General features: G+C 71.1%; 50 protein-coding genes and 5 pseudogenes. 29 read left to right on the top strand and 26 right to left on the bottom strand.

All coding sequences use genetic code 11. The annotated features are described in order from the left end of the window. Positions 1-105: 105 nt before the first annotated feature. Positions 106-726 (bottom strand): hypothetical protein, encoded by a 621-nt coding sequence (locus FF36_RS22155; RefSeq protein ID WP_095212067.1) that lies wholly within the window; start codon positions 724-726, stop codon positions 106-108. Positions 727-1,372: 646 nt separating this feature from the next. Between FF36_RS22155 and FF36_RS22150 the strand changes: the two genes are divergently transcribed. Genes FF36_RS22150 through FF36_RS22135 form a run of 4 tightly spaced genes read left to right on the top strand, consistent with a single transcriptional unit; the run spans position 1,373 to position 5,110 of the window. After that, on the top strand, positions 1,373-2,125 hold the full coding sequence (locus FF36_RS22150) for a cytidylate kinase family protein (RefSeq protein WP_044887057.1): 753 nt from the start codon (positions 1,373-1,375) through the stop codon (positions 2,123-2,125). 52 nt (positions 2,126-2,177) lie between these two features. Further along, positions 2,178-3,491 (top strand): B12-binding domain-containing radical SAM protein, encoded by a 1,314-nt coding sequence (locus tag FF36_RS22145; RefSeq protein WP_128423362.1) that lies wholly within the window; start codon positions 2,178-2,180, stop codon positions 3,489-3,491. Positions 3,492-3,528: 37 nt separating this feature from the next. Continuing rightward, a complete protein-coding gene (locus FF36_RS22140) occupies positions 3,529-4,719 on the top strand; it encodes a DNA glycosylase AlkZ-like family protein (RefSeq protein WP_044887055.1) in 1,191 nt (396 codons plus the stop codon). A 40-nt stretch (positions 4,720-4,759) separates the two neighbouring features. Next, positions 4,760-5,110, top strand: a complete 351-nt coding sequence (locus tag FF36_RS22135) for a MazG nucleotide pyrophosphohydrolase domain-containing protein (protein WP_052681302.1) — start codon at positions 4,760-4,762, stop codon at positions 5,108-5,110. 35 nt (positions 5,111-5,145) lie between these two features. Here the strand turns inward: FF36_RS22135 and FF36_RS22130 are convergent, their stop codons facing one another. After that, complete coding sequence (locus FF36_RS22130) at positions 5,146-5,463, bottom strand: 4a-hydroxytetrahydrobiopterin dehydratase (RefSeq protein ID WP_044887054.1); 318 nt, start codon at positions 5,461-5,463, stop codon at positions 5,146-5,148. A gap of 2 nt (positions 5,464-5,465) precedes the next feature. Next, positions 5,466-6,812, bottom strand: a complete 1,347-nt coding sequence (locus FF36_RS22125; protein ID WP_242422735.1) for a helix-turn-helix domain-containing protein — start codon at positions 6,810-6,812, stop codon at positions 5,466-5,468. A 389-nt stretch (positions 6,813-7,201) separates the two neighbouring features. On the opposite strand from FF36_RS22125, the gene FF36_RS22120 reads away from it, so the two are divergent. The 7 genes from FF36_RS22120 to FF36_RS22090 all read left to right on the top strand — a co-directional run bounded on the left by FF36_RS22120 (position 7,202) and on the right by FF36_RS22090 (position 13,950). Next, on the top strand, positions 7,202-7,885 hold the full coding sequence (locus FF36_RS22120) for an AAA family ATPase (protein WP_044887053.1): 684 nt from the start codon (positions 7,202-7,204) through the stop codon (positions 7,883-7,885). Next, complete coding sequence (locus FF36_RS40090) at positions 7,882-8,016, top strand: hypothetical protein (protein WP_255355731.1); 135 nt, start codon at positions 7,882-7,884, stop codon at positions 8,014-8,016. The genes FF36_RS22120 and FF36_RS40090 overlap by 4 nt, the downstream gene beginning before the upstream one ends. A gap of 203 nt (positions 8,017-8,219) precedes the next feature. After that, a complete protein-coding gene (locus FF36_RS31680; RefSeq protein ID WP_052681299.1) occupies positions 8,220-9,563 on the top strand; it encodes a Rossmann-fold NAD(P)-binding domain-containing protein in 1,344 nt (447 codons plus the stop codon). Continuing rightward, positions 9,560-10,093, top strand: a complete 534-nt coding sequence (locus tag FF36_RS22110; RefSeq protein ID WP_052681297.1) for a hypothetical protein — start codon at positions 9,560-9,562, stop codon at positions 10,091-10,093. Before FF36_RS31680 ends, FF36_RS22110 begins: the two co-directional genes overlap by 4 nt. After that, the gene (locus FF36_RS22105; RefSeq protein WP_044887052.1) at positions 10,090-10,914 is read left to right on the top strand and encodes a methyltransferase; all 825 of its coding nucleotides are present in this window, start codon (positions 10,090-10,092) and stop codon (positions 10,912-10,914) included. Before FF36_RS22110 ends, FF36_RS22105 begins: the two co-directional genes overlap by 4 nt. Before the next feature lie 922 nt (positions 10,915-11,836). Beyond that, complete coding sequence (locus tag FF36_RS22095; RefSeq protein ID WP_044887050.1) at positions 11,837-12,820, top strand: GNAT family N-acetyltransferase; 984 nt, start codon at positions 11,837-11,839, stop codon at positions 12,818-12,820. 308 nt (positions 12,821-13,128) lie between these two features. Continuing rightward, positions 13,129-13,950, top strand: a complete 822-nt coding sequence (locus FF36_RS22090; protein ID WP_044887049.1) for an SCO6745 family protein — start codon at positions 13,129-13,131, stop codon at positions 13,948-13,950. Between the two features lie 68 nt (positions 13,951-14,018). On the opposite strand, the gene FF36_RS22085 is transcribed toward FF36_RS22090, so the two are convergent. Then, entirely contained in the window at positions 14,019-15,572 is a 1,554-nt protein-coding gene (locus FF36_RS22085) for an NsdA family TPR-like regulatory protein (protein WP_206778471.1), read from the bottom strand. A gap of 611 nt (positions 15,573-16,183) precedes the next feature. On the opposite strand from FF36_RS22085, the pseudogene FF36_RS41530 reads away from it, so the two are divergent. Then, a pseudogene (locus tag FF36_RS41530) lies at positions 16,184-16,406 on the top strand (dCMP deaminase); the annotation flags it as partial. A gap of 84 nt (positions 16,407-16,490) precedes the next feature. Here the strand turns inward: FF36_RS41530 and FF36_RS22075 are convergent. Next, positions 16,491-17,153 carry an ATP-binding protein gene (locus FF36_RS22075; protein ID WP_082122128.1) on the bottom strand — a complete coding sequence of 221 codons (663 nt, stop codon included), beginning with the start codon at positions 17,151-17,153 and terminating at the stop codon, positions 16,491-16,493. Further along, positions 17,150-17,566, bottom strand: a complete 417-nt coding sequence (locus FF36_RS22070) for a recombinase family protein (protein WP_044887046.1) — start codon at positions 17,564-17,566, stop codon at positions 17,150-17,152. The genes FF36_RS22075 and FF36_RS22070 overlap by 4 nt, the downstream gene beginning before the upstream one ends. A 1,600-nt stretch (positions 17,567-19,166) precedes the next feature. On the opposite strand from FF36_RS22070, the gene FF36_RS22060 reads away from it, so the two are divergent. From FF36_RS22060 to FF36_RS36100, 3 genes are all read left to right on the top strand, one after another. Beyond that, the gene (locus tag FF36_RS22060; protein WP_044887045.1) at positions 19,167-19,694 is read left to right on the top strand and encodes an NUDIX domain-containing protein; all 528 of its coding nucleotides are present in this window, start codon (positions 19,167-19,169) and stop codon (positions 19,692-19,694) included. A gap of 258 nt (positions 19,695-19,952) precedes the next feature. Next, positions 19,953-20,759: a DNA-directed RNA polymerase subunit alpha C-terminal domain-containing protein gene (locus FF36_RS22055; RefSeq protein WP_128423359.1), complete on the top strand. Its 807-nt coding sequence runs from the start codon at positions 19,953-19,955 to the stop codon at positions 20,757-20,759. Between the two features lie 969 nt (positions 20,760-21,728). After that, entirely contained in the window at positions 21,729-23,399 is a 1,671-nt protein-coding gene (locus tag FF36_RS36100) for a P-loop NTPase family protein (protein ID WP_199865462.1), read from the top strand. Between the two features lie 1,025 nt (positions 23,400-24,424). Here FF36_RS36100 and FF36_RS22040 read toward each other — a convergent pair. From FF36_RS22040 to FF36_RS22030, 3 genes are all read right to left on the bottom strand, one after another. Next, positions 24,425-26,845 carry a hypothetical protein gene (locus tag FF36_RS22040; RefSeq protein WP_157871733.1) on the bottom strand — a complete coding sequence of 807 codons (2,421 nt, stop codon included), beginning with the start codon at positions 26,843-26,845 and terminating at the stop codon, positions 24,425-24,427. A gap of 467 nt (positions 26,846-27,312) precedes the next feature. Then, positions 27,313-27,588, bottom strand: coding sequence for a hypothetical protein (locus tag FF36_RS22035; RefSeq protein WP_044887040.1), 276 nt, complete (start codon positions 27,586-27,588; stop codon positions 27,313-27,315). Between the two features lie 14 nt (positions 27,589-27,602). After that, positions 27,603-27,872 carry a hypothetical protein gene (locus FF36_RS22030; RefSeq protein ID WP_044887039.1) on the bottom strand — a complete coding sequence of 90 codons (270 nt, stop codon included), beginning with the start codon at positions 27,870-27,872 and terminating at the stop codon, positions 27,603-27,605. A 39-nt stretch (positions 27,873-27,911) separates the two neighbouring features. Between FF36_RS22030 and FF36_RS41040 the strand changes: the two are divergent. Then, positions 27,912-28,620: pseudogene (locus tag FF36_RS41040) on the top strand (helix-turn-helix domain-containing protein); the annotation flags it as partial. 11 nt (positions 28,621-28,631) lie between these two features. Continuing rightward, a partial coding sequence (locus tag FF36_RS36435; protein WP_206778470.1) for a hypothetical protein occupies positions 28,632-28,853 on the top strand: 222 nt, incomplete at its 5' end. 256 nt (positions 28,854-29,109) lie between these two features. Here the strand turns inward: FF36_RS36435 and FF36_RS22020 are convergent. The 3 genes from FF36_RS22020 to FF36_RS22010 all read right to left on the bottom strand — a co-directional run bounded on the left by FF36_RS22020 (position 29,110) and on the right by FF36_RS22010 (position 33,195). Beyond that, positions 29,110-29,613 carry a hypothetical protein gene (locus FF36_RS22020; RefSeq protein ID WP_044887038.1) on the bottom strand — a complete coding sequence of 168 codons (504 nt, stop codon included), beginning with the start codon at positions 29,611-29,613 and terminating at the stop codon, positions 29,110-29,112. Between the two features lie 1,403 nt (positions 29,614-31,016). Then, positions 31,017-32,051 (bottom strand): replication-relaxation family protein, encoded by a 1,035-nt coding sequence (locus FF36_RS22015; protein WP_044887037.1) that lies wholly within the window; start codon positions 32,049-32,051, stop codon positions 31,017-31,019. Positions 32,052-32,229: 178 nt separating this feature from the next. Then, on the bottom strand, positions 32,230-33,195 hold the full coding sequence (locus tag FF36_RS22010) for a hypothetical protein (protein WP_242422728.1): 966 nt from the start codon (positions 33,193-33,195) through the stop codon (positions 32,230-32,232). 493 nt (positions 33,196-33,688) lie between these two features. Between FF36_RS22010 and FF36_RS38710 the strand changes: the two are divergent. Beyond that, a pseudogene (locus FF36_RS38710) lies at positions 33,689-34,212 on the top strand (malic enzyme-like protein); the annotation flags it as partial. Position 34,213: 1 nt separating this feature from the next. Next, positions 34,214-34,939: pseudogene (locus FF36_RS38705) on the top strand (malic enzyme-like protein); the annotation flags it as partial. Between the two features lie 127 nt (positions 34,940-35,066). Here FF36_RS38705 and FF36_RS22000 read toward each other — a convergent pair. Then, positions 35,067-35,510 carry a type II 3-dehydroquinate dehydratase gene (locus FF36_RS22000; protein ID WP_044887035.1) on the bottom strand — a complete coding sequence of 148 codons (444 nt, stop codon included), beginning with the start codon at positions 35,508-35,510 and terminating at the stop codon, positions 35,067-35,069. A 338-nt stretch (positions 35,511-35,848) separates the two neighbouring features. On the opposite strand from FF36_RS22000, the gene FF36_RS21995 reads away from it, so the two are divergent. The 3 genes from FF36_RS21995 (at position 35,849) to FF36_RS21985 (ending at position 38,928) form a co-directional block, all read left to right on the top strand. Further along, positions 35,849-37,015 carry a DegT/DnrJ/EryC1/StrS family aminotransferase gene (locus FF36_RS21995; RefSeq protein ID WP_044887034.1) on the top strand — a complete coding sequence of 389 codons (1,167 nt, stop codon included), beginning with the start codon at positions 35,849-35,851 and terminating at the stop codon, positions 37,013-37,015. Then, entirely contained in the window at positions 37,012-38,121 is a 1,110-nt protein-coding gene (locus FF36_RS21990; protein WP_063870350.1) for a Gfo/Idh/MocA family protein, read from the top strand. Before FF36_RS21995 ends, FF36_RS21990 begins: the two co-directional genes overlap by 4 nt. A gap of 78 nt (positions 38,122-38,199) precedes the next feature. Further along, positions 38,200-38,928 (top strand): HAD-IA family hydrolase, encoded by a 729-nt coding sequence (locus tag FF36_RS21985; protein ID WP_044887033.1) that lies wholly within the window; start codon positions 38,200-38,202, stop codon positions 38,926-38,928. Positions 38,929-38,950: 22 nt separating this feature from the next. Here FF36_RS21985 and FF36_RS21980 read toward each other — a convergent pair whose 3' ends face one another. Genes FF36_RS21980 through FF36_RS21970 form a run of 3 tightly spaced genes read right to left on the bottom strand, consistent with a single transcriptional unit; the run spans position 38,951 to position 42,010 of the window. Further along, complete coding sequence (locus FF36_RS21980; RefSeq protein WP_044887032.1) at positions 38,951-40,084, bottom strand: ROK family protein; 1,134 nt, start codon at positions 40,082-40,084, stop codon at positions 38,951-38,953. A gap of 19 nt (positions 40,085-40,103) precedes the next feature. Next, positions 40,104-40,943: a shikimate dehydrogenase family protein gene (locus tag FF36_RS21975; protein WP_236705525.1), complete on the bottom strand. Its 840-nt coding sequence runs from the start codon at positions 40,941-40,943 to the stop codon at positions 40,104-40,106. Further along, positions 40,940-42,010, bottom strand: a complete 1,071-nt coding sequence (locus tag FF36_RS21970) for a 3-dehydroquinate synthase family protein (RefSeq protein WP_044887031.1) — start codon at positions 42,008-42,010, stop codon at positions 40,940-40,942. The genes FF36_RS21975 and FF36_RS21970 overlap by 4 nt, the downstream gene beginning before the upstream one ends. A gap of 238 nt (positions 42,011-42,248) precedes the next feature. Here FF36_RS21970 and FF36_RS21965 point away from each other — a divergent pair, with 238 nt between their 5' ends. Beyond that, complete coding sequence (locus FF36_RS21965; RefSeq protein ID WP_044887030.1) at positions 42,249-42,701, top strand: MarR family winged helix-turn-helix transcriptional regulator; 453 nt, start codon at positions 42,249-42,251, stop codon at positions 42,699-42,701. 204 nt (positions 42,702-42,905) lie between these two features. After that, complete coding sequence (locus tag FF36_RS21960) at positions 42,906-43,373, top strand: hypothetical protein (RefSeq protein WP_044887029.1); 468 nt, start codon at positions 42,906-42,908, stop codon at positions 43,371-43,373. Positions 43,374-43,830: 457 nt separating this feature from the next. On the opposite strand, the gene FF36_RS21955 is transcribed toward FF36_RS21960, so the two are convergent. Further along, on the bottom strand, positions 43,831-44,400 hold the full coding sequence (locus tag FF36_RS21955) for a VOC family protein (RefSeq protein WP_236705524.1): 570 nt from the start codon (positions 44,398-44,400) through the stop codon (positions 43,831-43,833). Between the two features lie 578 nt (positions 44,401-44,978). Between FF36_RS21955 and FF36_RS38700 the strand changes: the two are divergent. Both FF36_RS38700 and FF36_RS38695 read left to right on the top strand, forming a co-directional pair. Then, positions 44,979-45,370, top strand: a pseudogene (locus FF36_RS38700) (pirin family protein); the annotation flags it as partial. Between the two features lies 1 nt (position 45,371). Next, positions 45,372-45,971: pirin family protein (locus FF36_RS38695; protein WP_277912962.1), on the top strand; the 600-nt coding region annotated here is incomplete at its 5' end. Positions 45,972-46,123: 152 nt separating this feature from the next. Here the strand turns inward: FF36_RS38695 and FF36_RS21940 are convergent. The 4 genes from FF36_RS21940 to FF36_RS21925 all read right to left on the bottom strand — a co-directional run bounded on the left by FF36_RS21940 (position 46,124) and on the right by FF36_RS21925 (position 49,657). Beyond that, the gene (locus FF36_RS21940; protein WP_044887025.1) at positions 46,124-46,561 is read right to left on the bottom strand and encodes a hypothetical protein; all 438 of its coding nucleotides are present in this window, start codon (positions 46,559-46,561) and stop codon (positions 46,124-46,126) included. Positions 46,562-46,792: 231 nt separating this feature from the next. Next, complete coding sequence (locus tag FF36_RS21935; RefSeq protein ID WP_044887024.1) at positions 46,793-47,266, bottom strand: peroxiredoxin; 474 nt, start codon at positions 47,264-47,266, stop codon at positions 46,793-46,795. A 111-nt stretch (positions 47,267-47,377) separates the two neighbouring features. After that, positions 47,378-49,027: an NAD(P)/FAD-dependent oxidoreductase gene (locus tag FF36_RS21930; RefSeq protein ID WP_044887023.1), complete on the bottom strand. Its 1,650-nt coding sequence runs from the start codon at positions 49,025-49,027 to the stop codon at positions 47,378-47,380. Positions 49,028-49,396: 369 nt separating this feature from the next. Continuing rightward, the gene (locus tag FF36_RS21925; protein WP_044887022.1) at positions 49,397-49,657 is read right to left on the bottom strand and encodes a hypothetical protein; all 261 of its coding nucleotides are present in this window, start codon (positions 49,655-49,657) and stop codon (positions 49,397-49,399) included. 372 nt (positions 49,658-50,029) lie between these two features. Between FF36_RS21925 and FF36_RS21920 the strand changes: the two genes are divergently transcribed. Then, positions 50,030-50,707, top strand: coding sequence for an HD domain-containing protein (locus FF36_RS21920; protein WP_052681306.1), 678 nt, complete (start codon positions 50,030-50,032; stop codon positions 50,705-50,707). A gap of 10 nt (positions 50,708-50,717) precedes the next feature. Here FF36_RS21920 and FF36_RS21915 read toward each other — a convergent pair whose 3' ends face one another. Then, a complete protein-coding gene (locus FF36_RS21915; protein ID WP_044887021.1) occupies positions 50,718-51,230 on the bottom strand; it encodes a hypothetical protein in 513 nt (170 codons plus the stop codon). Next, entirely contained in the window at positions 51,227-52,840 is a 1,614-nt protein-coding gene (gene selA, locus FF36_RS21910; RefSeq protein ID WP_044887020.1) for an L-seryl-tRNA(Sec) selenium transferase, read from the bottom strand. The genes FF36_RS21915 and selA overlap by 4 nt, the downstream gene beginning before the upstream one ends. Before the next feature lie 437 nt (positions 52,841-53,277). On the opposite strand from selA, the gene FF36_RS21905 reads away from it, so the two are divergent. After that, complete coding sequence (locus FF36_RS21905; RefSeq protein ID WP_044887019.1) at positions 53,278-53,943, top strand: TMEM165/GDT1 family protein; 666 nt, start codon at positions 53,278-53,280, stop codon at positions 53,941-53,943. 16 nt (positions 53,944-53,959) lie between these two features. Here the strand turns inward: FF36_RS21905 and FF36_RS21900 are convergent, their stop codons facing one another. Next, entirely contained in the window at positions 53,960-54,418 is a 459-nt protein-coding gene (locus FF36_RS21900) for a hypothetical protein (protein ID WP_044887018.1), read from the bottom strand. Positions 54,419-54,725: 307 nt separating this feature from the next. Between FF36_RS21900 and FF36_RS21895 the strand changes: the two genes are divergently transcribed. After that, complete coding sequence (locus FF36_RS21895) at positions 54,726-55,085, top strand: STAS domain-containing protein (protein ID WP_044887017.1); 360 nt, start codon at positions 54,726-54,728, stop codon at positions 55,083-55,085. Positions 55,086-55,091: 6 nt separating this feature from the next. Here the strand turns inward: FF36_RS21895 and mshD are convergent, their stop codons facing one another. Beyond that, positions 55,092-56,093: a mycothiol synthase gene (gene mshD, locus FF36_RS21890; protein ID WP_044887016.1), complete on the bottom strand. Its 1,002-nt coding sequence runs from the start codon at positions 56,091-56,093 to the stop codon at positions 55,092-55,094. A 117-nt stretch (positions 56,094-56,210) separates the two neighbouring features. Further along, positions 56,211-56,963 carry a response regulator transcription factor gene (locus tag FF36_RS21885; protein ID WP_044887015.1) on the bottom strand — a complete coding sequence of 251 codons (753 nt, stop codon included), beginning with the start codon at positions 56,961-56,963 and terminating at the stop codon, positions 56,211-56,213. Between the last annotated feature and the right edge of the window lie 132 nt (positions 56,964-57,095).

Raw genomic sequence — 57,095 nt, 5'->3', positions numbered from 1 at the left:
AACCCTGATCATCCGGACCTGTGGCTGGCGGCAACTCGGCGTTCGCGGACGCAACACCGCCGATGCACACGGCCGCCACGACGGCGAGGACGCCCCCGATCCGGGCTAGCACGAGCCCACCGACCCCACGGCGAAACGGGTGACCCGCCACGCACCGTCCTGGTGGAGCCTCACCTCGGCGGTGATCTGCCGGCGGCCACCGGAAGATCCAGCGACCAGCTGTCCGTCATCCGGCTGACCTGGATCGGCGTGGTACTTCTGCCACCCCGAGTCGTCCCCACAGTCCGCGAGCAGGACCGTCGTGGGCGCGGCAGGAGGGTCAGCCGAGGTCACCGTCGGCTGGTTCACCGACTGGCCCCTGGAGACGACCTTGTTGAAACGGTCGGCATACAGCGTGCCAGTGATCACCTGGAGTGCCGCGCCCGAAGCGTAGCGGGACAGCTCAGGAGACTGCCAGTCCGACGTGTGACTGGCGACCGCGGTCGCCCGCCACATCCCCAGGTACGCGGCCACCGCCTCGCTGCTCGCGACCTCGGCCGCAGACGTCGGCGACGGCGTGACGCTCGCCCGCGCGGTCGACGAGACAGCGCTGCTCGTGCCAGCCGCACCAGGCGTCGAGCCGCCGTCCGAACAGGAGACCAGCACCGCGACGACGACCGCGAGGAGCACCCCGTTGGCCAGCCGGCCAAGCGGCCGGCGATTGCCAGGTCTGTGACGAGGAGCCACCGCGTCCACCTCGCAACGTCCGGCGCCGATGGGTCACGGTCCCGCTGCGGACCGTACCTCCAGCTTGCCCGACCAGACCCGCCCAGACCCGTTCCAACTTTGCAGTTGGAACGGCGACCCAGCACGATTTGACTCGTTACGGCTAGAAGGTGACTGGTTGATAGGAAGACGTCGTGTAGCTCGAAAGAACTATCGGACGCGTGCAGAAGAGCGGCACCTACCGCCGGACGGTCCACGCTCCGGCACGCCGACGGCGCCCGGTGGAGCAGGTTGTGCCCGTCGACCAGCAGCAAGGGCGAGAGGATCGGCATGGATCACCGTTTCGTACGCGTCCCTGGCCGAGGACATCCGGGTGCCCGCGACACGGGCAGCACGGCGTAGCCGATGCGGCCAGCTCCAGATCATCCATGACACCCGCGCAGCGCGGTCGCGTACTGCACCGTCGGCGAGACGGAGTGCCCAAAACCCGAATCTTCGCGCGCTGAGGCTTGCGGTGTCTATGCGTGTCCCGCATGGCCGTTACCGCTTATTGGCATAGTCATGTTCCTCGCTTGGACAGACGCTCGGGACGCCGTGTCGCTGCGTGAAAGGACGGCTCGTTCGTGTCCGAGTGCGCTCGTTCGCATGATTCCTTCCCGTCTTCCCGATGAGCACCGCCGACCGCGCCAAGACGGAAGAGATTCTTCCTGATGGCGCGAATGTGGCATTCGCCGGCCTGACGGCTGCGGGCAAGACCACTCATGCTCGGTTGTTGGCCAGCGAGCTGGGCTATGGGTATGTCTCGGCAACCGAGGTGCTGTTGGATATCCTCGGCACGCCCGTCACGGCGGAGAGGGCCTGGCTGGAGCGGTACAACGAGATTCAGAGGGCCCGAGCAGGTGATGCCGCGGACGAGGAGTTGGACCGGCGGCTGTTGGAGTTGGCTGCCAGCCGGCGGCGCACGGTGTTCGACACGTGGGCGTTGGCCTGGCTCGCACCGGGTCCGCTGGTGCGGATCTGGATCGAGTCCGACCCGCCGTCACGTGCTCGTAAGTGCCTGGTCTCACAGACGCTCACCCGACTGTCCTTGGCGGAGTGCGACGCGCTGGTCCGGGAGAAGGACTCCCACACCCGCGATTCCTTCGCGCGTCGCCATCGGTTCGACCTTTATGTAGCCCGCGATCGTTACGACCTCGTTCTCTGTAACTCGCATCTGATCCCGACTGCGGACCGGAGGTCTGCGGACCGGGGCATCGCCGTGTTCGCTCCCATCGTGCACGCCGCCGTCACCGCGCTGCTGGGCGGCTGGCCGCCCGAGGAACTGGCTCGATTGAAGAGGCTGCACCCGGCCGAAATTTTGCGTATAGGCCGGCTCTCCACGTCCCGAGCCGCGGGTACCAGGTGCCACCCGCCTTTCTGATTCGGCTATCCCCTCGCTCGTCCGAAGGACGAACTCTCCGGAGGTGTCCGCGATGCGTGTCTCCTTGCTCTACCCCGAGGTCTACGACATGGCTCGGTTCCGGGAACGTCGCCGCGAGTTCCCGCCGTTCGGAGCGCTCTACCTGGCCGCGGTGTTGGAAGACGCCGGCCACGAGGTGGCGGTCGTCCAGGTACGACCCGACGATCTCGCCCTCGACCTCACCGGCTTCGAGGCGGTCGGGTTCAGCCTCGCCTCCTCAGCGACCTACGGCTTCATGGCAGCGGCCCGCGCGCACAGCCGGATCGACCCAGAAGCGCTCGTGATGGTTGGTGGCGTGCACGCCAACTTCTACCCAGACGACGCGCTGCGCGACTTCGCCGCGGACATCGTCTGCGTGGGCGAGTCCGAGGAGACAATCCTCGACGTGCTGGCCCGCGCCAGCGCCGGCCTGCCGGTCACCGGGATCGCCGGCACCCGCTGGGCCGAGGACGGCCAGATCCAATCCGGGCTCCCCCGTCTGCTGATACGGGACATCGACCGGCTACCGCTGCCGGCACGACACCTGCTGCCCGTGGAGGACGTCGTGATGACCGACCGACTCGCCGGCCATGACGTGCGGATGGCACACGTGATGTTCAGCCGGGGCTGCCCGTTCCCATGCTCGTTCTGCGCCGCCGGCCAGACCCGCATCCAATATCGCTCCGGAGCGAGCGCGTACACCGAGCTGGCGCACCTCGTGGACCGCTACCACATCGGCGGGTTCGCGATCGTCGACGACAACTTCGTCGTCAACAAGCGGAAGGTCGCCGACATCTGCGACGCGGTCACCGACCTGGACCTGTCCTGGTCGGCGCTATCCCGCGTCGACACCGTCAATGCGGCCCTGCTGAAGACAATGGCCGCCTCCGGCTGCATCGAGATCAAATACGGGGTCGAGTCCGGCAGCGAACCACTCCTGCGGGCCATGCGCAAGAACACCACCCGCGCCGAGATCAAGGCCGCGTTCGCAGCGACCGCCGACGCCGGGATCGGCGCCAAAGCGTTCATCATCCACGGCTTCCCGGGCGAGAACCGGCAGACAACCGACGAAACGATCAGCCTGCTCGGCGAGCTGGGGTCGTCACTGACCCGCGTCTCGCTGTTCCGGTTCGTCCCACTGCCCGGCACCCAGGTCTACGCCGACCCAGACCGCCATGCCATGCGCGGCCTACACACTCAGCCCGACTGGGACGGGGACTGGTCGAAGTTCCACATCCACCACAACGACCGCCACTGGTGGGGCAGCCCCGACCAGTGGGCCGAACTCGAAGACTCCTACCGCAGGCTGCGCGGCTTCGTCGAGGACCACTGGGGCGCCCAGGGGTGACCACCAGCCCACCCCTGCCCGCTGCTACCGTGCCCTGGTGATCAGCCGGCGCCCGCGCACCGTGGGAGCCGTCACCCTCACCGACGTCCAAGCCCGTCGGCTCTGGAACTGGACCCTGTCCCGCCAGGGGCTGCACCCTCGCCGCCGGCTGACCTCTGCCGCGCAGATCAGCCACGCAGCGCTCGGGCTGCACGCGGCCCGCCTGCCGTCCCCGTTCGCGACCGTCCTCGCCCGCGCCGAAGACCCCGAGGTGGCGCTGTCGCTCTTCAGTCGATCCCCTGGGCTCATCACGCTGCGCTGCATGCGCCGCACGTTGCATCTCCTCCCTGTGGATCTCGCCGCCGCCGCGCACCGGGCCACCGTCCACTACCGGCTGCGCGACGCCACCCGCCGCGCGTACAACGCCGGCGTCCCTGACCATGTCCTCACCCAGATCCGTGCGCAGCTGCCAGAACTGCTCGCGGATGGGCCGCTACCGCACCGGCGTATCGAGGACGCCCTCGCTCCCACCAGCCCGGCCGCGGTCCGGGCCGCGGTCAAGATTGCCTGGGAGTCGGGCACGCTCACCTATCTGAATGCCTCCGGCTGCTGGAACGCCGAACGACGCATGTTCGGTCTGACCAGCCAGCTCCACCCCGGTCTCGATCTCGACCCCGACCCGCGGAGCGCTACCCGCATGCTCCTGCGGGCCTACTTCGACCGATACGGGCCAGCAACACTCGGCGACGCGACCTGGTGGTCCGCCCTCTCCCAGACCGCCGTCCTCGACGCACTCGACGACCCCGAGACTGCGCTACTCGAAGTCGCCACCCCTTGGAGCCCGTCCCCGGCCTACATGGCGGCCGACCGCTACGACCAGTTCAACGCGGCCGACCCCGACACCTACACCACCGGGCTGCAAATGCTCGCCCACGAGGACGTCGCGCTCAAGGCCTACGCCGAGACCCGCACCCGCTACCTCGCCGACCTCGCCCCACGGCAGGCCTTCAACCAGATCGGCGAAGCCCTCCCCACCGTCCTCCTCGACGGCGAGGTATGCGGCACCTGGTCGTGGGAACCGGCCAGCCGAACCGTCGTCGCGACCCTCCTGCCCGGCCAGGCCACAACAACTATCCGGCAGGTCACAGCCGCCACCGAAGGGCACACCGAAGCCCTGCGCGCCGGCTGGCGACCTCCCGCCCTTCCTGCCGCCCGGCCCGACCCCCGGCAACTCGCCCTCGCCCTCTGACACCAGCCCGCCCAAACCCGAACAGACGAAAGGGACCTCCGTGCAGCCCCTCGCCGCCGACGCCAGCCTCGCCGACCTCCAGCGCTACGTCGCCGAGATGGAAACCGAACGAGGCTTCACCGGTCGCACAGTTCACGACCAGACCTGGCGCCTCATGGAGGAAGCCGGCGAACTCGCCCGCGCCGTCCGCAAGAACGACGGACAACGCACGCTGACAGGTGAACTGGTCGGCAGCGTCGACGAAGAACTCGTCGATATCCTGATCTTCGCCTGCTCCATCGCCAACCGCCTCGGCATCGATCTCACCGACGCCATCCGCGCGAAAGAAGCCCTCAACGAGACCCGCAGCTGGCCCGGCACGCGACGGGAAGCCCCAGCCTCAGCCTCGTAGACGTCGCACCGTCGCCACGCCTGGTGCGTGGTGGCTCAGCCGGTTGCGGCTGTGTATCTGGCCAGGACCTGGTCGATCTGCTCGGCGAGCAGGAAGTCCAGTTCGGTGATCTTCTGGCCGGCGCTGTAGGTGGTGAGGCTGAAGTGCAGCGTCTCCCAGCGCAGGTCGATGTCCGGGTGGTGCTGGAGTCGCTGGGCGGGAACCATCACGTCATTGATCGCTTGGACGGCGGTGTAGTACTCCACGCGGAACGTCTTGTGGATCTCTTCGCGGTCTGGGTCCTTCTCCCAGCCGCCCAGCTGGCTCAGCCGCCTGGTGACGTCCTCGGCCCGGAGCGGGTCGCGCAGTACCATCCTCAGTCCTCCTCAAGTGTCGCCAGCAGTTCCGCCACCTCATGCCCCGGCTGGGTGCCGTGCCACGGTGTCAGCTGTCGCCACACGGCGTGCAGCTCTCCGCGCAGGCGGGCCGAGCCGGTCTCGACGGCGACCGCGACGGCCTGGCCGACGGCCTCGACTGCCGCTTCGGGCTGGCCCGCCTGGGCACAGGAGACAGCGAGCCGTGCCCGGTACACGCCAGCATCGCGCCGGGCCGCTGGGGGAAGCCCGGCGATGACCTCCTCCCACAGCGTCCGTGCCGCCGCGCCAAGGCCGAGGCGGTTGTAGCAGGTCGCGCGTTGGGCCTCGATGTAGCCGGGGGTCCGCCGGCAGGCGTTGAACCAGGGATAGTCGTCGTCCACCCGAGGTAGCACCGCGGCAGCCTCATCCAGGGCCACGTCAACCGCCGTCCGGTCACCGACGAGCGCGTGGCCGTGAGCTGCCTGCTGGAGGGCCTGTACCCGGACCTTGGCGCATAGCCGCGTCTGGTCCGCCAAGGCCGCCGCGGTCAGATCGAGGGTCCCCCGTCCGTCGCGCCGATCGGTGAAGATCATCGCCTTGTTGACCAGCGCGTGCCGGATGAGCTGGGTGTCGCCGACCCTGTGTGCCAACTCAAGGGTCTGGTTGGCCCAGCCCGTGGCCGCGGCCAGGTCGCCGGCGTCCTGGTATAGCCACGTCAGCAGCCCGCCGTACGCCGCGCCCGTACGCAGCAGATCCTGCCGATCCTCGCTCCTGGCAGTCTCGGTCAGGTGGTTCGTCAGCTTCTGCTGCGCTAGTACCGAAGGGATCACCGGGTAAGGCCCGAGCGCAGCTTCGGCCGCGTAGAACCCGTCGATCTGGGCGTTCAGATGGACGACGACGTTCCGCGCCACCTCGGGACGCGACGCGGGCAGTGCCGTGGTGCCCTTGGCCCATACTCCGGCGGCGCCGCCGGCCAGAAATGTCCGTCGGTCCACAGCCACGATGACCACCTCCCCGACCTCCGCGACGACCCGCCACGCATCGTCCCCATCGTCGGCCATCTCAACGCCGAGGAGAGAGGTTTGCGCGACCGTCGGCAAAGGCTCGCAGAACGGCGCCCGAGCGCGAGGTTCGCCAGGGCGGTCGAACCAGAGCAGGCCAGCGGGAATGCCGAGGACGTCGCTGTAGTGGATCAGTTTGGACAGCTCTTCCGGGGCACGGCCGTTTTCGAGGCGGCTGAGCTGCGGCTGGGTGAGTCCTAGCCAGCCACTGACGAGCTCCTGAGACAGGGTCTGGCGGTGGTGCGGGTGCGTCCGGTAGGCATGGATCACCCGGCCCAGGTGCCAGCTGGCGAGGGCATCACGCATCTGATCGGCTTGCCAGAACTCGGCTGGCAGTTTCGGCGGCGCGGAGCGGGTGTGGGTGGCCGTCCGCTGGCAGGGTCCGCAGACGGGGCCCAGGTTGTCCGCGGCGAGGCGGTGGCCGCACCGCGCGCAGCCGCGTAACGGGCGCGTCATCCCGAGCCGCCTCCCCAGCGATGTGTGCGGGCGGACGATCAGCGGAGTAACGCTAGCACTGCCCGTGACTGTGTCCATGCATCATGCGCATGAAGGTGTACCGGATCGCGGTATAGCCACTACCCGCCGCTGAATTTCACGCTCAGGATGTCGCACTCCATGGAGCCGGTCCGACACGGGCACAGGACCACATCGAATCGCGCCGGCGGAGATTCCCAGCAGAAAGGGGGTGGATGGCGATGCCCCTCGCCGTAGCGGTGCCGATGCTCGGGCCACCCGCGGTAGGGAAGTCGACGCTGGCGAGTCGACTTGGCCAGGCGCCGAACTGCGTGGTGTTCAGGCTGCGTGAGCAGGTGCCGGCGGGGCGGCTTGCTGCGACCGCGGGCGGCGCCGGGCCGCTGGGCTGGATGGATGACGTCACGGTCGCGACCGCGCTTCGCCGCTATCTCGACAGGGTGGTGCGCGCCGCAGGCGCACACGTAGTGATCTTCGACAACTTCCCGGGCAGCGGCCGACAGGTCCGGTTGCTGCTGGGCGAGCTTGCCTCCCTCGCGCCTGGCCGTGTGGTCCTGCCGATCGAGCTGTCGGTCGACGCGGTGACACTGCGCCGCCGTGCCGTGCAGCGGCGGGTCTGTCATCGCTGCGAACGTGACCCCGTGCGGGACCCGCGGCTGCCTGCTAAGGCGAGCGACGAGGACGCGCAGCGCTGTGGCCGGTGCGGCGGTGTGCTTCAACCCAGACGGGGCGACGCGCCCCGGCTGCTGCGTGCCCGGCTCGCCCGCTGGCAGCGCGAGGCCGCAGGCATCCGCGACGAGTTCGCCGCGGCCGGCATCGCGATCAGCCGACTCGATACCACCGGCAGCCTCGCCGATACCGCCGCTGCCGTGTCCGCCCTTGTGACCGCGAGGAGTACCCGTCGATGACCGCGCCCGTTCTCTGCATCCCTCCGAGACAGCTCGTCCGCGCCGAACCGACCGGCGACGCAGTCCATCTGCGTGCGCTCGGCCTGCGTGCGCTCGGCGTCCGGGCCCCGGTACTCGGGGTCCGGCCGTGACCCCGCTCTTGACCACGCCAACCGTGCACCCTCGATCGCCTGCCACCGCACCGCCCGACCAGCGCCGGCACGAAGCAGGAATCTGTGGCCGTGCGCAGTTGACAGTGAGCTGTCGCGACGAGCCGGACAGTCGTGAACGGCACCTCGACGACGCCGTCGGCCGTGTACAAGCCGTGCTGCCCCAGGCACATGTGGATCGTGGGATGCCGGGGGCGCGGGTACTGCGACTGCCGGGTGACGGCGAGGCGGTCCTCACCGCAGGCAGTGAACAGTCCGGCCAGAGGCTGACGCTGACCGCGGCGATCCTCGCCCCGGGTGACCTCGGCGGACGGGGGCAGGGGCGCCTGCTGACGGCGGTGGGTGCTCTACCGTTCACGGCGACTGAGATGGCCGACCTGCATGCCCAGATGCCCCTCACGTCGCGGCTGGCCGGCTGGCAGCCGGCCGGGGTGCTCGTCGATGTGGCGCCGGTGCTGGCGGTGCATCACATGACCGACTTCCTGGTGCTCGTCGACGCGTTGTGTGCGCTGGGCGTCGCCCCGGCGGCGATGACGGTGCTCGACAAGCGGTACGCCTACCGGCACACCCAGCGTGTCGACGCCCACCTGCGCGCCCAGGGCGTCACCGTGGCGGACTGGCGGGCGGCCCCGTTGGCGATCGCGGGCCACTGTGCTCGCGCGGACGCGGCTGGCCGGCGGCCGGTCCTGATCGACGACGGCGGCTACCTGCTTCCAGTTCTGCTCGACGAGTACCCCGATCTGGTGGGCCGGTTTCTCGGCCTGGTCGAGCAGACGACCTCGGGCATCGCCAAGCTCGCCCGGTTCGGCCCGGCGCTTCCGGTGCCGGTGTTCTCCGTCGCCGAGTCGCGGCTGAAGGCCACGATCGAGTCCTACGGCGTCGCCGACGCCGCCGTCCGCAACCTGCTCACGCTGCTCCCGCAGCAGAAGTGGGAAGGCAAACCGGCGGTCGTCCTCGGGTACGGCCGCATCGGCGAGCAGGTCGCCCGGGTGCTGCGCGACCGGCGGATGCGCGTCGCGGTCCACGACAGCGAGATGGTCCGCCTGGTCGCCGCCCACGAGGCCGGTTTCACCACCGGCCGGTCCGTGCGCCGTCTGCTCGCCACCCACCAGCCGGTTCTGGTCGTCGGCGCGACCGGGAGCACGTCGCTGCGCGGCGACCATCTGGACGGCCTACGCGGCGACTGCTTCCTGGCCAGTGTCACCTCCCGCGCCCGGGAACTGGCACTCGATGAGATCGCCGACGACGCCACGGTCCTCCCCGTCACGGCGGGCCTGCGCTACCACCGGCCCGGCGGCGCGACGGTCACCGTCCTCGCGGACGGCTATCCGCTGAACTTCCACCACGCCGAGTCGCTGCCCAACAGCTACGCCGACGTCGTCATGGCCGCCCTCGCTCTCGGCGCCATCGCCCTGTCCCAGTACCGCGACCGCTACCCGGCCGGGCACAACGTCGCCCTGACCGACCGCATCCTGGAGTCCAGCGGTCTACTGGAGCGCTACTACGCCGAGCACGGACCGACGACATGACCGCCCCACAGGACGATCGGATCTTCCCGGTCCACGGGTCCTCACAGCCGGTCGCCGCGTTCGCGGACCACCTGCGTGCGGTCCGCGACGGGCTGGATCTGCCCGTCGGGCTGATCACCGCAGAGCGACCACAGCTGCCTCGCCGCGGTCTGGTGCGGGTGGCGCACCTGGTCACAACGTCAGGCGAACGCGGACAGGTCGGCGACACTGTCGTCTGGGAGGTCATGAGCGCCGACGCTTGTCGCCGCTGGCTCGCCGGCGCGCCCGCCCCTGACCCGGCCGTCATCGAGGCCGCCGTGCCCGCGTTGTTCGCCCTGCGCTGCCTGCACCGCGCCGGAAAGATCGACCACCTCCGCGTGCCCGAGCTGGCCGAGCTCATCGCGGACCGTTACCTGTCCGCCAGGCTCGCCCATCAGCACTGGCCGCTTGTCCGTGAGGCCGCCGCCCGCGCACAGACCTACCTGGCCGCCCACGGCTTTGCCGCCGCTCGACCGACACCCGCCTGCCTGGTGAAGGAGCCGAACCGATGACCGACCCTGGCGCGCACGCCTCGGACAACAGCTGGGTTCGGGGAGCCGTCGACCACGCGCTCGTTCCCGCCTACCAGACCCACACTGCCACCCTGCGGGGCATCATCCGTCAGCGTCTCGTCACTCGCGCCCTGCGCACCTACCTGCCCGACCCGCCCGGCCGGATCCTCGACCTCGGCGGCGGTGACGGTATCCAGGCCATCGCGTTGGCCCGGCTCGGCTACCAGGTCACGATCTGCGACCCGGACCCCGACATGCTGCGCCAGGCCGAGGAGAACCTGCTCACCGAAACCGGCACGACCCGTGACCATGTCACCCTGATCCTCGGCGACGGGCATGACGCCGCCGGGCTCGTCGGTGGCGACTGGGACGCCACGCTCTGCCACGGCGTGCTGATGTACCTGCCCGACCCGGCTCCGCTTCTGAACGTCCTGGCCGCCGTCACCCGCCCCGGCGGGACGATCTCTGTCGTCGGGAAGAACGCCACCGCGCTCGCCCTGCGCGCCGGTCTCCAAGGGCGCTGGCACGACACTCTCACCCTCCTTGACGACGAATCCCGCCGCGCCACCGTGACCGAGATCGGAAACCTCGGCGTCCCCAGCCGCGGCGACGACCCCCGCCACATCCAGGACCTGCTGACCGCCGCCGGCACCGAACCCGTTGCCTGGCACGGCATTCGCGTCTTCACCGACCACCTCGGCGACACCCCGCCCGGCCCCGACCTCGACACCGTGATCGAAGCCGAGTGGACCTCCGGCAGCCGCGACCCTTACCGCCAGATCGCCCGCCTCTACCACCTGATCCACACCCGCCGGCCATGACCCCCACCCAGCCACCCGCCAAGCCCTCGGCAGCTCGACCGCCCGACTTCCGTCGGCCTGTCGGCCAGTGGCGGCAGGCGCGTCGCACCTGCCGGCCGGGCTGCTTCGGCTACCACGCCGCCTGGTCTGTCTGTCGCCGTCTCGGGATCAAGAGCCATCCTGGCTGGCACCAGGACTTTCTGACCGCGAGTCTGTCCAGCCACCCGGACGCCGCGATCCGCCCACTCGACGTCGTCATCGCCGGCGCCGCCGACGACACGATGCTCNCCNCCCTCGCCCGTGTCCCCCTGCCGTATCCGCCACGTGTCCACCTGATCGATCGGTGCGCCACACCCCTGGCCTGCAACACCGCCGCCGCCCTCCGGCTCGGGCTTGACCTCACCACCGAACAGCGCGACCTCGCCGCGCCACCCGCCACGGGACCCATGGATCAGCAGCACGCCGGCCCGCGCGGCTGGCCGCAGTCCCTCGCTACGGTGGACGTTCTCGTCACCGATGGCCTGCTGTCCCTGTTTCCCTCTCGCGCGGCTGTCGACGAACTGCTACGTGGGGTCAACCGCGTCCTGCGTCCTGGTGGCAGGTTCTGCTACACGACCCGGCTCACCGCCCGCCCGGACCAACGCCTCGAATACGACCTCCTCGGCCGCCTCCTCCAGACCACGACAACCCTCGCCTGCCAGCCCGCCACAGCGGCACAGCGCTGGGCCGCGGCCAAGCGAACCTGGTCCAGGCCCACCCGACGCGCGCCGTTCACCACCATCGATGCTCTGGTCGACGCCGTCGCCCACGCCGGCCTCACCATCATCGACGTCGAGCACGACACGGCCCCGCCGTCCGCCGCACTCGCCGCCCACCCCCGCCGCCTGTCCGCCACCGCGAGCACGATCGTGCGGCTGCGCGCCGAAGCCCGTCCCGGTCACTGATGGCCCTCCGAGTCGACCGCGTCGACTACCAGACGGACTCCCACCTGGACACCGAACTCGCCGACCTGTGCTACCAGTCCATTCACGGCCGCACCGACCAGCGGCCCGTCACCGCCGACCTCGTCGCCTCCCGCCTACACACCACCAACAGCCAGCCACCCACGTCCCTGGTCATTGCCCGCGACGAGCACCACCAGCTCATCGGCGCCATTGCCCTGCGATGGCCCTACGTCCCCACCGGCACCGGCCGGCTGTGGGGCCCCGTCGTCCACCCCGACCACCGCGGCCACCGCCTCGGCAACCGGCTCCTCGCGGCCATCTGCCACCCCGACGGCCAAGCCGCCACGCTGCCGGCCATCACCACCGCCGAAATCCCCAGCGCAGCCCCCGACGCTCACGCCCTGTTCACCCACGCCGGCTGGCAGCGAGTTCCCGGACCGACCCTGCTTCGCGGACCCATCCTGCCACCAGGGGCCGCCTCGCCGCCGCCGACCGTCTGGACCGCCCAGGACACCACCCCACACGATCTCGCCCGCCACCTCGGCAGGCTCTACGCCGCCACCTACCCCGACCAGGACCCGCGCACGGCGACGGACACGCTGCGGCGCTGGAGCCAGGACCGCCGCTACCAGCCAGACCGCCTCCTGCTCACCGGCCCCGCACGTCAGCCCGCCGCCGCAGCGTTGCTCTATCCCCTCGCCACCGGCCACAACGGCGAGCCAGCCGAACTCCTGATCGCCGACATCCTCACCGACCACAACCTGGCCGTCGCCGACCAGCTCGCCACATGCAACGACCTCGTCCACGCGGCCCTCCGGCACGGCGCCCTCGGCGGCTCGGCCGTCGTCCGCGCCGTCCTGCCATCCCATCGCCAGCCATGCCTCGCTGCGCTGGAAAACGCGGGCCTGGCACGCGTCGACGAATTCACGCTCTACGCCCCGCCCGCAGGGACCAGCCGGGACGAACCCTCAGCCCGACCATGACCAGCACCGACGTGTGCGCCGTGGCCGGCGTTGGGCCCTTTCACTCCTGATACGAGGCGGGGGTCGACTCGACCGTCCGCGGCGGATACGGGCTTCTCCCGCTGGCCGTGGGCCCCCGGCGCCGGCGGCAGGTAGGCGCCGCGGGCGACCGCCCACCGCTCGTGCGGCGAGACGTCGCGGACGGCCAGGGCCTCCGGGGGGTCCGCCCGGTCGAGCGGGCCACGCCCATCGATGAGTTTCGCGGGGACCAGGCGTCTAAGTGATCGTGAGTGTCCGCACGATGCGCTGGGCAGCAGGAGAATCAGGTCATGAACTCGATGGCACGCCGGATGTTCGAGCTGGTCGAGCCGATCGGTGTCATCCCCTACGCGGCCGACGAACCCAATGAGGCGATGTTCGCCCTGGGGTTCACCAGCTACTGGGATACCTACTTCGCCGGACGGGCGGCGCCTCTGGGTCTCGTCCCGGCGGAGGTGGTGGACGCGCTCTTCTACAACTTCGCTCCCGGCGAGGTCGCCCGCCACATCCCGAAGGTGTGGGACACGACCACGCCCGAAGCGGCGATCGCCGCTCGTCAGATGGGTTGTGTGAAGGCGTTGCGGCGGATCCTCGGTGATCACGTCGACTCGCCCGCCTTCGCACGGGCCGCCGAACTGTTGCTCAGGGCTGCGACCAGCGCACCGTTCGAGGGCCGGCCCATGTACGCCGCGCTGCGCGCGATCCCGATCCCCGATGACGTGGTGGCTCGCCTCTTCCATGCGGCTTCCCTGCTGCGTGAGCACCGTGGCGACGGGCACATCGCCGCCCTGATGATCGAAGGTGTCGGCGGTCTGGAGGCTCACGTCCTCTACGCCCTCGGCGTGGACATGCCTGCGGAGAAGTTCGGACGCATCCACCACCTCCCCCCAGCGCAGCTCGCCGCCGTGATCGACGGGATGCGCGCTCGCAACCTGATCGGAGATGACGGTTGCCTAAGCGAAACGGGCCGCGCCGTCAGGCAGCGGGTCGAGGCGCTCACCGACGACCTCGCCGCGAAGCCGTACGAGAGCCTCGGGCCCGACGAGCTCGACGAACTCGTGACCACCCTCGAACCGCTCGCCACACTGCTACGCGCCGACCAGAACCGGTAGACGGAGCGTAGCTACCAGGACGCGGATGGGGCGCAGCGGCGGGAAGCCGGCCGGGTGGCGCCTAGCGGCTAGGCAACCTGAAGATCGCGGAGGTATGCCCTGAACGCTCGCACATTCTCGCGACCCGATTCGGTGGGCGACACGGCGGTGGCCACGTCACGGCTGACCTGGACGATCGGACTGTTGTACTGGGCGCGCGGCAAGGCGGTCATCGCGGTGTACGCCTGGTCGATCCCGCCGTCGATGTCTCCACTGCGGATCTGGCACAGCGCACGCTGGAGGTCGACCAGAACCGGGCCGCGTCGGTTCTCGACGGGAAACAGACGCGAGGCGGCGGTCTGGGCCCCGTCGGCGCGGGTCCAGTCGCCGAGGTGAGAGTAGGTGTAACTCTCGGCAAGATGCAGGGCACGTTCGGACCACCCGAACCACGAGGCGGTGTCCCCGGAAACCTCGGGCGGCAGGCGCTCGAAGTTGATCTGCACCTCGGTCAGGACGCCTCGTGCTTCCTCGACGCGTCCCGCTCTGACGAGAACACGCGCTTTCCCGTCGAGGTAGTCCTGCACCGCCGCGGGCGGCGCGTGGACGCTGGCAGCGACCGCGTCGGCCTCGGCGACGAGGCCGAGGGCGTCCGCTACGGGTCGCTGTTCGTACAGCGCGCGGACGATCTCACGCCCGCGGGTCCACAGCCGCGCATGGACATCACCCGAAGCGTCGGCTGCCCGCTTCGCGGTGCGCCACCAGCGACGAGACGACGCCAAGTCACCGACGTCCGCCGTGGCATGTGCCGTGAAAGCCGCCAGCAGGGCCCCGATACGGCGCAGTTCGCGCACGACCGTGCTGTCGGTCTCGTCTCGTGCGACTCCGCTGAGGATCGACAGGTCGGCGTCGAGCCGACGCAACAGGTCGGCGGCAGGGTCGCTGCCATAGCTGAGGCTGTAGTCGTGCACGATCGCTCGCCACTCGTCAACGTCTGGTACGCCGTCGTCGGGCGCGAGCGACGTCGTCACCGTGTGGCGGGTGGGCTCCATCGCCGCGAGCGGAGCGACCAGACCGGCTCCCGCGAGAAAGCCGCGCCGGTCAACGGGCACGACAACCACCCCATGGGCACTGCGGACAAGCTCACGATCTCTCACCTCCAGACTACCGTCACGTGGTTCACCAGTGCGCCGAACGCCAGATTCGCTCCGGATTTCAGAGAGGGTGGCGCGCGGTGTCGAGGTCGGCGTGCCCGATCCGGTCATCGTGTCCAGGACAAGGCGATCAGCGGCCGTGTAGTTCTCGTGGTCATCGATGTCGAGGAGACTGCCTACCGGAGCGCCGTAGGCCACCGCCAGCAGCGCGAGAACGCGCGGGGTGGGCCGCAATCCGGACCGGGCCGGCCATTGCTCCAGCTGGCACAGGCGCGGCCCGGTCATCGGAGCACGCCCATCCTCGTCGTATCCGGTGCGTGCAGCGACATCGTTGACCCGGCGCGCGGCCTGATTCAACGTCCAGCCATGGGCATGCCGCCACGCCGCACGAGGCCGAAACCGGTAACGCCTCGCGAACTCAGCCGCGATCTCACCGTGCCCCATCCCCAGAGCCCGCATACGGGAACGAAGATCGTCCTGCTCCTCGCGCAAGCTAATCCGTGCCGTCGCCATCTCCACCCACTCAGTTCCTGGTCCGCAGCGCATCACTATCGGCGCAGACTAGGACTCCTGGTGACGATGTCTATGGGCGTTGTGTATGCCTGCCATCGATCTCTGGCATAGCCACCTCCGCCGTGCAGGACCGACGCTCGGGGTGTTCAGACCTGGGCGTGTCGCCTGCGACGGCTTCCTGGCCGCGCCCCGGTCCAGTAGCCGCAATCGCCAGATTGGCCAACCAATGCGACTTCTGGCTGTCACAGTTGAGCTAGAGCTGTCACACCCCGGCCGCAAAGGGTAGCGACGCGTCGCAGTCCGTGTCTAACCTGGCCGCCGCTGCGATGGCCCATCGTGAGGAGAGTTCTCATGTCAGAGGACGCGGCGGTTCTTGACCGTCTCACCGCGGACCTGTTCGACCTCGGTACCCGGGCGGTGCCGGTGACCGACGTCGCCGGGTCAAACACGACGACGGACTGCACCGACGACGGCTGCTCACGCACCTGTCCGAGCGTGGGTTGCTCGGCGACTTGCGCGAACCGCGATTAGCGAGACCACCGGTGCGTTCGCGGCTGTTCGAGCCGTTACCGGGCGCCGCAGTGCTGGCGCCCCTCGAACCCTGCTCCCTGCGCAAGTCCCGGCCACGCACCTGCACCCAGCTCATCCTGGAAGCGAAGATCCCGCGAGTGGTCATCGCCTGGCGCGAACCCAGCCTTCTTCGTCGCCGACTGCCAAGGCTACGAACTCCTCACCCAGGCCGGCGTCACCGTCGTGGAACTACCCGAACTCGGCGAGCAGGCCCGCGCCATGAACGCCCACCTGTCGGTGTGATCCGATTTCGGCTAACGTCCGCTCGGCTTCGGAACGCTCTGGGCCGGTGTTCGCCGCCGGTCAGTTGCCACACGGGGTGGGAAGTTAGTACCAGGGGTCGAGCGCACGCAGGCGCTCCGCAACCCGCGCAACGACCGCGGGATCCGTACTGAAGGTGATGTCCGGTAGGCCCGGCGCGCGTGCCGGGGCGGCCGTTGGCTCGGGCACGGGTCGTGGGGTGCGCTCGGGCAGCGGTGGCTCATCGCGGCGGCGCTGAACAGGCACAATAGCGCCGGGAAACCGTGCCCACACGACGATCCCGCCGGAGGTCGCCCTATAGGATCCCCACCGGTCGGTGAGCGCCTCGACGAGGCCCAGCCCTCGGCCCGTTTCGCTGTCCTCGTCCGGTCGCTGCACCGTAGGCAGGGGGACGTCGGGTCGGCTCCATACTTCGACCAGGACGTCGCCGCTGGCGGTGGATAGCCGGACCGCGACGAACTCGTCTTCCGGGCGGCTAGCGCGCACGGAATTGGTCACAAGCTCGGACAAGACCAGTGCGGCGACCTCGACGGCCTGCCCGTCGACCGACCATGCTGTCAGCGTCTCGACGGCTTCCGCGCGCACGACGGGGACCGCCGCGTCGCAGGGCAAAAGGCGAGCCACAGCGACGTGGCCGGTCGTGGGCCGGCTGGGTGTCGTGCGGAAGCCGGTGCTGGTCACAGCCGTGGGGACGGCGAACGGAGCCGCCGCTGGCGGGAGGTGGCTCATGTGATCGTCCGCCATGCAGCGGGCTGGCTCTGGGGCGTGACCTGGTGCTGGTCAGCGCGGGGTGCCGTGACGGTATGGAGACGTGCCCCGAGCACCTCGATCTCGACCTCGATGGCGCGGCGCACCGCGGGCAGAGACGAGAGGTGGTCGACGTCGATCACGAGGACATCGCCGCGCGCTCGCAGGACGGTGTCGAGCAGGACGCTGAGGCCGGGTCGGACGAGACGCCCCGGCGGTACGCAGCGATCGACGAAGACCTCGGCGAGGTTCATGCCTTCCTCGCGGGCGTGGTCGGCGAGCTGGTCGTGCAGGCGGTCGATGACGGCTTCGTCGGTGTGGTCGACGCCGATGTAGCCGTACACCGCTCGTGCCGGTTTGCTGGTCGGGAGGATCGGGATCGGCCCGCTGTCCACGGCTACCTCCATGCAGGCTTGGCCGCTGGCTCGCGCCCGAGGCCGAGGAGGTGTGGTCGACTCGGCCCCGGGCGCGTGGCGTAAGCGTCCGCAGGCCAGACAGGATGGGCTATGCCGGTTCCTGTATGACGCTCATGCGTCGCGCGGTTGAGATCGCACCGGCCGTACACGATCTGGACTTACACTGCTGGCACATAGCACCCGGACGGCCACAAGTGGGAGCAGGACGAGTCATGAACGCCGCATCGAGCCGCTACTGCGGCTCGTGCGGAGGTCGGTTGGCGCGCGACAACACCGACTCCCTGTGTGCCCGGTGCATCGGCCACAGCCGCAGAGCGCAGGACACCGCTCCCGACGTGCCGGAGCGGTTCTGGCACACCGACCAGATGCGTGACGCCTTCGCGGCCCAGCACATCGGCCGGGTCTCCGCGGCCTACCGCCTGCACCCCCACCACCCTCGGCCCATCAGCCAGGAACGGCTGGGCCGGTGGCTCACCCTGACGCAGGCCCAGGTCAGCCGGATCGAGAGCGGCCCGCCGATCCGTGATCTCGACCGGCTGGCGCACTGGGCGCGGACCCTGCGGATGCCGCCGCACCTGCTGTGGTTCGACCTCCCTGGCCGGCCCCGGCCGACGCCGGTGACCGTCGCGCCGGCCGCCGGGTCCAGCGGGCAGCTGTCACCGCCGGTCCCGGCGGCCGGAGGAACGCTCGACACGATCCGCTCGGCCACGCTCGCGTTCCGTGCCGCCGACCGCCAACTCGGTGGCGGTCGGCTGTACCCGGTGGTAGTCAGGTTCCTCCAGACCGAGGTGGCTCCGCAGCTGGTCGGCCACCAGTACCCGCCTTCGGTGATCTTCTCGGCGGCTGCGTCGTTGACCGACATGGCGGGGNGGCTGGCCTACGACGACGACCGTGGCGACCTCGCGGCCCAGCACTTCGTCCAAGCGTTCGGCCTCGCCACCGCGGCCGGTGACCAGGCGCTCAGCGCGCAGGCGCTCGTCAGCCAGAGTCAACTAGCCTTGGAAAATGGCCACCCTCGCGACGCCGTCCGGCTCGCCCAGGCGGGCCTCGCGCTGGTGCCGGATGACCCCCGGTACGGGGCCCTGCGAAGCCGCCTGCACGCCATGACCGCACGAGGCAACGCCCTGGCGGGCGCATCTGCCGCGTGCCAGGCCGCGCTGCGCAACGCCGAGCGAGAACTGGCCCGCGCGGTGCCCCCCGGCGACGAGTGGCTCAGCCCGTTCGACGAAGCGGCGCTCGCCGCCGAAGCCGCCATCTGCCTGCGCGATCTGCACGACTGGACCGCGGCCGAACGGGAGGCGCTGCGGGTCCTGGAGCTGCGCACACCTGACCGGACCCGTAGCCGGGCCTTCACCAACCTCACGCTGGCGACCGTGCACCTCGGGCGCGGCGACCTCGACGCAACCTGCGACGCCGGCATACGGGTCCTCGACGCCGCCACGCAGCTGGACTCCGACCGCGTCGTCAACCACGTGCGGGCGCTTGGTCGCCGCCTCGAACCGCACCTCGGCCTACCCGCCGTCGACGAGTTCCTTAGCCACCTCGCCACCACGCTGCCCGCCCGAGCCGTCGAGGCGTCATGAGCACCGCACAGGAATGGGAGGACAGCTACCGCGACCGGGTCGACGCCGAGTTCGCCCACCTCGCCGCCGGCAACGCCCGGCAAGCCCGCAAACGGGTCTCCGCCGACGCCGTCATCCGCGACGAAACCGGACGCCTCCTGCTGGTCGACCCGACCTACAAACCCGACTGGGACCTCCCCGGCGGGATGGCCGAGGCCAACGAACCCCCCCGCGACGCCCTCCGCCGCGAGCTCAAAGAGGAACTCGACCTCGACCTACCCGTCGGCGAGCTGCTGTGTGTGGACTGGGTCTCCCCACACGGACCCTGGGACGACCTCCTGGCCTTCGTCTTCGACGGCGGCACCCTGCGCGCCGACAGGGCTCACGCGCTCCGTCCCGTCGACCCAGAACTCGCCGCCGTCCGCTTCTGCCCACCGATCGAAGCCGCGCGGCTGCTGCGTCCCTACGTATGGCGCCGAACCCGAGCCGCCCTCACCGCCCTCGAACGCGGCAAGGCCACCTACCTCCACGACGGCCACGCCTGACCTGGTCTGAGCCACCCCGCCCAGCGACTGGACGGCGAAAATCGAGCTTCGCAGTGCTCAGGCTTCCGCGGCTAACGCCCAGCAGCTCATCGACGATCGGCGAGCAGCACAGGGGATCGGGCCGGCCTCGAAGTCACCGAGGCGGCACCGGTGGCGAGCATGGTGTCACAATCTGNCTCAGTATCCGTGTTGCCGTGATTCACGTCGGGTGAACGGCGTTGTGAACGGCGTTGGCCGTGGAGGTCTGGAGGCGTCCCCGTGAGCCAGGGAACCGTCGGTGCTGGCCCTCGGCTGGTGTACTTCACCGGTGACAGGAACGGCCCTGCGGGCACGTCCGCCCACGAAGCCCTGATGATCATCGCGCCGCAGTTCCTCGGCCACGGGGCCCGCTCGTCGAGGATCCTGGAGCAGTACCCGGACCGGGCCGGACTCGACGCGATGGTGTACGGCCTGGTGGAGTCCCGGGAGATCCTCGTGGTCGGTCAGAACCGGCTCGCCGACCAGCTGCGGGAGGTCCTGCGAGCCGGCGAGGTCCCGGGGTGGCGGCTACGGGACCTGCCCGCCGAGCAGACACCCGTCCACGCGCTGTACGCACGGCTGTCGGCACGAGCGGCCAACCTGTTGCGGCAGGGTTCGTTCGTGTCCGCGCAGGAGATCGCCGCTGTTCCCGACGAGGTCCTTCTTGAGATCCGGGGGCTGGGCCAGGGCGCGCTCGCCGAGATCCGTTCCGCTCTCGCCGACCCGTCGCTGCACGAGTTCACCGTCGCGCTCACCTCCGCGACCGACGACCCGGCCAGCCACGATCCCGATCCTGCTGGGGACGGCTTCGCGGCCCAGCTGCGGCCCGAGTTGCGGTATCGCTACCGCGACTTCCTCCGCGGGCTGGCCGCCGCTGACCTCCCGCCCGCGTCGTTGGACACGATCCTGGACTCACTCGCGGCCGAACCGGTGCCACTGGATGATCCGGTCGTCGCAGACATCCTGGTAGCAGCCCACGCCCTGGACCTTCTCGCCTACTACCAGAACACCCACGAGGTCCCGCACAGATCCCACCAGGGCTGGTGATCGTGGCGGGTGTTCAGCGCGGGNGGNGCGCGGCAAGATCAGGGATGCCCGCGTTCAACAGGCGGTGCATCGCCGCACCCGGCGCCCGGTTGAGCGCCTGGACCGGGAAGTCGAAGTACTCGGCGTCGTCGAACACCGGCTCGCCGCCGGGACGACGGGCGAACTGGACCCGGCCGTAGTCGACACCGTCGTCCGCGTCGCAGCTCATCCAGGTGATCGTCTCCGTCTCTCCCGGCTGCAACGGCGCCGTGAACAAGGGCCTCGCCTGGATGATCTCCCCATCGTCGAACCAGACCTGCGGCACGGCGAACACCCAGCGGTGGGTTCCGATCGCCTGCGCCCGAGCCGCGGAACGGATCTCGAACTCCAGCGCGGTCGCCCAGCTGAACAGGTAGTCGTAGTCACTCAGAATCAGGGTCCGCTCGCCGTGCAGGCCCACGATCGCGGGATAGTCACCGGCGCCGACCGCGCGCTGCACACGGGCCGTGATGTCCTCCACCAGCAGAGCGGTCTCCCTGTTCATAGCCCAGCACTTCCTTCCAGTTCGCTCTACAGGCCACACGACCCGCGGCCATGGCCGATGTCGGCCCCTTCACCTCTGATACGGCGCGCTGGCCGCACCGACCGTCCGCCTCGGGCGAAGAATCTTCCCGGCCGGCGGCACGCGCTCACGAGAGACGGCGAGGTTCCTCGCCGTCACCTGGATACGGCGACCGTGACAGCCCGACCGTCCGCCACCGACGCGGAACCGTCCGACGATCCACGCCCCTGCGCCACACGGCGACGCATTTCACCGTCCCCCTGATATGGCCGCTCAGTCAGCCCGACCGTCCGCCGCCACCCCGGACCACCCCGGATGACATCACCCGTCATGATCATTCGCCGGCGGCGGGCCGCGCGGCCCGGGTCCGCGCGCGTCACCATCGACGCCGTGCCGGACCAGACGCACCCGCCTGCCGGTCGCCTCGGGTGCCCACCGCTCGTCGTCAGGATCAGTCGCTGTGGATCGAATTGCGATCGTGGGCTGCGGGGAAGCGGGAAGTCCCACCTCGCCCGCGCGCTCGGGGCCGCGCTTGGCATCGAGCCGTACATCTGGACGCCCCGTACGACGACGCGGCCTGGAAGCCACTCGGCAAGGACACGTTTGCCGATCTGCAACCCGACCTCGCCACCGCCCCCTGGTGGATCATCGACGGGAACTACGCCGCCGCCCTGCCCATCAGGTTCCAAGCCCCCGACACGCTCAACTTCCTGGACCTGCCCGCCTCAGCCCGCCTGCGGCGAATCCTGCAATGCCGGCTCCGGCACGGCCGCGGCCAGCACCAGACGATCGGCGTCCACAACCGGATCACCTGGGACTTCATCGCTACATCGTCAGCTACCGCCGGACGAGGTCCCCGCATCTGCGCCCTGATCGCCGAGCATGCCGGGGCTGCCCAGGTCGTCGTCCTGCGCAGCCGCCATGCCACATGCCGCTTTCTCGCCGCCGTGTCGGGTTCCCTCCACGACCAGGGCAGTCACCGACGATCAGGAACGCCGCTAGCCCGTTCCCGACGCATGGGGACGCTTCTGTGTCGACCAAGGTCATCACTCGCGCAGGAATTTCGTTGCGCGCCCGAGGGGACCAGGCGAAGATCTATCTGGACGTACCAGACCGAATGCGGACAACTCGGGGGACCGGTGATACCGACGCGACCTACGCCACATACCCTGGAACGGCTCGCGTTCATTCGCTACCTGTACGAGCTAGGCCTTAGCCAAGCAGCACAGCCCGAGCCGGCTTCCTCTACCTCGGTCTTGTCCTGGCATGACGCAGCCGAACTATTCCTGCGACTCGCCGCCGATCATCTGCAAAGAAACCTGCCCAGCAACGTCAATTTCATGGACTACTGGAATCAGATCAAGCCGGCGATGCCCGCGGGAGCAGACCTCCCAGGTAAGGTCGGAATGGGCAATCTGAACGAGATAAGACGGACTCTCAAGCACTACGGAGTGCTGCCCTCGAAGGACAGCATCGAGCGATCGTCGGTTGCCGTAACAGCGTTTTTCACAGAAGCAACGGAGCTTATTTTCGGCCTCACCTTCGCCTCGATTGACTTGATCGACATTGTCCCCCAGGACGACGTTAAGAGCTATCTTCGCCTAGCGGACGACTGCGCACGACAGGGGGACCTCGCGACCGCGCTGGGGTGGCTGCTCTACGGATTCGACCAGCTGGTGAGACGCTATATCGTCGCCGGAAATTCCCGCATCGGGACCCTCAATTTCGGCGGGAATGTGGGCTCGATGGCTGTCCCAAGCGACACCGGGCACGACGACCTCGAAGGGGCCGTCGAAAGTCTGGTTGAGTGCGTGGGAGAGCTTCAGGAAGCCATGCAAATCGTCTCGCTCGGTATCAGCTACGCGGACTACGCGCGCCTCTACGCCATCGCGCCACACATCGAGAGGGACAGCGATGGATACTACATGATGTCGGGTCAGCCAGGGACCACGCACAGCGAGAGCGATTATGCTTGGGCTCGGACGTTCGTCGTCAGCTCGGCACTGACTGCCGCCAGAGCGGAGGGCCTCGTCACGGTGCTTTCAACGAGGACGAGGCCTCGCTTTCCTCGCAGGCGCATCCCGGTCCAGGGCCCCTAATCGGGTCTCAATGCCGCGCTGGTCGGCGCTACGACATTCGCCTCCGAACCCGGCGGCGATGGCCAGGGGCCAGGGCGAGGCGAGTCTGTGGGTGGCATGTCACAGGCGGCAGATCGGGCGCCTCGGCCGCCTGCGCGGCGCCAGTGCAGCAGGGCTCTGTCGCAATCGGGCACGGAACAGTCGGGCGGCGACCGCGGAACGGGACCGGTTCTCTCGGCTGGCACGGCGGCCTTGCGGACGGTGCGGTCATCATCATCTTCGGGCTTTCAGGCGGGCAGCTGTTCGGCGCCAGCGTGCTGGGCTGTTGCCCCGCGAGGCGCGGGCGCGGCCGAGGCATGCCCAGGCGGCGCACAGTGCGAGCTGCCGTTTGTCGAGCGCGGGGTAGGCGTCCCTCGCTCGTTTGGCTACGGCGGTTTNATTTTNGATCCAGACGGAACCGCCATAACCAGCCTCCGGAAACGCCGCGCGGACCGCCATGGCCAGGCCGAGCGGCCCGCCGCCAAGCCGGTATCGGCCGCTACCTCCGATGCGGCGCGTTGGCCGGCCCGACCGTCCGCAGCCGGCGCCGAAACCTCCCCCGCCCCGGGGCGGCGGGCGCGACATGGTGCCGGCTTCGTTGCCCTCACCCAGATACGGCGGCCGTGACGGCCGAACCGTCCGCCGCCGCCCCAGAGCGCAGTCCGGACCCGCACCCATCGGGATCACAGGCAGCGGAAACGCGACGCGGACCGCCGCGCCGAGGCCGAGCGGCCCGAACCCGTGGCCGAACCGGCGTGTTACTTCCGATGCGGCGCGCTGGCCGCCCCCGGCCGTCCACGGCGGCATAGGAATTCGTCCGACTGGCGGCGTAGGGATTCGCGCCTTCATCCCTGGTACGTCGGCTGTGACGGCCGAACCGTCCGCCGCCGGGTGGCTTCGGTAGCGAGTTCAGAGACCGTCGACAAGCACCGCGCGATCTCGCGTCCGCTGCCGGCTGCCAGCCCTGCGGGGTGTTCGCGAGTGACCCGTCGAAGCAGGACGGTTGATCAGAGATCCTGTTCTTGCACGCTGTCGGTCCCGAGGCCGGCCACTATGATGATCTTAGGTCGTCCGGCGGGACTCCACCGACGGAACCGGTTGACCGCGTCTTGGATCCATCCCTGCTGGGATTCCGACCATTCTGGATCTTCTGTAGCGAACAGTATCTGGTCTGCTCGCAGCATCGCGGCGGCCATGCACTTCTTCGCCACCTCGATACCGAGTTGCCTCTTGGTGAGGCTCGCGGTGGAGCTCTTGCACTCCGCGACAGTGAGAAGGTCGTCGTGGTAGGCGACGAGGTCGAGTTCGGCCTCGGGCTTGCCGGCGGAGGCAACCTCGACCTCCTCCACGTCGTCGAAGATCCCGCCCACCGCGCGTCCTCGCAGGTGAGCGGAGAGCAGGGCGACGGTGTCGCCGTGCTGGGCGAGTAGTTCGCGGCCGGCGGGATGCAGGTCGTAGTACCAGCCCGGCTCGTCGTCCGGGTGGCGCCAGGCGGGCTGGTTGAGGTCGTTGTGCGCGTCGCAGCGCAGGCAGGTCCATAGCTGGCCGAGCCGGTCGACGGTCTGGAACTGCACGCGTCCGCAGGTCGCGCATCCGAGCACAAGTCCGCGCCGCAGCACGCCGGCGCGCAGAGCCACATCGAGGCGGAGGCGGACCTCCGTCGAGGTCAGGGTGGGCACGCAGCGGCATATGCCAACGAAGCCGAGGACACCTTCGCCAGAGGCGATCTTCACACCGTCGCCGTCTGGATAGGCCCCGCGGCTGCCGTCCCCTTCGGGTCGCATGGCTCGCAGCGCGGGCAGGAGAGCCCCGCCGAAGAAGTCGGCGTATTCCTTGCGCCCCCCGAGCATGGCCGCGAGCAGTCCTGCCCGCAGTCCAGCATCGCTGGCCTTCGCGGTCATGTCGTACTGTCTGCACGCTGCGGCGATCCAGGCTTCGAGGCTCAGATCGCGCAGCCTTGGCCTGGTGAGCCGGTTCTCGGGCCGGATCCCGGCTGCGACGAAGTCGAAGCGCCCTGCCTGGTAGGACGTGCCGTGCCGGCTACTGCGCGCAAGGGTAGCCGGGAACCAGGTGGGATCCACCAGCAGTTCGTGGCCCGCGGTTCCTCGCCTGCGAACGGCGCGTCCCTCGGACCAGCGGACGTCCACGTGCCAGTTCAACTTGGTGACGACGCTCAACGGTGATCCGGCGAGCGTCGGCGGCGGAAGTGGCGCGGACATGGTCGTCGTGCCGGTCGCGTCGACGGTCACCGGGACCGGCGTGGAGATCTCCCAATGGTCGTCTACCGCGAGGCTGGTCGAGGCGGGCTGGCGCCAGGACAGCTCGGCTCCGGGGACGATCACCAGCGGCGGTGTGGACATCGGCTCGAAGGGCGGCTCTGGCTCCTCTTGCCCAGAACGGTGCACGTCTTCGGGCCCCCAGAGCGCGAACTGGGGCCTGGCCTCGTCGATGCGTTCGCGGGCCGCCGCGAGGTCGTCATCTGATCGTGAGATCGAGGTGATCACGAGGCTGGTCGAGGAGCGGTCGAGCGTCAGCCTGACGTCGGTGAGCGCCCCTCCGAGGAGATCGGGGAGTTTGGCCTCGTCGATGCCCAGGACCGAGGGAAGCCAGTACGCGGTTCCGAAGGTCCGCTGCCACAGGCACGCGAGCGCGAAGTCGTTCGCCGTGTCACCAAGTACCAGAAGGCCGGTGCCGTTACCGAAACCGCCGCCCGAGATCGCTGCGAGATGGGCCGTCGTCCGCTCACGCGCGGTGATCAGAGTCTGCGGGTCAACGCTCAGGGCGGCGCCGGGGTGCCAGATCAACACCTGGGGCGGTGTGGCGTGGTTGAGATCGAGGAGCCGCCCGGTCAGCCGGTGCCGGGTCGACGGGTCGAGTTCTGGCTCCACCGCGTCGCGCTCGGGCGGTTGCGCCACCCCCAGGTGCAGCGCTGTAGCCGCCCCGGCCAGGCCACCCCAGCGCGCGGGACAGGCCAGCACCGAGCCAGACCACGTATCTGGGATGTCGCCGATGTCCGTGAAGTGCCCGGATCCCTCTTCCCCGATCGAGGTGATCGACTCGTCGCCCCGCGCGCGGTAGACCGAGCAGACAGACGCGATCTCCTCGCGGGCCGTCTCGTCGGCCGGCGAGCGGACCTCTTCGGTGCGTATCTGATCGAGAAACCGTGCTCGCTCGTCGCCTTCGAGCGGAGTTCCGTCCTGGCCGTTGATCGGAATCGATCCCGACCTGAAGTGCTCGATGTCTTCGACGGTTGGGTGGTAGGTCACGACGAAGTCCGGGTCGTATGCCTGGCACCCCCGTAGCAGAGTCGGGTCGACCTGGCCGTTCTCGTGGGGGACGACGACGAAGTCACCGCCGCCCCAGATGCGGCTCGCCCGGTAGAGCGCGCGGCGCGCCCAGTAGCTCCAGTACTCGCCTCCGTCGATCACGATGACCACGCGGGACGGCCGCAGCGTAAGGCTCACCGAGGTGTATGACGGCGGCGCGGGTGAGGTCACCGCGCCAATGAATCACAGGTGGTATGGGCCGGGTGTATCTGGCCTGGCCAGGGGTGGGCAGCTCGCCCCGCCGGGCGATGCGAACGTCCGATACCGCCCACGCCGAGGCCGAGCGTCCCGCAGCGCTCACCGCGGATCCGACGACCGCCGTCGCCATGACCATGTTCTACGCCTCTGCCCGCGGCCTCGCCGACGACTGGCGCCGAACATTGCCGAGGACATCGCCACGCCACCCGTCGACGCATTCCTGGCGAGGCCGCGTGCCGGTGGCCGAGATCGCGGAAAGGTCTAAGCGCGACACGCCGGGCGCGCACGCCCGGCGAGGAGGGGTCAGAGCCCGCCGCCTGTCCGGTCCGAGGCGCAGGAGCAGGAGCAGAGCGCAGGGGGTAGCTCTCGCTTCAGCTCGCGCGCGCACGCCGCCCTTGTCGCTGGCCCGGCGCGAACCGGCCCGTGATGCCAGGCATGGGGTCATCGACCTGCTCGTCTCGGAGCGCCTTCGCCAGCTCGACCGTGACGTGCTCACCGCGATCAATCTCGCACTTACCCAGCGCGAGGAGTCCGTCGTTCAGGCGCTGTCGGGTGCGCTCGCGTTCCAGGCGCACCTTCATCCAGGCGCACCAGCCGACCATGCCTGTAGCCGGGGCCGCGATACCCGCGACCAGTGTGAGATCCATGTGTGCCCTCAGCGTCAGGGGCCTGTGACGCCCTGGCGGCGGATCTCATTCGACCGGTCATTCCGGCACGACCACCTCTCGTCGATCAACGAGTGCAGCGCCTCAACGAGCGCGACACCAGGCTCGTAGTCGGCGTCGGCCTGGCCGTACGCGATCAGGCCGAGGTCCCCCTCACACAATTCGAGCTGGCGAGCACGCTCCCGCAGGTTGAACTTCCGTGCGGCCCAACGGGCACGCGCTTGCCTGGCCGAGCCCTGCCACACCTCGGTTGCACCGATCAGCATGCACGATAGTCTTACCTTCATGTGAATGACTCGTCAAATATGGGTCATGCTCGTCCTCAACGCCCGGTCTGGGCATGGCCAGAACGTCGCTTCATGTGCAACACTCTTCGCATGGCGATCCCCGCTGGACCTGCTGTCGACCCCACGCTGACCGGAGGGGCCTGGCTACGTGCGGCGCGACATGCCCGGGGTCTGTCCGCCCGCCAACTCGCCGAGAGGATCGGCGTCCACCAGACCCAAGTGTCGAACTATGAGAACGAGAAGAACGCGGTCCCCGAGGAGCGGGTGAAGTCGATCGCCGATGCCCTCGGCGTCCACGTGCCCTACCTCCGCCAGCGCCTCGGCCTGTGGGTACCCGACCCGGACAACCAAACCGTGACTGGCGGCATCCGCGACGACGCCCACCGGGTCGCACTCGACCTCGCCGCGGGCCGCACAGTTGATGTTCCCATCAGCTTCGTGACCGACGACCACACCGCAGAGATCTTCAGCCGAGAACTGGCGAACGCGGTCGCGGGCCGGACGTCGCAGTGGGTGGCGGCGCCCGACCTCCCTGCGGGCAAAAGAACCAACCCGGACGGCGTCTATCCGGCGCCCACGACCATCCAGGCCCGGGTGAACTTCCCACAGGTGCGCGCCAACGACTCCGCACCGGTGACCGACAGCGCGAGCGCCACCGTCACCTCAGCGGCCCGCCCCGAACCCGGCATGCCGTCCGGCCCGCGCGTGGTGGCTACCTACAGCCCGCNCCCNCCCGCNGGGGAGGGCCTGCCCGGTACCCGCCTCGTCATGGCTCTCGTCAACGCGGCGGGCAAAGTCGGGGCCGAGCTCGTCGCCCTCCTGGACAGCATGACCATTCAGAACCGGCTCGCAGAGCTTGACCCGAACGCCCCCGCAGTCGAGTTGAACACCCAGGTCCACGGCATCGTCGAAGAGACCGTCAGGGAGCTTCCCTACCTCCTGAAACGCACCGACACGTAACGCCGGCCCCGCCGACCGATGCCGCGCCCGCACCGTGCAGGCCGAGCGCCGTTCCAGCAAGGCTGACCCACGAGGACGACGATGAGTAGGACGAAGGATCGAGCATCTCGTCGAGCCTGCCAGCACGGTGCCAGTGGTGGGCGTCGGTCGGTTGGGTCTTCCCCATGCGGGCCGCTGCGCCGCCGCCTGGCTCCGTCAGGACCCCGCCGGCGCACCGCCCGCCCTCGGCGGAAGCCGGCCCTCGCCCCAGCTGGTTTCAAATTTGACCATCCTCGGCATCGGCGACGTCGGGGAGCCAGGAGCCGGCACGAGCCGCTTCGAGCTGCGCGCGGGTGAGGACAGTCCCGTGTGGGAGCTTGAGGGCGGTCAGCTGGACAAGAGGCTCCGGCGGAGACTGGGACAGGTCGGCACCGGGTGCGGTGATGTCGTCCAGAAGCCGATCGATCAACTCCGCGAGGCAGCCAGGACCGGTGCCCGCGTAGCCCCAGCTCAGTCCGTACTGGGCGTCCTGGGGTGCGGGATAGAGGGTCCCGTCCGCGGTTCGGACCCAGATCGGCTCGTCCAGAATTAGCTCCACCAGCGGGCTGGTCGTGGGAAGCCGCTGGGGACTCGCGAGGAAGATCCGCTCGCCGTCTTCGGTGACGCTCCGCAGCGCGGGCGCGTCGGTCTCCGGATCGATGAACACGACCCCGTCGCGGCCGAAGATCTCGAACGCGGCGGCGCGGGGAGACGGCTTGAGCCGTCCCGCCCATTCAGCCACCAGCGGGCGGCCGGGTCGGCTTCCTCGATGCTTCCGTATGGAAGATCCTCTCCGTTGTCCCAGCTCATCAGTGCACGCAGGCAGTCGGCAGCGAGGGTGTCCTGGCGGCTGAGCACATCGAGCCAGCCGGCCCGTCGCTGGTGAACGTCGAGATCGTCGGTGTCCGCTGGCGGGACCGCCAGCGGACGGGCCGCGACCACGACAGTGTCCTCGTCCGCTGTCGTGGCGAGGATCTTCAGGATCTGTTCTGTGGACTCGGTCTCGCGGTGCTGGCAGGTCTGGGCGAGATTCAGCAACGTCCGCGCCGCGGGGTGGCCGTCCTCATAGCTGGCCGCCAGCCGGAGCAGGGCCGCCGTGTCGAGCGGCAGTTTCACCGGCGTCGTCACTGTCTCCTGGCCCGGCGACCAGCCCAGCATGAGCCGGCCGATCCGCAACGAGCTCGGCCAGTAGGGAAGAGGACACCCAATGACCTTCGCCAAGGTCGGCCACCCGATCTCGCCCCGACCGCCCCCGCCGACATCCGTCACCGCGGGCCCGGTCACCCCGAAGTCCCACTCCACCACGGCAATGCCAGCTGCATCGCGAAGCTCGCTTCCGACGTGCCGGAAGCGAAAGGTCTGACCGGACAGCGGCCACACCATCGCAAGCACACCCGCGGCAGTCCGCCACCGCAGCGCGATCGCCGAACCGTCAGCGACCTCCCGTCCGCCAAGGTAGGACGCTGGCGCCTGTGCGGCGGGCCAGTGTCGCACGGGTACCTACGCGGCCAGCCCCACAGCGGGATCCGCTGCCCAGGAGTAGACGCTCGCTCTGGTCCAGGACGAGCCGCCGTCCTGAACGCTCCGGGCTTCCGCGAAACGCCCCGTACGCGCCAGCCACCACAACCGCCAGCGGGGAACTCCCAGAAGCTGCGCGCACCCCGACAGGTCCAGAAGATCGCCATCCGAAGGCCGGGCCATTTCGCATCCCCACGGTGCTCGTCGCGCACGGAAGCATCCGGTGCATCGGACATGGAGCAGCGGGCGCAGCTTCGACCGGCATTGCGCGCCGAATACCCTATGCCATCAAAAGGATGCTTTCGGTAGCATAGCGAGCTGGAGTCTGTCTTCGTGGCCGTTACGCCGGATCGGACGCCAGAGATCTGCGCGCGCCGCCTCTGTCGTCGCCGGACTCGCTGCTGGCATCCTCCCCGCAGTCAATGGCTCCTGACCGGCCCCGGGCGACGCTGGCGAGACAGACCCCCCGGCCGTCGTCGGTGTCCATCGCCGCGGCACCGGGCGGGCCGTAGACCCGTGCGGACCGGTCCGCCGGTCACGGCAGCCATGCCCGTTCAAGCCGAGGGGTCCTGCCACCTGGTGCGGCGCCCTGGTGGCAGGACCCCTTCGGGCCATGCGGGGCTGCGGTCAGGCCGCGCGCTGCTGGGGATCAGGACCCGTGGGTGGCATCGGGTGGGGTGGGTGGAGCCGTGTCGGACGCCCGAGGTCGCTGTCGGCTGCCGAGCTGTCGGTCAGGGGCTTGGCGGTGGGAGGCCAGAGGCCGGCCAGTTGGCCCAGGCTGAGGCGACCGGTAGCCGCCGGGGTGAGGGGTAGCCAGCGGGTCAGGGTGGCGTCCAGATGCTGGTCGGGTTCGGCTAGGTCCGCGGCCGTCGTCGCGACCGGTACCCGCGCCGGGTCATTAAGGTTGCGCAGCGCCTCCGTGAGGACCTCACGGAGGCGGGCTTCGCGGCGCAGGGTGGTGGTCCAGATCAGGACCGGCGTGTGGATGTTGGTCGCCTTGGCGAGCCGATCATAGGCGTCGATCTTGAAGGTGAGGCGGCGGAGCGCTTCGGTGCCGAAGTCCAGTTCGAGAAACCATTCGACCTCGGCGCGGCCCTGCGCCCACTGGCCGTACGCGTCGGGCCGCACGATGTCCCCGAACGACCGGGCGCAGCGTTCCTCCGACCACCAGGCCGCCAGCCGGCCCGTGGCGTCGGGCTGGCGGGCGTGGTGGACCAGCCGGGTGAACATTCCGTTGACCGCGACCCGATGTGCCAGGTGCAGGGAGTGGGCGATGCCCATGGCCCGGTCATGCTGGTAGCCGATCTTCTTCGGGTCCAGGCCATCCTCGTGGGCCAGCACCGCCGCTCCGGCGACGTCGAGGACGTAGTGCATGGGCGACAGGCCGCTGACCGCGAGCGGCTGGAAGCGGTCGAGGATCCGCCAGCGGTAGAGCTCCAGCAGGCGCAGGTTCGCCGACCGGCGGGTGACCCAGCCGAGTTCGACGATCTGGTGGGTGGTCAGCACCCGGTGCTCGTGGATCATCCGGGTGATCCACCGGTCCCGGGGGGTGAGGTGGCGGACCAGCCACAGCTGGTGCTCACTGCTGGACACGACGCGGGCGGCGGGTCGCGTGTAGGTACGGCGGCCGAGGTAGGTCTGCTGCGGAGGATTCGTGATCACGTCGAGGATCTCCCAAAGGGCTGATCATGCGAGCGGAGGTAGCTGAACAGACAGGCAGAACGGGCAGACAGCCGGGACCGGCCGGGGGCGAGCGGGCTGACGTGTCCCCGCCCGGACCAGCCGCCCGCCACGCCAGCACACGAGGTCCGCCCCCGTCCCGCCCGTCGGGGCGGGGCCGTCATCCGACCGCGGCCAGCACACCCGGCCCGGCCGGTTCCACCGGACCGAGATCAACCATGTCGTCATCCGGCCCGACCGCCGCCAGCAACCCGTCGGCGGCCCCGTCGTCGGCATCCGACGCGAGCGCGGCCGTACCGACCTCGGGCAGGTCGGCGGTGGGGGCGTGTTCTTCCAACACCCGGTGGGCCTCGGTGCGTAGCTGCGTGACCAGGGCCCGAGCCCGCTTCGAGCCGACCTTCAGGCGCTTGCGCAGCTCATCCGAGGAGATCGGACGACGGTGCTCCTCCCAGTAGCGGGCATCCTCCCGCCGCGCCCGCTCCAACAGCGAGCCATCGAGGACCACGGCGCTCGGCCGTTCGGGAGCACGCTGCCCAGGAACCGCCACCACCTCGGCCCGAGGGCTCTCGCCTCCGGATGGCGCAGACACGGCGGTGAACACCGCTGCCCCACCGGTCTCCGGCCGGGACGCGGACTCAGAGATAGTCGCGTCCTGCGCTACGGGGTGGAAGGTGGTGGGGTGGCGCATCGCGCGCAACAACCCCGGGCCAACTTCAGACCAGCCGATCAGCAAAGCCGGGCCGACCGCGTCGAACGCGGCCTTTCCGTAGTCTCCTGCGATCACTGGCTCTGCTACATTGAGCGCCAGTGTGACCACACTGGAGAACACCAGCAGTCGCCGTGCCGGATGCAGCAGCTCCGGCGGCGCGCCTTGCACCGCCAGCTGCCGCGTCCCCAGCAAAAGGCCCACCACGGACAAGTCGACCGCCGGGGCCACCAGTGGCGCGACCCAGATCGGCACTCCCAGACGCAGCCCGAGCTGAAACACGTTGCCGAACCCGAAGGCGAAGGTCAGACCGACGACCACAACCATGATCACGGTGACGAGAGTGACCGCCACATCCCGTCCTGCCGCCGACGGCACCACAACCGGACCGTCCACCATGGCGGTACCGCCCGCGGCCATCAGGCACCCGCCTTAGCCAGCGCCCGCGCCGCTACCGGCCGGGTTCCGTCACTGGGCGTGATAGGTGCAGGTACACGAGCCGAGACCACCAGGCGCGACTTCGCCCGGTTCTGCGTAGATGCTGTACGAGCCTCCCCTGGGGCACGTTCCCTTACCGCGCAGGGAGTTTCCGGGTCTGGCCGCCCCCGCGGGAGGCGGTGTGACGCAACGCACCCGCCGCCTCGCCGGCCAACGGCGTGGGCGGCGGCGGGCGCCTGGGTCGGGCCGCCGGAACGTGCTCACGCAGGTGGCGCGTCCGACGCCGCTCGGGTCAGGATCTGGGTATCGGTGAGAAAATCGGCCGGCTGTCGGAAGCGCGCACAATCCGCTCGTGCGGGCGGTGGAGCGTCGCCGCGGCGGTGGCGGGCCCAGCGATGGCGCGGCGTCTCCGCGTCGCCGGACCGGACCGGTCCACCGGCTCCGTCCCGGGTGGGACGATCATGGAGAGTGGCTCGTGACAGGGCGGGTACCAGGCCAGGGCGAGGCCAGCGGGTCCGGGCCGGCCACCGCGGCCAATCCGGCATACAGCGTCACGATCCGGGTGCCGCGCGGAGCGCGGGCCGACATCGACGCGGTTATCGCCGCAGGTCCCGGCACGATCACCTGTTACGCGGACGAGCCGGACCCGGCCGGCCGCCGGATCACGCTCGACGCCGACAGCGGCCCGACGCTGACGTGGCTCCTGAGCGCTCTGCGTAACCGCCTCGGTGCCGACCTGCTGCAGACCGAGGACCCGGTCTTCGTCGTCGCGTCGACGGGCAAGCTCACCCAGTCCCTGTGCGCGTCGGTGACCACGGGGCACGATCTCGCGCTCCTCGACGCGGACGCGGACCGGCGGGTGATCCGCCACCTGGCCACCCACCCGACCCACACCGACCTGTTCACCGGGCGACCCCGCCGGGTGGCGCTGCTCTCCGACGCCAGCGCCGTGCTGGACTTCGAGCCGCTCGCTGCCGAGGCGGCCCTGCCAGCGGTGGANTCCCAGGCGGTCCACCTGCACCGGGCGACCGGTCTCGACGTCATCCCGATGCCCATCGCGGCGCGGGATGCCGCGGACCTTGGCCGGGCGATCGGCATGCTCGCGCCTGGATTCGCCGCCACGGTGCTGGTCCACACGCACGTCAGCCACATCGACGCGGTCCGCGCCGCGCAGCGGCCGAGCGCCACGCCGCTGCTCGACACCGTCAACGACGGCCTGGCCGTCGCCGCCACCGCCGCCGTCCTCACTCACCTGCGCGGCCGGGGACTGCGGCCGCAGTCGGCCCGCGTCGCCGTCGTGGACCCCGCCCGCGGCGGCGATCTCGCCGGCCTGCTCCTCGCCGCGGGGATCCGGGATCTCACCCTCTACGACCCGCTCGCCTACGGGATCCAACCGCTGCACCGGCTCGCGGCCCACCTCGATCTCCTCGTCGACCTCATCGGCCTGGCCTCGCCGCCGGAGCAGGTGCCCGTGCTGCGGACCCGGCCCGAGACGCCCCCGCCGCTGGCCTCGGCCACCTCGGGTCCGCGCCCGCTGCATGCCCTGCCCGGCCTGTTGCGCGCGGCGGTGCGCACCCACCGACCGATCAACGCACAGGCGCGGCTGGCCGCCGTCCAGGCGCTGGTCGACCTGACCCCGCCCGGCGGGCTGCTGCCGCCCGTCGACCATCCGCGCCTGACCCCGGCCGTCGCCGACGCGGCCGCCCGGGCACTGGCCGCGGACTGACGGCGAGGGTGGTTCGTGACAGCGGGCGGTACCGCGGCCAGGACTGGCCGAGGATCGGTTCGCGGACCGCGGCGGCGGGCCGCAGCGGCGGGCCGCAGCGGCGGGCCGCCCGGTCGGCTGAGCCGGATCAGTCGGACGAGGAGGGCACCAGGTCGAGCAGTGCCTGGGCGGCGAGCTCGTAGCCCAGCGGGCCGAGGCCGACGATCACCCCGCGGGCCAACGCTGACAGAATCGACTCGTGCCGGAAGGACTCCCGCGCCCAGACATTCGACAGATGCACCTCGATCCACGGATTCGGGTAGTTCGCGAGTGCGTCCCGCAGGCTCCAGCCGTACATCATGAGCGCCCCGGGGTTGACGATTGCGCCGACCGAGTCGTAGTTATCCTGAATCGCGTGGATCAGTTCGCCCTCGGATTCCCTTTGGACGGAGACCAGTTTCCAGCCGCGATCAGCGATCCGGGCGGTGACGGCGGATTCAATGTCGGCCAGAGTGGCCGTGCCGTACACCTCCGGCTGCCGCCGACCGAGTATGCCCAGGTTCGGGCCGTTCACCAGAAGAAGCGTGCTCACCAGACCTCATCACTCGTGCCGACACCGGTGCCGACCGGCCTGGTCGGCCGGCGTCCAGTGGACGATATCGCAGCTATGGCGCGGTCATCGATCGGACTATATCGGCCCATATGCGACACGATTGGGCGCGATGGTAGTGCCGCCGTGGCGTGTCGATTGCTCTCCCGTTGGTCAACCTGTAGTCCCGTCTGGGGGACGACAGGCGAGTCGGGGGCGTTGGAGTACCGTCCGTCGCGCACCTCTCGCGTAGATTCTTCGGGCAGCTAACGGTAATGAACCGTAGCCGGGCCGAGATCCTTGCGCGAACCTTATCGTCACGTAAGAAAAGGGTGGGGACCATGAGCGGTGTAGTGCGACGCGCACCGGAGTTGCCGGCCTGGCCGCAGTACTCCGACGAGGAGCGCTCCGGACTGATCCGAGCCTTGGAGCAGGGTCAGTGGTGGCGCATGGGCGGCAGCGAGGTCGACAGCTTCGAGCGGGAATTCGCCGACTATCACGGCGCCGACTATGCGCTCGCCGTCACGAATGGCACCCACGCCCTCGAGCTCGCCCTCCAGGTGCTGGGCGTGGGCCCGGGAACCGAGGTCATCGTTCCGGCGTTCACGTTCATCTCCTCATCCCAGGCCGCGCAGCGTCTCGGCGCGGTCGCCGTGCCGGTCGACGTCGACCTGGATACCTACTGCATCGATCCGGCGGCGGCGGCGGCCGCGGTCACTCCCCGCACCAAGGCGATCATGCCGGTGCACATGGCCGGTCAGGTTTCTGACATGGACGCCCTGGCGAAGCTGTCCGCTGACACCGGCGTCCCGCTGATCCAGGACGCCGCCCATGCGCACGGCGCCCAGTGGCAGGGGCGAAAGGTCGGTGAGCTCGGCTCGGTGGCGGCGTTCAGCTTCCAGAACGGCAAGCTGATGACCGCGGGCGAGGGTGGCGCCGTCACCTTCCCGGATTCGGAACTGCACGAGATCGCGTTTCTGCGGCATAGCTGCGGACGGCCCCGCACCGATCGCCGGTACTTCCACCAGACCTCCGGGTCGAACTTCCGGCTCAACGAGTTCTCCGCCTCGGTCCTGCGCGCCCAGCTCGGCCGCCTGGCCGGCCAGATCGACACCCGCGAGCAGCGGTGGCCGGTGCTCGCCGACGCCCTCGCGGCCATTCCCGGCGTCGTGCCGCAGACCCGCGACGAACGCTGTGACCGGAATCCGCACTACATGGCGATGTTCCGCCTTCCCGGATTCAGCGAGCAGCGGCGCAACGCTTTCGTGGATGCGCTCGTCGAGCGGGGCCTGCCCGCCTTCGCCGCCTTCCGGGCGATCTACCGCTCCAACGGGTTCTGGGAGACCGGCGCTCCGGCGGAATCCATCGACGACATCGCGCGGCGGTGCCCCAACACCGAGGCGCTGAGCGCGGACGGCGTCTGGCTGCATCACCGGACACTGCTGGGCACCGAGGAGCAGATGCACGAGGTTGCGGCGGTCGTGGCCGACACCCTGGCGGCGCAGTGACGGCGGCGGCGCCGGTGCGGGTCGCCGTCGTCGGGTTGGGCTGGGCCGGCCGGTCCATCTGGCTGCCCCGGCTGCGCGAGCACCCCCGGTTCGCGGTGGCTGCGGCGGTCGATCCCGATCCCGCCGCCCGCGCCACGGTGGCCGCCGCGCACCCGGACCTGGAGCTGCTGGCCGACGTCGCCGAGCTCGGCCCGGCCCGGTTCGACCTCGCCGTCGTGGCGGTGCCCAACCATCGGCACGCCGACATCGCCGAGCGGCTGCTGACCGCCGGCATCCCGGTCTTCCTGGAGAAGCCGGTCTGCCTGAGCTCGGCGGAGGCGGATCGGCTCGCCGCGGCCGAACGGGCCGGCGACGTCACCTTGCTGGCCGGTAGCGCCGCACGGTACCGAGCCGACGTCAGCCGGCTCTACGAGGTTGCCACTGAGCTCGGCGCGATCCGCCACGTCGACCTCGCCTGGATCCGCGCCCGCGGCATCCCCGACGCGGGCGGCTGGTTCACCCGCCGGGAGCAGTCCGGCGGTGGCGCGCTGGTCGACCTCGGCTGGCATCTGCTGGACACCCTCACCCCCCTGCTCGGCAGCGTCGAGTTCCACCAGGTGGTCGGGACGACGTCCGACGACTTCGTCAGCGACGGTGCGTGGGCGGCGTCCTGGCGGCACGGCGAGCAGGCGGCTTCCCCCGGGGGCGGGGGCGGGGACGTCGAGGACACGGCGCGCGGATTCCTGGTGACCGAGAACGGGACCTCGGTGTCGTTGCGGGCGAGCTGGGCCTCGCACGAGGCCCGCGACCTCACCGCGATCAACGTCGAGGGGGCCGCCGGCACCGCCTCGCTGCGCTGCACCTTCGGCTTCGGGCCGAACCGGCAGGATCGTTCGGTCCTGTCCCTGACCCGGGCCGGGCAGACGACCGCGGTGCCGCTGCCCGACGAGCCGATCGGGACCGAGTACCGCCGCCAGCTCGACGAACTGCCGGCGATGCTGGCTGACCCGGCCTCCCGGGGGCGGGCGATCGCCGAGGTCCGCCCGACGATCGCGGCCATCGAGCGCCTCTACGATTCGGCGCGCTCGCACCGCCCGACGCCGCAGCTCGTCCGCGCGGGCTCATGATGTCCCGCATCTGAAGCACCGTTGTTCTCGTCGTCGAGCCCGGGGGGGCATGTGGGAACGGAACCGAGGGGCCGGCCGATGGCCGGCTGCGCGCACCGGCAGACAGTGATTTTCGATCTTGACGGCGTGCTCGTCGACAGCTTCGGCGTGATGCGCCAGGCGTTCACGATCGCCTACGCGGAGGTCGTCGGTCCCGGCGAGCCGCCGTTCGAGGAGTACAACCGCCACCTCGGCCGCTACTTCCCGGACATCATGCGGATCATGAACCTGCCGCTGGCGATGGAGGAGCCGTTCGTGCGGGAGAGCTATCGGCTCGCCCATGAGGTGGTTCTCTTCGACGGCGTGGAGGAGATGCTGCGCCGGCTGCGCGCCCGTGGCCATGGGCTGGCGGTCGCCACGGGGAAGTCCGGCCCGCGGGCCCGCCACCTGCTCGGAGAGCTCGGCGTGCTGTCGTTGTTCGACCACGTCATCGGCTCCGACGAGATCCCGCGGCCGAAACCCGCCCCGGACATCGTGCTGCGCGCGCTCGACCTGCTGGGAGCGGCGCCGGACGACGCGATGATGCTCGGTGACGCGGTCGCGGACATCGACAGCGCCCGCGCCGCCGGCGTCATGGCGGTCGCCGCGCTGTGGGGCGAGACGGACGGCGTCGAGCTGCTCGCGGCCCGCCCGGACGCCGTGCTGCACCGTCCCGCAGAGCTGCTGGCGCTGCTCGGAGACGCCGGCGCCGGCGGGGATCTGCCGGCCGAACCGCCGACGATGGTGACCGCGGCCCACGGGGTCGGGAGTCTGCTCGCGCGCGACTGAACCCGCGGACCGGCGGGTCCGGTCAGGACGCCCGGCGTGCCAGCAGGATCGCGCCCGACAGGGACGACAGGCCGCCGAGCGTCGCGGCCCGCACCGGCGCGGGCGGATGACCCGGGCGGCCGAGCTCGCGGGCCCGCTCGTCGACGGCCTGGGCGAACCCGGGCAGTCCATCGGCGAAACCGCCGCCGACCACCGCCATCGTCGGATGGAGCAGCTCGGTCAGCCCGACCACGGCCACGGCGGCCGCCTGCGCGCTTTCCCGCACCGCCCGTACCGCCCAGCCGGTCCCCGCGAGCCAGGCCGCGCGTAGCTCGGCGAAGGTCACCTCCGCGCGGGCCGCCGATCCGCCGTCCCCGCTGACACCGCCGTCCCCGCTGACACCGCCGTCCCCGCTGACACCGCCGTCCCCGCTGACACCGCCCAGGCCGTCCCCGCCCAGGCCGTCTCCGGGTACGCCGACCTCGCCGTCGCGGTAACGGGCCGCTCGGCGCAGGGTGGCGGGGCCGCTGGCCGTGGCCTGCACGCAGCCCTGCCGCCCGCAGGTGCACGGCGGGCCCCCCGCGGAGATCACCAGATGCCCGATCTCGGCCGAGCCGCGGCCGAGCCGCGGGCAGGGCTGGCCGTCCAGCACGATCCCGCCGCCGACGCCCGTGCCGAGGCCCAGGTACACCAGGTCCGGGCAGCCGACCGCGTGCGCCTCCGCGAGCGCGGCGAGGTCGCCGTCGTCCGCGCAGGCGACGATCGCTCCCGGCACGAGGTCCCGCAGCGCGTCGGCCAGTGCCAGTCCCGTCCAGCTCGGCCGGCCCGGCCAGGTCGTCACCCGGCCGGCAGCGTCGAGAGTCGCGGGCATCGCGACTCCGACCGCAGCCACCGACCCGGCCCACCTCACCCGCAGGGCGGCGACGTGGGTGGCGAGATCGTCGAGGTCCCGCGTGGCACTCGCCGACGGCGCCCAGCGAAACGTCGCCTCGACCGGCGAGCGCGTGCCGTCGGGAGCGTCGACGCCGCCGGGGACGCCGACCTGGACCGAGCCCGCGGCGGTGATGGGGGTGGTGGGGGTGGGGGTGCGGGCCGGTTCGATGCGCAGCGCGACCTTGGTCCCGCCGATGTCGATGCCCAGAACGCCGGATGTCACCGGCGGGGCGAGGGTGTGCATGCGGAGCCTCCCGGGTCCGTCAGGTGCGGTCCGCCGGGCCGAGTTGGAAGAATGACCGGTACAGGTCGAGCTGATGGGCGAGCATGTGGATGCCCGGATGGGTCGGCAGCCCGAGGGCCCCGGCCGCGTCCAGCAGCCGGGTCCGCGGCGGCTTCATGATGATGTCGGCGACGACGCACCCCGCCGGCAGTGCGTCGGGCGGGAAGGGCAGCGGGTCGCCGGGGCGCAGACCGAGCGGGGTGGCGTTCACCGCAAGGTCCGCGTCGCGCAGCGCCGGTTCGGGCCCGGCGACGGCCCGACCCGGCCAGCGCTCGTCCAGTCTGGCGAGCAGGTCCGCGCACTTCGCCCGGTCCGGGTCGTAGAGCGACAGCAGCCCACAGCCGGCGTCGAGCAGCGCGACCGCGATGGCGCTGCCGGCCCCGCCGGCGCCCATGAGCGCGACCCGCGTGCCGCGCACGGGATGACCGGCGGCGGTCAGCCCGCGGACGAATCCGGCCCCGTCGAAGTTGTCGGCCAGCCAGCCGCCGCCGGGCAGCCGGCGCAGCACGTTGGCGCTGCCGCTGATCCGCGCGGCGGGGCTGTGCTCGGTGGCCAGGGTGCAGGCGGCGACCTTGTGCGGGATCGTGACGAGAACGCCGTCGAGGTTCCCGGTGGCCGCGAGCCCGCGCAGGACGGTGGCGAAGTCCGCCGGTCGAGCGTGCACCGGGACGAGGACGGCGTCGATCGCGAGCCGGGCGAACAGCGGGTTGAGCAGCGCCGGCGCCTGCACCTGGGCGACCGGGTCGCCGATGACGGCGTACAGCCGGGTGGTGCCGCTCACCGGCAGCGACGTCGGGGTCGTGATCGTCGGGGTCGTCACGCCGGATCCTCGCGGGGCATCGCGGCGAGCGCCGCCAGCACCAGCTCCTCGTCGACGTCGGGCACGAGTTCCGGGCCGTCCGCGCCGTCGAGGACGAAGGTCAGCCCGGCGTTCGTCGACTTCTTGTCCAGCCGCATCACGGCGACGAGCTCGGCGGGCTCCACCCCGGCGGGCAGGGCGGCGGGCAGACCGTAGCCCTGCACGACGTCGAGGTGTTCGCGAACCCGCTCCGGCCCGATCCGGCCGAGCGCCCCGGCGAGCCGGCCGGCGAACACGGTGCCGACGGCGACGGCCTCGCCGTGGCGGAGCGCGTAGTCGGTGGCGCGTTCCAGGGCGTGCCCGAGGGTGTGCCCGTAGTTGAGGATGTGGCGCAGGTGCGAGTCCCGCTCGTCGCGGGCGACGACCCCGGCCTTGAGTGCCACGCTGGCCGCGATCTGCTCGGCGACCGGCCGGCCGAGCAGCCCGGGTGCCCCGATGAAGTGGGCTCGCGCGATCTCGCCGTAGCCGTTGATCCATTCCCGGCGGGGCAGGGTCGTCAGGTAGTCGGTGTCGCAGAGGACGGCGCTGGGCTGCCAGTAGGCGCCGACCAGGTTCTTGCCGGCGGGCAGGTTCACCGCGGTCTTCCCGCCGACGCTCGCGTCGACCTGGGCGAGCAGCGAGGTCGGCAGGTGCACGACGGCGACGCCGCGGTGGTAGAGCGCGGCGGCGAGCCCCACGACGTCGGTGGTCGTCCCGCCGCCGCAGGAGATGACGACGTCCGACCGGGTCAGCCCGAAGTCCGCGAACCGGCTGCACAGTGCCTCGACGTTGGCGAGCGTCTTGTCCGCCTCGCCGTCGCGGGCGGGCAGCCGCAGCGCCGGTACGCCCGGGTCGGGCACGGCGTCGAGGGGACGGGCGGACACGATGACGGCCCGCCTCGCTCCGACACGGGCCACGACGTCGGGCAGGGTCCGGCGGACGCCGGCGCCGATGTCGACCGGGTAGCTGCGCGGGCCGAGTTCCACCGGGATGCGCCGGTGGTCGGCGGCGACCTGTTTGATCGGGCTGATCGGCAGGGTTGCAAGCATGCCCGTCACGTTTCGTCTCCGGATCCGCGAGGTGTCGTGGCTGTCCGCCGTGCTCCCCGATGGTCCGCCGCGGCGCCTGTGTCCCAGTCTGCCGAAGTGCGGTCCGGAGGCCCCACCCGGGGCACCCGACCCGAAGATCCCGTTGTGTTTTGGTCGACGCGGCGGGGCCCGGCCGGGACTCGGTGTCCGCCACATGCCGGCCGGCTCGTGCACCGTGCACGCAGAGTAAGGTCGAGCGGTGAGATCAGAGGACGGCGCCAGGCTTGCCGCCGCGCTGGGGATGCTGCTCGCGCGGCCGACCCGGATGCGGCTGTTCGGAGACCTGCTGGCCGCGGGCGATGTGAACCTGGACGAGGCGACCTATCCCGTGCTCAACGGTCTGGCGCGGACGGGCCCCACGACGGCGCGCAAGCTCAGCACGGAGATCGGCATCGACCGGTCGGTGGTGAGCCGGCACAGCGACCGGCTCGAGGCGCTCGGGCTGCTGCGTCGCTCGGCCGATCCCGACGACGCCCGCGCCACCCGGCTCACCCTGACCGACGAGGGGCACGCTGCCATCGAGCGGCTGCGTGGCCGGCTGGCGGGCGCGTTCCAGCGCAGGCTCGATGCCTGGCCGGCCGAGGATGCCCGCGCCTTCGTTGCGGGTATGGAGCGTTTCGTCGAGGAGAACCTGGCCGAGCGGGGCCGTTAGCCGGATTCACCGATGGCTGCGGGCGGTAGCGACCTATGTCACGGTCAGTGGCGCTTTCGGGTGGCCGATGCCTCCGCGCGGCGCGCCTTTCGCGAAGATCTGGGACACCGGCGGAATTCTGCGTCAGGCTCTGTGGCCACGGGCCGGTTCTCCGACCGCAGATCCGTCGAGAAACCCGGATAGTTCGTAAACGAGGAGTCCGTGATGACCAAGCCGACCCCTGTGACCAGCGCCGATTCCGGATCGGTTCCCGCGGGAACGCCCGCCGGCGCGCCGGGCACGGCGCCGGGCGGGTGGACTGCAGCGCCGGTCGGGGATGGTCAAGGGCACTCCACGCCGGCGCCGGAGGGGCCGGAACAGGCCGGGACCATTTCCTCTGGTCCCGAGGGCACCCCACATGTTCCGTACCCGGACAATGGCCGGGCCCAGGGGGAATACGGCGCGTCGGCGGCGCCGGAGGAGGCGGAGCTGCCCGGCGCTCGCGCGTTGTGGATCCTCGCGTTCACCTTCGCCGCGCTCGGGCTGTTCTTCCCGCTCGCCGGGCTGATCGCGATCGGCTGTGGGGCGATGGCCTGGCGAAAAGGCAGCGGGCGAGGCAAGATTGCGACCTTCGTCGCGCTCGCGACGACCCTGGTCGGGCTGATCCTCACGATCGTCGTCGTCACCACCTGACCGCGACCGGGACGCCGCGGAGCGGGTGTCGGCCCGGGTCCGGCGGGCGGACCTCCTCGTCGGCTGTCTTCACGGGGGCGGCTGGCTCTCACGGGGGCGGCAGTCGGTAACCGACCGGCGGTCTGTAACGGGATTGGCGGTCGGTAACCGACCGGCGGAGTCTTTTCGTCGGCCGGGGTCATCCTGACCGGCGGATGGTTCTTTCCCGGCGCCCAATGCGCGTTCGGGAATGCGATGCGGCTCGCCGGCCGACCGTCGGGGTGCTTTTCGCGGGATCCATCGACGGTACGTACCTGCGGAATTTTCTGTGCCCGGCGGGCCCCCGCCCGGCGGCGCCTCGATGGCATAGGTGAGGCCGCCCAGCTCGGGGGGTGCCGGGCGGCCTCTGAACCGATGATGACATTCAACGGGTCGCCGACACAAGTCCACCGTGATCGCGCCACAGCGTGCCGGCCGGTCAGGCGGGCCAGGATGAGCCGCTTTGGACCAGGTCGACCAGCAGGCCGGAGCCGGCGTCCAGGTAAGCCTCGACCGGATGCCGCGCATCCGGTCTGACCTGCTCGACCCTGGCCCCGGCGGAGACCGAGACACGAAGCTGGGCCGCCACGTCGTCGACCAGGTAGCCGATGGCGAAGATGCCCTCGCCGCGCCGGTCGAGGATCTCCCGCGCCGCCCACGGCTGGCGGCCGGGTGCGATCAGCTCGACCAGGCCGGCGCCGAGCCGCCCGATCGCGACGCGGGCGCCGTCGAGCGCGACGGGCCGGCCGCGGTGCACGGCGGCCCCGGACAGCGCCCGGGTGTGCCAGGAGTCGATGCCGAGCGAGACGGTGTAGAGCTCGCGGGCGAGCTCCAGGTCCGCCACCACGACGGCGAAGTGGTGGAACGTCAGCCCGGCCAGCACCGCCTCGACGGCGCCGACACCGGTGAACCGCGCACCGGCCGGCGGGGGATCCATGGCGCCGTGACGTGCGGGAATAACCCCGGCCTGCATCCAGGCCTGGGGGTGAAAGACCGATTCGGTTGTCACGACGCCCCTCCCACGTCCCGCCGGTATCGGGGGAGCGCGACCGGATCGTACCGTCGCCCGTCGCGACCCGCGTTCCACCGTCGTCCCGCGCCACCGTCGTCCCGCGGCACTGCCGTCCCGCGGCACTGCCGCCTCGGCCGGCAGCCAGGCACGATGATGCATCCCATGCCGACCTTCATCGAGTCCCCGACCGTCGTCGAGGCCGCCGGGAATCTTCCAAAGATCATTCGCGAGTACGTGGGCGGGGTGAACACCGGTACGCGGAGCCTGAGCATCGCGCACATGTCGAGTCCGGGCGGCTGGGCCGAGCCGGGTCAGCGGCCGGAGTTCGACGAATACACGATCGTTCTGCGCGGCTCGGTAACGGTGGAGCATGCCGACGGGATCATCGAGGTCGCGGCGGGTCAGGCGGTGCACACCGCCGCCGGGGNATGGGTTCGTTACAGCACGCGCGGCGCGGACGGCGCGGACTACATCTCGGTGTGCCTGCCGGCCTTCCTCCCGGAGACTGTCCACCGGGACGAGGGCGCGTAGGCGACGGTTTGTTGCGTATGCAACGATTGTCGTACCGTTGAGGGATGAGTGGACCCGTCCTGCCTGTCGACGTCGCCCCCGTGCCAGCGGAACCGCCGGTGCCGAGCCTCCCACTGTCGCCGCTGTCGGGAGCGCCATCGGGAGCGGACCGGGACTCGGCAGCCGGGCCGGAGCTGGCGGTCGTCGAAGGGCGGACCGCCGACGTGGGCGGCATCCCGGTGCGGCGGGTGCTGCCTCGCCGGGTCCGGCGGACGATCGGCGCCTGGTGCTTCGTCGACCACCTGGGTCCGATGACGATCTCCGCGTCGAACCCGGTGGCCGTCGGCCCGCATCCGCACATCGGGCTGGCCACCGTCACCTGGCTGCTGAGCGGCCGCCAGGTGCATCGGGACAGCCTCGGCTCCGAGCAGGTCCTGCGTTCCGGCGAGCTCAACCTNATGAGCGCCGGGCACGGGGTCACCCACGCGGAGGAATCCGAGGATTACCGGGGTGAACTGCACGGCGTGCAGCTATGGGTGGCGCAGCCCGAGCACACCCGGCACGGTCCGCCCGCCTTCGCCCACCACGCCGATCTGCCCGTCGCCCGGTTCGGGGCGGCCGAGGCGACGGTGCTGCTCGGCGAGCTCGACGGCAACGTCTCCCCGGCGCGCACCGACACCCCGCTCGTCGGTGCCGACCTCGCGCTGCGGGCCGGCGGTGCCGTCCTGCCGCTGCGGCGCGACTTCGAGCACGGGCTGGTCGTCCTGGCAGGGTCGGTGCAGGTCGGCACGCAGGTCCTGCGCCCCGGCCGGCTGGGCTATCTGGGCGTCGGGCACGACGAGCTGCCGCTGCGCGTCGGCGAGGGCGCTCGCGCGCTGTTGCTCGGCGGGGAGCCGTTCGCCGACCGGCTGGTCATGTGGTGGAACTTCGTCGCCCGGTCCCGGGTCGAGATCGACGCCGCCCGCGCCGACTGGCAGGCCGGCGCGGACCGGTTCGGCACCGTGACGACCACTGCCCAACGGATCCCCGCGCCCGAGCCCCCCTGGACGGCCGGCTGACCCTGGCCGGTCGATGGACCCTCGGCTGGTTGGCGACCATGAACTGGCCGATGACCCGGGCCGGCCAACGACCCGGGCCGGCCAACGACCCGGGCCGGCCAACGACCCGGGCCGGCCAACGACCCGGGCCGGCCGGCCGGCGGCGGCATGGGCTAGTCGGAGGTCCGGCTCCGGCGGGCACCCAGACCCTGGACGACGAAGCCCAGCCCGATGCCGAGCAGCCAGACGTCCTTGGCGATGGGCAGCCCCTGCTGCGTCGGCCAGATCGTGCCCTCCTCGCGCAGGCCCTGGGTGCGGGCGTAGAGCCCGAGCAGCCCACCGGAGAAGGCGGACAGGCCGAGCCCGGCGAGCGCGGTCGGGACGACCGGGGCGACGAGCGCCGTACCGAGTGCGATCTCGGCGCCGGCGAGCACCTTCGCGAAGGTCACCGGGTCGAGCTTCGCCAGGAACGGGTAGGTGTTCGCCGCCATGCCGTGCAGCCCCTCGGCGGTGGCCCGGTCGGCCTTCCACTTGCCCAGACCCGAATGCAGGATGAACGCGCCGGCCGCGGCGCGGCCGGGAACGTCACGTGCCTTGAGGGGCAGTCCCATGGTGGGCAACCTTCCGTCGGGCGGCGCTTCGTCGGCTGGCCGCTGGCCGCCGGGCGCTGGCCGCTGGGCGCCGGACGGCTCGCGCCGCTGGCGTGTTTATCCCCAAACGTAACGTCGCCGGCGGCCGGAGGGCGAGCGGGACCGCCCGACTGTCGGTGTGGGCGGGACCGCGCCGCCCGGCTCGTCCAAGCTTCCTTCGAGCTTCCTGATCTGTTAGAGCTTCCTGATCTGTTAGAGCTTTCTGACCTGTTCGGTGATGGTGTCGACGTCGGAGTAGGTGACTCCGAGCAGGCCGACCTGCTTCCAGCGCAGCACCCCGTCCGCGTCGACGAGGAAGACCGAGCGGCGCAGTCCGAGCCCGGGCACGGCGATCCCGTACGCCTTCACCGCCGTGCGCGCGGTGTCGGCGAGCAGGGGAAAGCCCAGGCTGTGCTGGCGGGCGAAGCCCTCGTGACTGTCCAGGTCCTGCGGGCTGATGCCCCAGACGAGCACGCCGAGCTCCGCGAAGATCTCCAGACCCGCCGAGTACGAGCACATCTGCCTGGTGCACACCGGCGTGTTGTCGCCGGGGTAGAAGGCCAGCACCACGGGATGCCCCCGCTCGGCGGACAGGGCGTACTCGCCGTCGCGCCGCTCGCCGTCCGCCAGGACGAGTCCGGGCAGGCTGAGGTCGGGCGCCGGGTTGCCCACAGTCGGGGTGGCCACAAGTACGCTCCTTGTCCGGCCGCCACGGCCAGCGGGTCGGGCGGGCGCTGATTTTCGCAACAGTACCGGTGACAGAATGCGGTACGCCAGCCCGCCCGGGCCCGAGCGGTGTCAGAAGACGGCCGGTTGCGGCGTTCCGCCCGTGCGGGTCAGCAGCTCGTCGAGGTCGTAGTCGTACCAGCGCCGCAGCGGCGTCGGGGAGTCGGTCCGACCCCACTCGTACATCCGGCGCTGGGCCTCGAAGGAGCCGTCGTGCCAGCGTCGCAGCACATCGCCGAGCCGCAGCGGCGCGGGCAGGAAGTCGGCCCCGCCGAGCAGGCCGGCGAGCCGCTCGACGGCGGCCGCCGGGGCCAGCCGGCCGGCCTCCACGTCGACCATCACCGCGCTCAGGGAGTCGAAGAACGGCTGGAACTCCGGCAGGTCCGGGCAGAAGGTGCCCAGGTGCGGGGCGTCGAGCAGCCGGTCGAACAGAGCCCGGTCACCCTTCTCGAGATAGCCGAAGTAGGTCCCGACGATCCGCGCGATGCCCATGTTCCAGCCGAGGAACCACACCTTCGACCAGGCCCGCCACAGGTCGAAGTCCCGGAACGAGACGTACGAGCCGTGCACGAGCTTGTCGTTGACGTCGAGGATCGTCTGGTTGAGCGTGTCGATGTGGCCGAACCGCTCGGCGGAGAAGTCGTCGTCGGCGAGCGCGGCCAGCAGGGTCGGGGTGAAGGCGTAGATCACCTGCATGGTGTTGGCCATGCCCCGGGAGAACAGCGCGTCGATGGCCCCGGCGGCGTGGCTCATCATCGCCCAGCGGTCGCCGACCGTGCGGGTGCTGGAGTACTGGGTGCGTCCGGTGGAGACCCAGTCCCAGGCGGGCCGGGCGTCGGCGAACTGGCGGGCCACGCTGGGGAAGCGGTCGAGGTAGGCGGCCCACTCCTGCTCGGCGGTGCGCCCCGGCTCCTTCGGGAAGCGGCCGGCGTCCAGGTTGAGCCCGACGCTGCACAGCGGGTTGGTGGCCCTGCGGTGGTTGTCGAACGGGATGACCCACAGCCAGCCGCCGTCGAAGATGTGGTGCAGGGTGCCCTGGTGCCACAGCGACGGCTGACCGCTGGGGGTCGTCACGTCGTCGAACGGGGTGACGCCGACCATGTGGGTGAACAGCGTCCGGGAGTTCGTCCGGAACCGGCAGGGCTCCTCACGCAGGGCGAACTGGTTCGCGAGCACCGAGTTGCGGCCCGAGGCGTCCACGACGTACCGGACCCGCAGCGTCTCGCCGGACCTCGTCGTGAGCGTCGCCGCGTCGGCGGTGAACTCGACGCGCTCCACCATGGTCCGCTGGCGCGGGTCCGCTCCGTAGCGGACCGCGGAGTAGAAGAGGTAGGAGTCGATGTCCTGACGGTGCATGTGCATTTCGGGGCCGTTCGGGAACTCCGAGACGCTGCACTGGGTGACCTCCTCGGGGTTCTGTACCTGCCCGTCCCGGTGGTACACGAAGCCGAAGTTGCGCTTGACGCCGCAGGCTGACGTGACGTGCGAGCGCACCCCCTCGAAGCTGCTCACGTGGCCGAGTTCAGGTACGTCGAACCGCTCGGCGAGCAGCTTCAGCAGGTAGGTCGTCTCTCCGATCGTCGACTCGCCGAGCGCGAACCGTGGGTGGGTGCCGCTGTCGACGAGGACCACACTGTGACCGTGCCGGGCGAGGATGTTGGCCAGTGTCGAGCCGGCGATGCCGCTACCGAGGATGGCAACCGAATAGTCGTACCCGCTCATTACGAGACTCCCTGTACGCCGCTACACGAAGTGGGCCGGCTGCGTCTGTCCTCTCGCAATGATCACAATCATCGCAACCGGTGCACAAATAACACCTAACCAGCTCGACGGATCATGGTTGTAGTAAACGGAACATCAACGCCAATGCGTAAGCGACCATCCTTAATCTGAGCTTTTACCCATATGTCGGAAACTACCTACTTGGGGGGAATGGTCCGACGGGCGACTTGGGGTGTCGGCGGCTGGTGACCTGCGCGGACGGCCCCCGGTCGCGTCGACGCCGGGTCGCATCGTGAACCACGTGTTTCCCAACCATTGTTGAGGTAATGCCGGTGCGCGCACCGGCCGAACACGGATGATCGGATCTTGCTAGCGGTCGCCAACCGGCCGACGCTCGTGCCCCGCGTCGTTCTCGCGGCCCTCCGGGTGGGGCTGCGGCTCCGCGTCCGAGCGGACCTCGATGAGTCGGACCGACCGCCAGTTGACCAGCATCGTCCGGCCGTCCGCGAGGTGGAGCTGCTCGACCTCGCAGCGGAAGACCGCCTGGGCGACCCGCCTGCGCAGTTCGTCCGGATCGGTACCCGGCGGCAGGGGATAGGGCTGCCCGTCAATCACGATCTGCACTGCCACGGCCCAACATTCGCACGCCTGTTCGATCTAGGCAAATGCCGGATGGCCCGGACGGGTCATGCGCTCGTCCGGCGGGCACGGTCCCGGCCGCAGGAGGAGCTTGGCCCGGGCGGGGTGCCAGGGGCAGGGGGCGGTGACCGGTAGGGAAGAACCATTCTGGTATCAGGTGGAGGCATTCGTCCGGCCGGAGACGCGTGCCGGGAGCACGATCGTCGTCGTGGTCCCCCGCCGGTGGCGCGCCTGCCGGCGACGACGCGATGGTCCGAGAGGGGGCACGCAAGCGTGTGAGATGTGTGGGCGTGCGGGTGTGCGGGAGCGTGCGGACGTGAGGGGTTCGCGGAGGTGAGAGGGCGTGTGGATATGGGCGGGACCATGAGCCACGTCGGCGAGGCCGCCGCGGCCGTCCCTCGATCACCGCTGGCCAGGGTCTTCGACGACGCGCTGGTCACCGCGGGCTCCCGCGCCGACGTGGGTGAGCGGGTCGCGGCCTTCGTCGACCTGGCTCGGCGCTACCAGGAGCCGGGTCGGCACTACCACACCCTGCGGCACGTCGCGGAGATGTCCGCCGCGCTGCGGGTGCTGCTCGCCGCCGAGCGCCGGCCGCCCGCGGAGCGTGCCGCGCACGTCTGCGTGCTCGCCGTGTACTTCCACGACGCCGTCCACGAACCGCGGCTGGCGGACAACGAGCAGCGGTCCGCGGAGCTGGCGATCGACGTGCTCGCGCGGCTGGGCTGCCCCGGGGGGATCGGGACGGCGGTCGCCCGGCTGGTCCTCGCCACGGCCTCGCACCGCTCGACCCACGACGACGAGGCCCTCGTCAACGACGCCGACCTGCGGGTCCTGGCGCGACCACCGGCCGCCTACGACCGCTACGTGCGTCGGGTCCGCCGGGAATACGGCTGGGTCGACGAACGCGCCTGGCGCGAGGGACGGGCGCCCCTTCTGCGCGGCCTGCTGGACGGTCCGCTCTACGCGACCGCGTGGGCGCGGCGGAACTGGGAGCCGCCGGCCCGCCTCAACCTGGCCCGGGAGCTGCACGCCCTCGGCTGAGCCGCCCGTCCTACCGCCCGGGTGCCGGGCGGCTTCGGTCGGGTGGACGGGCGCCGGCCGGCGGCGGGTGGCGCCGGGCCCACGCCGTCGCGACGACACTCGCCAGCAGCAGCCCGCTGACAATCGGACCGGCGCTGAACTCGGTGGGCGTGGGCTCCAGGCCGGGCCAGGCCACCGCGAACAGCGCGAGGGAACCGGCCGCTCCCGTCCCGGTCGCGGCCAGCCGGTACCGGCGCGCGACGGGCAGTCCGGCGAGCCCGGCCCCGCCGACGGCGTGGCCCAGCACGGCGGCGGCCAGCAGAACCCCGCCGACCGTCCAGATTGCCCAGACAGGCAGCCACCCGAGCAGCTCCGTCTCCCCGTCCCAGCCGTAGCGCTCGGCCGGCGTGCCGGTCGGGGCGCCGGGCCAGACCAGCAGGTGGACGAGCCCGTAGCAGAGGAGGACCGATCCACCGGCCGCACCGGCGAGCCGGCGCCCGGCGTCGGCGACGGCGGGGATGTCGCGCAACCGGATGCGGCTCACGGCGCCCGCCGATCCGCCACGGCGGTGGGCGGGATCGCCATGGACTCGACGGTCACCATGTCCGCCGCCGCGACGGCGCTGCCCGCCACCGCCGGGACACCGCCCAACACTGCCGACCCGCTCACCATCGCCGACGCGCCCGCCACTGCCGACCCGCTCACCATCGCCGACGCGCCCGCCACTGCCGACCCGCTCACCATCGCCGACGCACCTGCCACTGCCGACCCGCTCACCACCGCCGACCCGCTGACCGTGACGACGGTGTCGGCCGCCGCCGTGCTGTGCGGCTCTGTGGGGGCGTCGGTGAGGATGGCGGCGCCGGCCTCGGTCGCCGCCGCGAGCACGGCGGCGGCGAGCACCGGATCGAGCTCCGCTGGCACGGTCCGCAGGTCGAGCAGGCAGCAGCCCTGCTCGACGCGCCCAAGGACGGCCGGTTCGCCATGGCGCAGCGGCGCCGCGATCATCGCGTCCAGTGCGACGGCGGCACTGGGCAGCTCGGCCCCGACGCACCCGAACCCCCACGCGCCGCAGGCCGTTCGCCCGGCGGCCTGATCAACTCCGGTGGCGTACCCACGCCGGCATCCGCAGGTGTTGGTGTCCGCCGCCGAGCCGGTGCCGCCGTCGATGAGCGCGCGGCTGGCGACGGCGGACGCCGCGATCCCGGCGCGGCGCAGCCAGGCCGCGAGCGTCTCGGCGCGGGCGGCGAGACGCTCCGGCCGGGCGCGCAGGGCCTGCCGGACCGGCGAGTCGGGATGGCGCAGGGTCGCCTCCAGCGCGGCGAGGGTGAGCTTGCCGGCGCGCAGCGCCCGCGACATCGGATGGCGGCGCATCCGGTCGATCAGGTCGGCCCGGCCGAGGAGAAGACCGCACTGCGGGCCGCCGAGCAGTTTGTCGCCGCTGGTCGTGACAACGCCGACCCCCCAGCCGAGCCAGCTCGAGACGTCGGGCTCGGCGAGCATCGGTTCGGGATGAAGCAGGCCCGAGCCGCAGTCGCCGACGAGCGGCACCTCGAAGTCGGCGCAGAGGGCGGCCAGATCGCTGATGGCGGGGCTGTCCGTGAACCCGACCACCTGGTAGCTGGCCGTGTGCACGCGCAGCACCAGGCCGGTGTCGGGGCCGATGGCGTCCGCGTAGTCGCCGAGCGTGGTGCGGTTGGTCGTGCCGACCTCGCGCATCCGCGCGCCGGCGGCGACCAGCAGCTCCGGCAGCCGGAAACCGTCGGCCGTCTCGACGAGCTCCCCTCGGCTGACCACCACCTCGCGCCGCCCGGCGAGCGCGGCCACCGCGAGGGCGAGGCCCGCCGCGTTGTTGTTGACGACGTGCACGCCCGCCGCCGCCGGCACCGCGGCGGCGAGGGCGGCCAGGGCGGTGCGTCCCCGGCGGTCGCGGCGGCCGGTGCGCAGGTCCAGCTCGAGATCGGTGGTGCCGGCGGCGAGATCCACCGCGGCGCGCGCGGCCGCGGACAGCGGGGCCCGGCCGAGCGCGCCGTGCAGGATCACCCCGGTGGCGTTGATCACGGGGCGTAGTCCCGTCGCCGTGCGGGCGAGCGTCGTCGGCGCCGGCACCGGACCGTCCCCGGAGTAGTACGCGAGGGGAACCGCGTCGTCCATCACTCCACGTGAAGTTAGTGCTTCTTTCCGAGATTTTCACGGAGGCCACCACCGATGGATGGTGTCCTTTCGTGTTCCTGTGGCTCGTTCCACGTCAGGGCGCCAGTCAGGGCGGATCGAGGCGAATGCCGCCGGTCCGCGCGGCCTGTACTGTCTCCCCCGAAGGGGAGTAGCCCTGCCGCGCGGCCCGTCTCCGGTGCGCACGGCCTGGGACGACGGACGTGTCCGTCGCCGGGCCGGCCGGGTGCGGTGTCCGAGCGGTCCGGTCGTCGACATACTGGCGTCCGCCGATCGACCCATCCAGGGCCGGTCCGCGGGCACCCGGCGGCCGGGCCCGGCCCACGCGGCCGAGTGGGCGAGACCTTCGACACGGCAGGCATGCCGGGTCGAAGGCGCGTCCCCGCTCCCGGCCCGGCTCCACGGAGAGGTCCCGGGCATTGAGCATCACCGCAGCACTCATCACCTTCGGCGTGATCTTCCTGGCCGAGCTACCCGACAAGACGATGGTCGCGAGCCTCGTGCTGGGCAGCCGCTTCCGGCCGCTGTACGTCTGGGCCGGGGTCGCAGTTGCCTTCGTCGTGCACGTCACCGTTGCCGTGGCGGCCGGCAGCGCCTTCTCGCTGCTGCCGCACCGGATCGTCGACACGATCACGGCGGTGCTCTTCATCGCCGGAGCCGTGCTCGTGCTGCGCGAGGGCCGCGAGAGCGACGGTACGGGCCAGGACAACGGTACGGGCCAGGACGACGGTACGGGCCAGGACGAGCCGGATCGGGCCGGCGCCGCGGCCGAGCGGCCTGCATCCCCGGCGCCGGTCGCGGCCACGACGTTCTGGCGGGTGGCGGCCACCTCCTTCGGGGTCGTCTTCGTCGCGGAGCTCGGCGACCTGACGCAGATCTCGACGGCGAACCTGGCCGCCCGGTTCGACGCGCCGGTGGCGGTCTGGATCGGGGCGGTGCTGGCGCTGTGGACGGTGGCCGGCCTGGCCATCGCCGGGGGACGCGGGCTGCTTCGCCTGATGCCCATCGCGATGATCACTCGGATCGCCGCGGGCGCCTTCCTGCTCCTGGCCGTCGTGTCGGCGATCGAGGCGGTGCGCGGCTGAACCCGGCTCGCGGCCGCTACCGGGGCGGGGGCCAGCGCGGGTCGTCCGTGGCGAACACGAGGACGACGTCGGTGTCCGAGGTGAAGTCGACCAGCCGTGCCCGCGCCGGCAGCAGCGCAAGCGCATGGCGCAGCTCCTCGGCCGCGGATCCCTCAGCGACGCAGACGACGTGGTGCGAGTGGACGGCGGCCCGCCCGCCGCCGTCCTCGCCGCAACGGTCGGTGGGGGCGAGGGGCGGCGCTGCGGCGCCGGCGGCCGCGGACAGCAGCCGCGCGAGCCGGTCCGCCTCGTCCGGCGCCAGCCGCAGGACGGCCGGGTCACGGTGGGGACGCTGGGCGGTCAGCACCACCTCCGGCGTCGGCGGGGCGCCGGGAGGCGGCCCGACGGAGACGGCGGCGCCGTCCAGTTGGCTGAGGAAGGTGACGACGTTCGGGTGATCGGTGCCGCCAGGGGTCCGGGGCGGGTTGGTGTTCATGCGTCGACGCTCTCATCCGGCGACTGGTCATCCCATCCCGCGCGGCGGGGAGAAGACGGGAGGGAGCGCCCGTGGGGCAGTCCGCGGGCGGCGGAGTCGGCTCGGCCGGCGTCACGGACCGGTACCGGTGGTGGCAGCGTCGGTTCGGTGTGAGGAAAACTGCTTCCCGGTGGGAATCGGGCGGGTGTGGGAGTGGTGTGGTGGGGGTAGGTGACCATCGTCGCGCTTGCCAGGGGCGCGGCGCGTGGCGGGAAGCAGCCCGGCCGGCTTCCCGTGGCGCCCATGCCGTCCGGTCGTCAACGGAGCCATGGAACCAAGCGTTCGCGTCGAAGTGATCGGCCGTGAGGCCATCGTCGTGCACCCGGTCGGTGATATTGACTACTCCTCCCTGGACCCGCTGCGCGAGGCGCTGCTGGACGCGCGCGTCGCCGGAGTCAGGGACATCGTCGTCGACCTGGCCCAGGTGAGCTTCCTGGACTCCCAGGGGCTGGCGGTCATCCTGTTCGCCCACCAGCGGCAGCGTTCCGCCGGCGGCCGGCTGGCGTTGCGCAACCTCAACGAGGACGCCTACCGGCTGCTGCACGTCACCAATCTGACCTCGGTCATCGAGGTCGATCACGGCGGCGCGGCCGCGGCGTCCGGTCTGGCGACCCGCCGGGGTGCATGACCGGCCTCAGCCGGTGGCCGCCCCGCGCCAGTGGTAGGACACGTCGCGCGTGTGGACGGTGAAATCGAGGCCGGTGTACATCCGCACGGCTCGTTCGTTGTCCTCGTCCACGTACAGCAGGACCGCCGCGAGCCCCTCGGCCTGCAGGTGGCGCAGGCCGATCAGGGTCAGGGCACGCCCGAGCCCGGCGCCGCCGGCGCCGGGCAGCACCCCCACCACGTACACCTCGCCGATCGGACCGGGCCGCGTGCCCGGCGGCGGCGTCTCGTCCACCTCGTGGACCTTCGTCCAGTGGAAGCCGACCAACCGGCCGTCGCGTTCGGCGACGAAGAAGCCGCGCGGGTCGAACCACGGCTCGGCCCGCCGCAGGGCCAGGTCGTCGAGGGTCCAGCGGCCCTGCTCGGGATGATCAGCGAACGCGGCGGCGTTGACGGCCAACCAGGCCTCGTCGTCGCGGCCGGGGACGAACGCGCGGACGGTGACCCCGGCGGGCAGGTGCGGCTCCGGCAGCGGCGCGCCCGCGCCCAGCGGCCGGCGAAGCTGGAACAGCACCCGGGTGCGGGCGAACCCGAGCCGCGCGGCCAGCGCCGCCGCGGGCGGGAGATCTCCGTGCGCCCACACGTCGAGCCGGGCCGGCGGGTCGCCGAGTGCCTCGGTCAGCGCGGTGGCCAGGGCGCGGCCGATCCCCTGGCGGCGATGCCCGGGATGGACCACGACCTCGGCCTGGCGGCTGTCGGGCGCGCCGCCGAGGTGCGCGTAGCCGACGATCGCGCGCCGCGGGCCAGAGACCTCGGCCCCGGGCGCGGCCACGGCGAGCAGGTGACGCCCCGCCCCGACCTGCTGGTCGGGGCGCAGGGTCAGCCGGACGTCCTCCGACACCGGACCGGTGCCGTCCGCCCGCTCGGCGGCGGCGAGCAGGCTCGCGATGTCGTCCACGTCCGCGCCGCTGAGGGTCGGCTGCCAGATCAGGGAGGCGGTCACCGTACGACCGTAGGGGCCCTCGGCCACGGCTGTCCCGTGATCCGTCGCTCCGACTCGACGATGCAGGGCGGGAGACGTGGACATCTTCCACCCGGCATCGTCAGGCCGGACGCGTCGCTCGACGATCGGCGCCGCCCGTCGCTGCTAGACCCGCTCGGGGGTGCGGGCGTCGTCCCGGTCGACGCGGGCGGCCGGGCCGGAGGCGTTCTCCGGCAGGGGCGCGATCGGCGGCGCCACGAACTTGTAGCCGACGTGCCGCACCGTGCCGATCATCGCCTCGTGCTCGGGGCCGAGTTTCGCCCGCAGCCGGCGGACGTGGACGTCCACGGTCCGGGTGCCGCCGTAGTAGTCGTAGCCCCACACCTCCTGGAGCAACTGCGCCCGGGTGAAGACCCGGCCGGGGTGCTGCGCCAGGTACTTGAGCAGCTCGAACTCCTTGAAGGTGAGCTCGAGGGGGCGGCCCCGCAGCTTGGCCGAGTAGGTGGTCTCGTCGACCGACAGGTCGCCGGACCGGATGACACCAGCCTCGGCCGTGCCACCGGCGGCAGCGACCCGACCGATGGCCAGTCGCAACCGGGCCTCGACCTCCGCGGGACCAGCGGAGTCGAGGACGACGTCGTCAACCCCCCAGTCCGCGGACACCGCGGCCAGCCCGCCCTCGGTCACCAGCGCCAGCAGCGGCGTCGTGAGACCGGTCGTGCGCAGCAGCCGGCACAGGCCGCGAGCAATGACGAGTTCCCGACGTCCGTCCACCACGATCACGTCCACGGGCGGAGCGTCCAACAGAGCACTCGCCTCCAGCGGGGCGACCCGTACCGTGTGGGTGAGCAGACCAAGGGACGGAAACGACTCGGCGGAGGGACCGGGGGCGTTGGTGAGCAAAAGGACGACGCTCAAGACGACTCCTCCAGGTGGTGTGTGGTGGGGCAGCGTCGACCCAATACCAGGAACTTAGGTTCTGATCGTGTAGGTTCGAGGGGTGCCGAGACGCGGTCAGGTGAAGGAGAAGCCCGAGGACCGGTTGGTGGA

The organism is Frankia torreyi (assembly GCF_000948395.1).
Classification (GTDB): domain Bacteria; phylum Actinomycetota; class Actinomycetes; order Frankiales; family Frankiaceae; genus Frankia; species Frankia torreyi.
Note: the sequence above shows the minus strand (reverse complement) of the source record. Positions and strands in the feature narration are given on the sequence as shown.

Bases quoted from the DNA above. Each gene is read 5' to 3' on its own strand.
- FF36_RS22150 (WP_044887057.1), top strand. From the start codon at position 1,373: ATGAGCACCGCCGACCGCGCCAAGACGGAAGAGATTCTTCCTGATGGC.
- FF36_RS22145 (WP_128423362.1), top strand. From the start codon at position 2,178: ATGCGTGTCTCCTTGCTCTACCCCGAGGTCTACGACATGGCTCGGTTC.
- FF36_RS22130 (WP_044887054.1), bottom strand. From the start codon at position 5,463: ATGGTACTGCGCGACCCGCTCCGGGCCGAGGACGTCACCAGGCGGCTG.
- FF36_RS22125 (WP_242422735.1), bottom strand. From the start codon at position 6,812: ATGCGTGATGCCCTCGCCAGCTGGCACCTGGGCCGGGTGATCCATGCC.
- FF36_RS22120 (WP_044887053.1), top strand. From the start codon at position 7,202: ATGCCCCTCGCCGTAGCGGTGCCGATGCTCGGGCCACCCGCGGTAGGG.
- FF36_RS40090 (WP_255355731.1), top strand. From the start codon at position 7,882: ATGACCGCGCCCGTTCTCTGCATCCCTCCGAGACAGCTCGTCCGCGCC.
- FF36_RS31680 (WP_052681299.1), top strand. From the start codon at position 8,220: ATGCCGGGGGCGCGGGTACTGCGACTGCCGGGTGACGGCGAGGCGGTC.
- FF36_RS22110 (WP_052681297.1), top strand. From the start codon at position 9,560: ATGACCGCCCCACAGGACGATCGGATCTTCCCGGTCCACGGGTCCTCA.
- FF36_RS22105 (WP_044887052.1), top strand. From the start codon at position 10,090: ATGACCGACCCTGGCGCGCACGCCTCGGACAACAGCTGGGTTCGGGGA.
- FF36_RS22095 (WP_044887050.1), top strand. From the start codon at position 11,837: ATGGCCCTCCGAGTCGACCGCGTCGACTACCAGACGGACTCCCACCTG.
- FF36_RS22090 (WP_044887049.1), top strand. From the start codon at position 13,129: ATGAACTCGATGGCACGCCGGATGTTCGAGCTGGTCGAGCCGATCGGT.
- FF36_RS22075 (WP_082122128.1), bottom strand. From the start codon at position 17,153: ATGAGCCACCTCCCGCCAGCGGCGGCTCCGTTCGCCGTCCCCACGGCT.
- FF36_RS22060 (WP_044887045.1), top strand. From the start codon at position 19,167: ATGAGCACCGCACAGGAATGGGAGGACAGCTACCGCGACCGGGTCGAC.
- FF36_RS22035 (WP_044887040.1), bottom strand. From the start codon at position 27,588: ATGGATCTCACACTGGTCGCGGGTATCGCGGCCCCGGCTACAGGCATG.
- FF36_RS22030 (WP_044887039.1), bottom strand. From the start codon at position 27,872: ATGCTGATCGGTGCAACCGAGGTGTGGCAGGGCTCGGCCAGGCAAGCG.
- FF36_RS22010 (WP_242422728.1), bottom strand. From the start codon at position 33,195: ATGGCCGCGGGCGGTACCGCCATGGTGGACGGTCCGGTTGTGGTGCCG.
- FF36_RS21995 (WP_044887034.1), top strand. From the start codon at position 35,849: ATGAGCGGTGTAGTGCGACGCGCACCGGAGTTGCCGGCCTGGCCGCAG.
- FF36_RS21985 (WP_044887033.1), top strand. From the start codon at position 38,200: ATGGCCGGCTGCGCGCACCGGCAGACAGTGATTTTCGATCTTGACGGC.
- FF36_RS21980 (WP_044887032.1), bottom strand. From the start codon at position 40,084: ATGCACACCCTCGCCCCGCCGGTGACATCCGGCGTTCTGGGCATCGAC.
- FF36_RS21970 (WP_044887031.1), bottom strand. From the start codon at position 42,010: ATGCTTGCAACCCTGCCGATCAGCCCGATCAAACAGGTCGCCGCCGAC.
- FF36_RS21960 (WP_044887029.1), top strand. From the start codon at position 42,906: ATGACCAAGCCGACCCCTGTGACCAGCGCCGATTCCGGATCGGTTCCC.
- FF36_RS21940 (WP_044887025.1), bottom strand. From the start codon at position 46,561: ATGGGACTGCCCCTCAAGGCACGTGACGTTCCCGGCCGCGCCGCGGCC.
- FF36_RS21930 (WP_044887023.1), bottom strand. From the start codon at position 49,027: ATGAGCGGGTACGACTATTCGGTTGCCATCCTCGGTAGCGGCATCGCC.
- FF36_RS21920 (WP_052681306.1), top strand. From the start codon at position 50,030: ATGAGCCACGTCGGCGAGGCCGCCGCGGCCGTCCCTCGATCACCGCTG.
- selA (WP_044887020.1), bottom strand. From the start codon at position 52,840: ATGGACGACGCGGTTCCCCTCGCGTACTACTCCGGGGACGGTCCGGTG.
- FF36_RS21900 (WP_044887018.1), bottom strand. From the start codon at position 54,418: ATGAACACCAACCCGCCCCGGACCCCTGGCGGCACCGATCACCCGAAC.
- FF36_RS21895 (WP_044887017.1), top strand. From the start codon at position 54,726: ATGGAACCAAGCGTTCGCGTCGAAGTGATCGGCCGTGAGGCCATCGTC.